A 56,886-nucleotide genomic window follows, 5' to 3' on the forward strand; every position below is an offset into this window, starting at 1 on the left:
ACGGGCTGTCAAATCTTCAGTAGAACCATTACCGCGTTCCATACGCAAGCGGTTGTTAGCATGGAGTGGCGTCAGGTTTTCAAACAGGATTTTACTGCGGGCGTTTTCAGGTTTGTCAAAGTTGACTTCATTAACTTTCAACAGGGCAAAATAGCGTTCACCTTCTTTTGGTGGGCGGATTTTCCCTGAAATGGTATCACCGGTACGGAGGTTAAAGCGGCGGATTTGACTAGGAGAAACGTAGATATCATCAGGACCTGCAAGGTAAGAACTGTCTGCGGAGCGGAGGAAACCAAATCCATCCTGCAATATCTCCAGCACACCATCTCCGAAAATATCCTCTCCGCTTTTCGCATGCTGTTTGAGAATAGAGAAAATGATGTCCTGCTTACGCATACGAGCCAGGTTTTCCAGCCCCATATTTTCGCCGAGAGTAATCAACTCAGATACCGGCGTATTCTTTAATTCGGTAAGATTCATAATGGTGGGTTCTTTAACTCGGGGTATATCTCGAACTATGAACGTGAATGGTATGGCAGCATTATTGATGCCTGTTTATTTGTACCAGAAACGAATAAGACCTTCTAACATATTAAATTATATTACAAGGTAGTAGTTTGAAGTACTCAGATTGATTTCAAATAAAGCTGACAAACTGTCAAAACTATCTTCTAACTACCTATGTGTGCCATATGTTATAACTATCTATAATGTAGATACAATTCTATAATGCAGACACCATTAAAGTTCAACAGTGGGCACTATTTCAGCATACACATCTTCCAGCATAAATTTTTTTGACATAAGCACTGTTAGCAGATTCTATACCTAACACCTAGCATGGAAAGGGGAAAGCTTGGCATAAAAATGCCTAGGATAAAAACACCCTGCTTAAAGATATTCAGCATCAGAACGCTATGAGTGTACCAAGCTATATACTGAATTAATCGTATATAGACTCAGAGACTTGACCAAATGCGATATGCCATCAGATACTTCAGGTGACCCAGAGATAACAGATTTATCAGACACTACAAATTGTTTAGTATGCAACACGCTCAATGTCAACTCTTTATAAAAATTTAACCAATAAACTTTTTTATATCGAATAAAGCGTTAGCTCAAGCGAAACTTCATACAAGCACATGGTCGCTAACTTATCATGCTTCGTAGCGGACGTCTAGCGGTCAATGAGATAAATCATCTCATACGTCAAACGTCCGTAATTACTGTGACCTGATTCTAAATTATAGGTGTGGTTCCAAAAACTCTTTCAGTTGAGTTTTTGACAAAGCGCCCACTTTTACGGCAACCTTTTCACCATTTTTAAACAGAATCAGAGTTGGAATACCACGAATACCGTATTCTGGTGCTGTTGCTGGGTTATCATCAATGTTCAGCTTGCCAACGGTCAGTTTTCCTTCGTATTCTGTGGCAATCTCATCCAGAATAGGGGCTATCATTTTGCAAGGACCGCACCATTCAGCCCAGAATTCAACGAGAACTGGACCTTGTGCTTTCAAAACATCGTTTCCAAAGCCAGCATCAGTCAGAGAAATAATATTCGCACTCATTTTTTGCTCCAAAAATAAAATCTTTTACAGTGTCAGTGTACATGAACCAACATAAGGGTGTCTTTATTTCAGCGGATACACTTTCTTAAAGCAATAGTTAACTGATATTCTACCATACTATGAGCAAAACACATTTGACAGAAAAGAAGTTTTCCGACTTCGCATTGCACCCAAAAGTCCTAGAAGCCCTTGAAAAAAAAGGGTTTTCAAACTGCACGCCGATACAGGCGCTAACATTGCCTTTAACTGTCGAAGGCCGAGATGTTGCGGGGCAAGCACAAACCGGAACGGGCAAGACGCTGGCATTTTTGGCGTCTACTTTTAATTACTTATTGACTCACCCTGCGAAGAGAGAGCGTAAAACTAATCAGCCAAGAGCACTGATTATGGCACCTACTCGTGAATTAGCGGTTCAAATATACTCTGACGCAGAAGAATTGGCGCAAGTCACCGGGTTGAAAATGGGTCTTGCCTACGGTGGCGATGGCTATGATAAACAGCTTAAGGTTCTGGAAGCGGGCGTCGATATCGTCATTGGCACAACAGGGCGTTTAATCGATTACGCAAAACAGGGCCATATCCATCTTGGCGCCATTCAAGTTATTGTCCTTGATGAAGCGGATCGCATGTATGACCTGGGCTTTATCAAAGATATTCGCTGGTTGTTCCGCCGACTCCCCGCAGCCACAGAAAGAATGAATTTGCTGTTTTCCGCAACTCTCTCTTATCGAGTGCGTGAACTGGCTTTTGAGCAGATGAATAATCCTGAATATGTGGAAGTGGAACCGCTGCAAAAAACAGGGCACCGCATTAAGGAAGAGCTATTTTATCCCTCCAACGAAGAAAAAATGCGTTTGTTACAGACTCTGCTGGAAGAAGAGTGGCCTGATCGCTGCATTATTTTTGCCAATACCAAACACCGTTGTGAAGATATCTGGGCCCATTTGGCTGCTGATGGTCATCGGGTTGGGCTGCTGACGGGTGATGTTGCACAGAAAAAACGTCTGCGTGTTCTTGAAGAATTCAGTATGGGCAATCGGGACATTCTGGTTGCCACGGATGTTGCCGCCCGTGGACTGCATATCCCATCGGTGACACATGTATTTAACTATGATCTCCCCGATGACTGTGAAGATTATGTTCACCGGATTGGCCGGACAGGCCGTGCTGGAGAAAGTGGCCATTCTATCAGCCTGGCGTGTGAAGAGTATGCGCTGAACTTACCGGCCATTGAAGAATATATTCAGCACCAGATACCTGTTAGCAAATATAACAGTGATGCATTACTGAAAGATTTGCCAGTACCTAAGCGCCGTAATCGCACCCGCTCAGGGGGACACCCTCGGCGTACCGGCGTACCACGCCGTGGCAATACAACACGTAACAGTAAGCGCCCAGGCTAAAATGACGCAATGCTGAAACAACACAGGCCGGAATAAATACTATGCTGAGTGCTTCTTCGCTTTATGCGGCTATTGATTTAGGCTCAAACAGTTTTCATATGCTGGTCATCCGTAAAGTATCCGGCAGCATTCAAGTCGTTACTCGCATCAAACGCAAAGTCAGGCTGGCTGCCGGATTAGATAAAAATAATCATTTATCACAACAGGCAATGGAACGGGGATGGCAGTGCTTGCGCCTCTTTTCCGAATATTTGCAGGATATTCCTGCCTCACAGATCCGCGTTGTTGCTACCGCAACCTTGAGGCAGGCAAAAAATTCAGATGAATTTACTAGAAAGGCCTCAGAAATATTAGGCAAATCTGTTCATGTGATCAGCGGCGAAGAAGAGGCTCAACTCATTTATCAAGGCGTCGCTCACACGACTGGCGGATCTGAAAAGCGGCTTGTCGTCGATATTGGTGGTGCCAGTACCGAATTGGTAACAGGTGTTGGAGCCAAAACCACCCAGCTTTTCAGCCTTGAAATGGGCTGTGTTACCTGGCTGGAACGTTATTTCAATGATCACCGCCTGACAGCAGAAAACGTTGCCAGCGCAGAAGCTGCTGCCCACGATATTCTCAGCCCTGTTGCCTCTCAGCTGCTCGGGCAAGGCTGGAACATTTGCGTAGGAGCTTCCGGCACAGTACAAGCCTTGCAGGAAATCATGCTTGCCCAAGGTATGGATGAATTGATCACCCTACCCAAACTCCAGCAGCTTAAACATCAGGCGATTGAATGCGGCAAGCTGGAAGAGTTGGAAATTGATGGGCTGACACTGGAACGGGCGTTGGTTTTTCCAAGTGGATTAGCAATCTTAATCGCTATTTTTCAGGCATTGAATATCGAAAATATGATACTGGCAGGCGGCGCGCTCCGTGAAGGTCTGATTTACGGGATGCTGGATGTGCCGATTGAGCAGGATATTCGGGCAAGAACCCTGTGCAATATTCAGCATCGCTTTCAACTGGATATTGAGCAGGTACAGCGTGTCAAACAGTTAGCCGAAAACTTTTGCCAACAAGTTGCCAAGTCATGGAAATTGGACGAACGTTGTCGCGAATTATTGGCTGGCGCCTGTTTGCTCCATGAAATAGGCCTGTTTATTGACTTTCGTCAGGGGCCCGCACATTCCGCTTATTTGATAAGCCACTTGGATCTGCCTGGTTATACGCCAGCCCAAAAACGACTGTTGGCTACGCTATTGAGAAATCAAAGCGGCCCGGTGGATTTAGCATCGTTCAGTCAGCAAAATGCTGTGCCATTGATACAGGCACAGCGGTTATGTCGTTTATTGCGTCTGGCCATTATTTTCGCTCACCGTCGGCGGGATGACACTTTGCCAACATTACGATTACAGGCGGAAAATGAAACGCTCATTATCACCTTGCCTTATCAATGGCAGATAAAACACCCACTCAGAGCGGCAGCATTACAGCAAGAAATGAAGTGGCAGAGTTATGTCCAATGGCTGTTGTTGCTTGAGGAGCAAAATAACTCTGGCCCAGGCTGAAGTTTTTACTTTATTCCCCTGCTATTATCCATAAATGCAGGGGAATATTATCGTACTATTTATTATTGTCGGTTTTCAGCCCAAGTCCCAGACGGGATTTAATATCGGCAAGGCGCGATTGCCCCTGTATCATCCTATCCTCTGCGCTCATCACTCGCTTACCTTGTGGCCAAGCCAAGTCATCCTGGGGCAGTTCAAGTAAGAATCGGCTCGGTTCTGGACGGATAAGTTCACCAAACTGGCGACGCTCTTTACTGAGGCTGAAAAAAAGTTCTCTCCGCGCACGTGTAATGCCCACATAAGCCAAACGACGCTCTTCCTCAATGTTATCTTCATCAATGCTGCTCTGGTGTGGTAACAAACCTTCTTCCATACCCACCAAAAAAACATAGGGAAACTCCAGCCCCTTGGAAGCATGTAGCGTCATTAACTGAACTTGATCCAGCTCTTCATCTTCCTCGCCTCTCTCCAGCATATCCCGCAACGTAAAACGCGCCACAACTTGAGAAAGGGACATTGGCTCATTCAAGTCATCGCCTTCAAGCATTCCACTCATCCAAGTGAAAAGTTGGTTGACGTTCTTCATTCTCATTTCAGCCGCTTTTGGGCTGGGGGAAGTATCATATAACCAGCTTTCGTAATCCATGCCGCGCAGTAAGTCTCTCACCGCCAGCAATGGCTCCCGCTCCGCCTGACGAGCTATTTCATCCATCCAGTGGGTAAAGCGCTGTAATGCCACCAAACCACGTCCTGTTAAATGCTGTTCCAGTCCAAGATCAAAACTGGCTTGATATAAGCTCTTGCTACGCCCATTCGCCCATTCGCCCAATTTCTGGATCGTCACTGCACCGATTTCTCGCCGGGGTGTATTGACGATACGTAAAAACGCACTGTCATCCTCAGGATTGGTCAACACACGCAAATAAGAGAGCAAATCTTTAATTTCAGGCCGGGAAAAGAATGATGTGTTCCCTGAAATTCGGTAGGGGATGCGGTTTTGCATCAACATTTTTTCGAAGATACGGGATTGGTGATTACCGCGATATAAAATAGCGTAATCTTTATAGTCCGTTTTATTAATAAAGCGATGAGCGATCAACTCTCCCACCACACGTTCAGCTTCATGATCCTCATTATTCGCTTCAATCACCCTGAGCGGATCACCATACCCCAACTCAGAAAAAAGTTTTTTCTCAAAAACATGAGGATTGTTGGCTATCAGAATATTCGCCGCTTTCAGTATCCGCCCGGATGAACGGTAATTTTGTTCCAGCTTAATCACATTCAACTGCGGGAAATCGTCTTTCAATAAGATCAAATTCTGTGGACGGGCACCACGCCATGAGTAAATAGATTGATCATCATCACCAACCACGGTAAAACGGGCGCGATTACCCACCAATAATTTCACCAGTTGATATTGACTGGTATTCGTATCCTGATATTCATCCACCAGCAAGTAGCGAATTTTATTCTGCCAACGCGCCCTCACTTCCTCATCATGCATTAACAGCAATGTTGGTTTAGTAATCAGATCATCAAAATCGAGAACATGACAACTATTCAGGTGCAAATCATAACGACGGTAACACTCTGCAAACTGGTGTTCCTGCGCTGAACGTGCCATCCTCATTACGTGTTCTGGCGACATTAGGTCATTCTTCCAGTTAGAGATACTCGATATCAGTTTCTGTAGCAGATCCTTATCTTCTTGCAACAAATCCGCTGTCAGATCTTTCAACAAAGCCATCTGATCTTGATCATCAAACAATGAAAAATTGCTTTTCATGCCCAGTGCTTTGTATTCACGCTTAACGATCTCCAAACCCAGCGTGTGGAAAGTCGAGATCATTAACCCCCGGGTTTCCTTACGTCCCAAAGTTTGTGCAACACGTTCTTTCATCTCCCGTGCCGCCTTATTAGTAAAAGTAACTGCCGCAATATGGCGGGCCTGATAACCACAGGTACGGATCAGGTGGGCAATTTTATTGGTGATCACTCGAGTCTTGCCAGAGCCGGCACCGGCCAAAACCAGGCAAGGACCCGTTACAAATTCAACCGCTTGTTGTTGGTTTGGATTTAATCGCATATTGTTTCGAACACTATATTAATTTTAATTCTACTGTAATTAAAATACATAAAATCTATTTAACTACACTAATGTTATAAGGGCCAATTACGCTTATATACCCAATATATACCCAATAGATTTCAAGTTAGGGCTTGAAAGATAAAGGGAATCAAAGAGGATGTAATATGCTACGTAAGACAGGTTTTTTCTTTGATGAACTCTGTTTCTGGCACAACTCTGGATTATCACACGTTTTGACATTTCCTGTTGGAGGATGGGTACAACCACCCAACGGGGCAGGACATGCAGAATCACCGGAAACAAAACGCAGAATGAAAAACTTAATGGATGTTTCCGGTTTAAGCCATTCGTTGCAACTGCGTCGTGCTGAACCTCTTGATGACGCAACGCTAAGGCTAGTTCACACCGAAGATTATTTACAGCGCTTTAAGTCCATAAGTGATAATGGCGGAGGAATGTTAGGTTCTGAAGCACCAATAGGGCAAGGCAGTTATGAAATTGCCAAATTATCCGCCGGACTCGCTTATGCGGCAGTAAAAGCCGTGTTACAAGGTGAACTGGATAACGCCTACAGTCTTTCCCGTCCCCCCGGTCACCATTGCCTGCCAGATCAAGCAATGGGATTCTGTTTCCTGGCCAATATTGCTCTTGCCATAGAGCATGCCAAAGCGCAGCTTGGGGTTGGACGAGTCGCAGTCATTGACTGGGATGTTCACCACGGTAATGGAACCCAACATATCTTCTGGGAACGTGATGATGTTCTGACCATTTCATTGCATCAAGATGGCTGCTATCCCGAAAGCTATAGTGGTGAGGAAGATATCGGCGCTGGCAAAGGGGAAGGTTTCAATATCAATATCCCATTGATGGCAGGCGCTGGGCACAACAATTATCTTTATGCTATGGATAGCATTGTGCTTCCTGCATTGCGACGTTATCAACCCGAGTTGATTATCATTGCCTGCGGCTATGATGCCAATGCGTTTGATCCGCTGGCACGAATGCAGTTGCATAGTGATAGCTTCCGTGAAATGACCCGCAAGGTACAGCAAGCCGCCGATGAGCTGTGCCATGGTAAATTAGTTATGGTTCACGAGGGAGGATATTCCGAAGCCTATGTGCCTTTCTGTGGGCTAGCTGTCATGGAGGAATTAAGTGGTGTGCGCACGAGAGTCAACGATCCGGCTTTGAATATGCTCCAATCGCAACAACCGAAAGAACGGTTTGAAGCATTTCAGCGACAAGCCATTGATGAATTGAAACTGACATTCAGCCTGTAAGAATTAAAGATCTCCTGCCCGATAAAATAACTTCGGGCAGGATAAATAGAATGTTAACCACCGACTGCAATGCGTTTCATATCCGTCATATAACCACGCAAAGTACGGCCGATAACTTCAATAGGATGGTTACGGATAGCTTCATTTACATCACGTAACTGCGCATTATTGATGCTACGATCTGCCACTCCTTTTCCTAAATCCCCGGCTTGCAGAGTTGCCATGAATTGCTCTTTCAGCAACGGAACAGCAACATAGGAGAACAGATAGTTACCATATTCCGCCGTATCAGAAATGACCACGTTCATTTCATACAGGCGTTTGCGAGCAATGGTATTCGCAATTAACGGCAGTTCATGCAAAGATTCATAATAAGCAGACTCTTCGATAATGCCAGTATCTACCATCGTTTCGAATGCCAGTTCTACTCCGGCTTTAACCATTGCCACCATCAGGACGCCATGATCAAAGTATTCCTGTTCACTGATATGCCCTGAGTAATCTGGGTAATTTTCAAATGATGTCTTACCGGTTTCTTCACGCCAGGTCAGCAAGTTTTTATCGTCATTTGCCCAGTCAGCCATCATTGTGGAAGAGAATTCACCAGAAATGATGTCATCCATATGTTTCTGGAACAACGGAGTCAAAATGGTTTTCAATTGTTCAGACAGAGCATAAGCGCGCAATTTCGCTGGATTGGAAAGACGATCCATCATCAATGTAATGCCGCCCTGTTTCAACGCTTCGGTAATCGTTTCCCAACCAAATTGAATTAATTTTCCGGCATAACCTGGCTCGATACCATCCGCAACCAGTTGGTCATAGCACAACAAAGAACCCGCCTGTAACATGCCACACAGAATGGTCTGTTCTCCCATCAAGTCAGATTTAACTTCTGCGACAAAGGAAGATTCCAGTACGCCCGCCCGATGCCCCCCGGTTGCGGCAGCCCATGCTTTCGCTATCGCCATTCCTTCGCCTTTTGCATCATTTTCTGGATGTACAGCAATCAGAGTGGGTACACCGAATCCACGCTTATACTCTTCACGCACTTCCGTACCCGGACATTTAGGTGCAACCATCACAACGGTGATATCTTTGCGTATTTGTTCCCCCACTTCAACGATGTTGAAACCGTGGGAATAGCCCAGTGCGGCTCCTTCTTTCATCAAGGGTTGCACGGCCTGAACCACTGCGGAATGCTGCTTGTCTGGCGTCAGGTTGATAACCAAATCAGCCTGTGGCACTAACGCTTCATAAGTGCCAACTTTGAAACCATTTTCGGTTGCTTTACGCCATGATGGTCGTTTTTCATCAATCGCTTCTTTACGCAAGGCATAGGCAATATCTAAACCAGAATCACGCATATTCAGACCCTGGTTTAGCCCTTGCGCACCACAACCGATGATCACCACTTTCTTGCCTTTCAAATACCCTGCTTCGTCAGCAAATTCTTCCCGCGCCATAAAGCGGCATTTGCCTAACTGCGCCAATTGTTGACGCAAATTCAACGTATCAAAATAATTAGCCATGGTGACTCCGATATAATAATGAGGTGTGATGTCGTTTACATAGAAACAATATATGACATGCAAGCCATTGCTGAAATTGATATATTAACAAGACTACATTGCAGTTTATGCAACAAACTTTTTCACGGCAAACAGCCTCTGAATAAAGGGCCAAAAAACGATGGATCTACGTGATTTAAAACTGTTTTTACACCTTGCGGAAAGTTGTCATTTTAGCCGTTCAGCCAAAGCCATGCATGTCAGCCCATCCACACTTTCACGCCAGATCCAGCGCCTTGAAGAATTATTGGGGCATCCGCTTTTTCTGCGGGATAACCGGACAGTAAAATTGACCTCAGCCGGTGAACAATTCAAACAATTTGCCCAACAAACTCTCCTGCAATATAAACAACTACAGCATTCATTCAACCACCAAAGCCCATCACTCACGGGAGAGTTACGTCTATTCTGTTCAGTCACGGCGGCGTATAGCCATCTTCCACAAGTACTGGATAAATTTCGGGCAGAACATCCCTTGGTGGAAATTAAACTGACAACAGGAGATGCTGCTGATGCCGTCGATAAAGTTCAATCCGATGCGGCAGATTTGGGGATTGCAGGCAAGCCAGAGAAACTGCCTGATAATGTCGGCTTTACTAAAATAGGCGAAGTACCACTGGTATTGATTGCCCCTTCTCTGCCTTGTACCGTGAGAAATCTCGCTACCCAGGAATACCCCGACTGGAATAATATCCCTTTTATCCTGCCTGAGCATGGGCCTTCCCGCAAGCGCATTGAACTGTGGTTCCGGCGGCATAAGATCCTGCACCCCGTCATTTACGCGACAGTTTCCGGCCATGAAGCGATTGTTTCTATGGTAGCACTAGGTTGTGGAATTGCGCTGATCCCTGCGGTGGTTGTTGAAAATAGCCCTGAACCGGTGCGAAACCGTATTTCACTGCTGGAAAATATTGCCCTGGTCGAGCCGTTTGAATTAGGTGTCTGTGCGTTGAGTAAACGTTTGAACGAACCGTTGATTAGGACTTTTTGGGAGTTATTGTAGTCTGGAAATCGTTATTATCTGGATATATAAAAAATAAAATCAGCAAAATAGCCGCCTTTTCATACTCGATAAACTTCAAGTTGCAATCCGCAAGACGACGCGAAGCCTTATATTTCCCCGCTGTGCGGGGAAATATAACACGCATCTTGCAGTGGGATTGGTATAGAAGATATTCTGCTGTTTATTTAATTGATTTATTATTAAGTCAGAAATAATTTAAATGAAGGATTACCGGTTTCATCATGATATTCATAGCCCAGCGCATCCAAATGGCTATCAAAACACACTTCTGGCCCTGCAAGCTCAAAGGCAGCCAATACTCGCCCATAATCCGTGCCGTGACTGCGGTAATGAAACAGGGTGATATTCCAATGCGTCCCTAATGTTTGCAAAAATTTCAGTAAAGCCCCCGGAGATTCAGGAAAGGCAAAACTAAACAATCGCTCCTGCAATGGCTTGGATGGCCTGCCACCGATCATATAACGAACATGCAGCTTTGCCATTTCATCATCCGTAAAATCAGCAACTTGATATCCCGATGCGTTTAACTCTTCAATAATTTCACGACGTTCGCTATTTCCCCGGCTCAATCTGATCCCCATAAAAATACAGGCTTGGTTGGGATCGGTTGCATCCGAATAACGATAGCTAAATTCAGTTACGACACGAGTACCCAGTATCTGGCAAAACTGTAAGAAACTCCCCTTTTGTTCAGGGATCGTCACCGCCAGCAAGGCTTCGCGTTGCTCTCCAAGTTCGCAGCGTTCTGAAACGTAACGCAACCCATGAAAATTCACATTAGCCCCAGAAAGAATATGTGCCAGCCGTTCTCCCTGAATCTGGTGTTGCTGGATATATTTTTTCAAGCCTGCCAGTGCCAGCGCACCGGAAGGTTCTGCAACCGCCCTGACATCTTCAAAGATATCTTTCATGGCCGCGCAGATAGCATCGCTGTCTACGGTAATGACATCATCGACATATTGCTGGCATAAACGAAACGTTTCGTCGCCAATGCGTTTAACCGCAACACCTTCCGCGAATAATCCCACTCTTGGCAAATCGACCGGATGCCCTGCTTCCAGTGCGGCTTTCAAACAGGCAGAATCCTCAGCTTCCACACCAATGATCTTCATTTCAGGTACAAGCTGTTTGATGAGAACAGCAACCCCTGCAATCAATCCGCCGCCACCAACCGGAACAAAGATACGATCAAGATGAACATCCTGCTGTAGCAACTCCATTGCCAGTGTCGCCTGACCTGCAATCACGACAGGATGGTCAAAGGGTGGAACGAAGGTGTAACCATGCGCTTTTGCCATCTCAATGGCTTTTGCCTTCGCTTCATCAAAGTTCGTACCATGCAATAGAACCTCGCCTCCAAAACTGCGAACTGCATCGACTTTGATATCCGCTGTCGCTATCGGCATGACAATGGTGGCTTTTATGCCAACCTTATTGGCCGATAATGCAACACCTTGCGCATGATTACCCGCTGAAGCCGTGATCACACCTTTGCTTTTTTGCTCTTCCGTCAAACCCGCAATCATCGCGTATGCACCGCGCAATTTGAAACTATGTACCAACTGGCGATCTTCCCGTTTAACCAAAATCGTATTGCCTAAACGTACAGAGATTTTTTTCATTTCCTGTAAGGGAGTGACTTGAGCAATATCATAAACTGGCGCACTCAATGCCGCCTTGAGATATTCCGCCCCCTTGGGTTCAGTATTCAGAGGATAAACCGCCACAATCAACCCCCCAGTTTGGTTTTATCACGCACAGCGCCTTTGTCAGCGCTGGTCGCCAATGAAGCATAAGCCCGTAATGCCAAAGAAACCTGACGTTCACGGGACTTAGGTGTCCACGCCTTATCTCCGCGAGATAATTCAGCCTGTGTACGATCAGCCAGTTCTGTTTCCACCACATCTAACTGAATTGTACGGTTCGGGATATCAATATTGATGAAATCGCCATCATGAATCAGGCCAATCAAGCCACCATTTGCCGCTTCTGGAGAGACGTGACCAATAGATAATCCCGATGTTCCGCCTGAGAAACGTCCATCCGTAATCAATGCACAACTTTTTCCCAATCCCATCGATTTCAGATAGGTTGTGGGATAGAGCATCTCTTGCATCCCTGGGCCACCTTTCGGCCCTTCATAGCGAATAACCACTACGTCGCCTGCGACGACTTTTCCACCGAGAATGGCTTCTACTGCATCCTCCTGGCTCTCGTAAACTTTGGCTGAGCCACGGAAAGTCAGGATTTCTTTGTCAACGCCTGCTGTTTTCACAATGCAGCCATCTCTTGCTATGTTGCCGAATAAAACAGCCAACCCACCATCCTGACTGTAAGCATGAGTCAGTTCACGAATACATCCCGCTGCGCGATCGGTATCTAACGATGGCCAACGACAATCTTGTGAGAAGGCTTGCGTGGTGCGAATTCCGGCTGGCCCCGCTGCATACATCCGCTGAATATTTTCATCTTTGGTCAGCATGATGTCGTACTGGGCCAATGTTTGGGGCAAATCCAAACCCAAAACATTTTTCACATCACGATGCAAAAGCCCTGCGCGATCAAGCTCACCAAGAATGCCAAACACACCGCCAGCGCGATGGACATCTTCCATATGATATTTCTGGGTGCTCGGCGCCACTTTACATAAATGCGGCACCTGACGAGACAAACGATCAATATCCGTCACCGTGAAGTCAACTTCAGCTTCTTGCGCTGCGGCCAACAAATGCAAAACGGTGTTAGTCGAACCGCCCATTGCAATATCCAATGTCATGGCATTTTCAAAGGCCGCTTTGGTCGCAATACTACGCGGGAGAGCGCTATTATCATCTTGCTCATAATAACGCTTAGTCAGTTCAACAATGCGTTTACCGGCATTGATAAACAGGGTTTTACGATCAGCATGGGTCGCTAGCAGTGAGCCATTACCTGGCTGCGAAAGTCCAAGCGCTTCGGTCAAACAATTCATCGAATTCGCCGTAAACATACCTGAGCAGGAACCACACGTTGGACAGGCAGAACGTTCGATTTGCTCGCTCTGTTCATCACTGACATTTGGATTGGCACCCTGAATCATGGCATCGACCAAATCCAGTTTGATCAGTTGATCGGATAATCGCGTCTTACCCGCTTCCATTGGACCACCAGAAACAAAAATAACCGGAATATTTAAGCGCAAAGAGGCCATCAACATGCCCGGTGTGATTTTGTCGCAGTTGGAAATACATACCATAGCATCAGCACAGTGGGCATTGACCATGTACTCCACTGAGTCAGCAATCAACTCCCGCGAAGGTAACGAATAGAGCATTCCACCATGCCCCATTGCGATTCCATCATCAACAGCGATGGTATTAAACTCTTTCGCAACTCCTCCTGATGCCTCAATCTGTTCTGCCACCAGCTTGCCGAGATCACGCAAATGTACATGCCCTGGCACGAACTGCGTGAATGAATTAACAACTGCAATGATAGGCTTTCCAAAATCTGCATCAGTCATACCTGTGGCTCGCCATAAGGCACGGGCTCCCGCCATATTGCGGCCATGAGTCGTCGTGGCAGAACGGTATTTAGGCATTGTTTTCACTCCCATGTCAGTCTTATCAATTAATAGCTTCAGCAATCAAAACAGGCGGGGAACGACCGCCTGCTGAGTTTTATATTTTTTATTAAGGATTAATCGGATCCAACCAACCCCATTTATCTTCTGTCGTACCATCAAATAAGCCAAAGAACGCGCTTTGGATTTTTTTAGTGATGGGACCGCATTTGCCGATACCCACCTGAATACCATCTACACTACGAACTGGTGTGATCTCCGCAGCTGTTCCTGTCATGAACACTTCATCCGCTAAATAAAGCGATTCACGAGAAAGTGCCTGTTCACGAACTTCCAGCCCAAGATCCTGTGCCAACTTGATGATGGCATCACGCGTGATCCCCGGCAGGGCAGATGAAGTAAATGGCGGTGTGAATAGAACGCCATCCTTCACTTCAAACAGGTTTTCGCCCGCACCTTCTGAAATATAACCATGAACATCCAGTGCAATCCCTTCCTGATAACCATGACGCCGCGCTTCACTTCCCACCAACAAAGAAGAGAGGTAGTTGCCGCCTGCTTTTGCACCTGTAGGAATTGTGTTTGCTGCCATGCGATTCCATGAAGAAACCATTGCATCAATGCCCTGATCCAAGGCTTCCTCACCAAGATAAGCTCCCCACGGAAAAGCAGCAATGATAACGTCTGTTTTATAACCAGCAGGTGGGTTCACTCCCATGCCAACATTACCGATAAATACCAATGGGCGAATGTAAGCACTGGTTAATTTATTTTTACGCAGTGTTTCACGGCAAGCCTCCATTAATTCGTCCACACTTTGACTGACTGGAAAACGGTAAATCTTGGCTGAGTCACGCAAGCGCTGCATATGTTCACGATGACGAAAAACAACGGGTCCTTTATGGGAATCATAGCAACGGATCCCTTCAAATACCGAAGTACCATAATGTAAGGCATGGGACATAACGTGAACTTTAGCCTCTGCCCACGGCACCATTTCCCCATTGAACCATATATAATCAGCTTGCTTTGTCATTCTCAGTTTTCCTTCAAGGGCGCATTATGCGCTTATTAATCGTGATTCTTTATGTTTGATCTCAACACCCGCAACATCCACCAATTTCAGCAATTGGGAAAAAAGTAAATTAACTGGACGTTGGCTAGACACGGTGAGTTCAATATTTACATTATCATTATCTGTTATATGATCCATATTCAATGCGCATATCTGAAATCCACGGTGACGGATAACCCTCAAAATCCGCTCCAAAATCTCAGGACAAAACCGCGCCTTAATAGCAAGTTGATGCTGTATCATAATGATTTCTCCAACATGGTTTCGTTGCCTGCACCTGGTGGAACCAATGGCCAGACATTCTCTAATTCATCAATAGACACATGTAATAAATACGCGCCCTCGCTGTTGAACAAAGCATCCAATGCTTCATCCACTTGTGCTTTGTCAGTCACTCTCTGTCCCGGGATACCAAATGCCTGCGCCAACGTAAGAAAATCAGGATTATCAGTTAAGATCGTTTCGCTATAACGTTTGTCAAAAAACAACTCTTGCCACTGGCGAACCATACCCAATCGTTGGTTATCCAATAAGATCAGTTTAACCGGCAATTGCTTGCGTTTAATCGTGCCCAATTCCTGAACATTCATCATGAAGGAGCCATCTCCAGATATGCAGATAACCATATCGTCAGGACGAGCCATCTGGGCACCAATCGCCGCCGGAATACCGAATCCCATTGTGCCTAATCCACTTGATGTGATGAAATTTTCTGGCTGACTAAAAGTCATGTGTTGAGCAGCCCACATCTGATGCTGTCCAACATCGGTTGTGATAACCGTACTGGACGAAGCACGTTCAGAAACCTGCTTCAACAGTAACGGAGCATAAATATTTTCACCCTGATAGTCATAACGCCATGCATATTCGTTTTTTAATTGTTTGATTTCTTGCTGCCAGGCTTGGATAGATAAAGGTTGTTGTAAATGAGGCAATAGGGTTTTTAAATCGCCCAATAATGACACATGGGGCTGACGTAATTTATTGAATTCAACGGGATCAATATCCACATGAATCACTTTAGCATGAGGGGCAAAAGTATTCAGCTTCCCCGTAACACGGTCATCAAAACGCGCTCCGACAGCCATTAACAAATCACAAGATTGAACGGCAAGGTTAGCGGCTTTAGTACCATGCATGCCTAACATTCCCAAATAACATTCATGTTCAAAATCTGCCGCTCCCAATCCTTTCAATGTAGAAACAACGGGAATACCCGTTTCAGAGACAAAATTGCGCAACTCAGGAACAGCACCAGACATGCCAACCCCTCCACCCACGTACAAAATAGGTTTCCGAGATGAAACTAACAATTGACGGGCCAACTCAATCTCTTGTTTTGGGAGAGAAAATTTAGGGGATGTCGGTATTAAATAGGGGGCAAAGTCACTTTGGCCTAACTGAATATCTTTGGGTAAATCAACCAGAACAGGGCCTGGGCGACCACTCATGGCAATCGAGAAAGCATCGGCCATGATTTGGGGTAATTTTTCCAGAGAATCAACAAGAAAGCTGTGCTTTGTACAAGAAAGAGACATTCCCAGTATATCGATTTCCTGAAAGGCATCCGTCCCTATAAATTCAGAACTTACCTGTCCGGTAATCGCTACAACAGGAACAGAATCCAATAATGCGTCAGCCAATCCCGTGATTAAGTTTGTTGCTCCTGGCCCTGATGTCGCTATGCAAACGCCCGGCTTGCCACTTGCCCTCGCATAGCCAATTGCTGCCATAGCGGCGCCTTGTTCATGGCGACATAAAATGTGCTCAACACCGCCATCATACAGCGCGTCATAAACAGGCATGATGGCGCCACCTGGATAACCAAAAACTTTTTCAATTCCCTGTTTTCGTAATGCCTCTACAACCGATTGTGCCCCGTTCATTGCCGTTTCCCCTGTTATGTTTACCTTGCCATTGGCTGTTGTGATGTTTTGTTACTTCTGCGTGTCTAACCCAGTATCAGGCCTAAAAAAAAACCCCGCGCCTTTCGGTGCGGGGGTTTTTTGGAATCTGGCTGTTCTTCTGTCTAAGCCGTTCTTCGTCCAAGTGCAGCCCCGCACGGTGGGATAATCACCACCACACTCACAATAATTAGGCTAATCACTAGGACAAATGCATTCATAACTTTATTCGTTTTTAATTCGTATGCTTGACGTATATTTAAGAGTTACCACTTTCTATGATTGTTGACAACGATTATTTTTGTTTTTTTCATAACAAAATTATTTTATTTATATTTTTCATTTAGATAACTAAGAAACAGATAAATCCACTGGAATTCACGCATTTTTAGCTCAGAAAAAATTGCCATCTATTTGTTTAATAAAATTATTAATAGATAAAATAATAAAAAATAAGTTAATCGTCTAAGTCTCGATAACAGGGCAAAAATGTGAACGAAATTCATTTTTTATAGTTAATTATTATCACGATCAACAGTATATAGGATTGATATTTATTAAATTAAATTTATGTATTTTGTGCGGTTATAATTATTAATAAGTACCATTCATTACCGTTCCCTTTTTTATCATAAGAGTACCAGTTTGTTAGAATACTAATATATAACACTATGTTATTATTAAAATTCAAACAACTGAATAGTTGTCAGCATCCTCATAATGATAAATATATTTACGAACCTTTTCACAAAACATTGAAAGGCGACTTTTCATTATTTTTTATCAATCCATGATAACAGCTTTCTTGCTAAGGAGAGCATCATGGCACTGGCTGTTATTCATACACGGGCAACAATTGGTATTGATTCCCCTATCGTCACAATAGAAGCACATATCAGTAATGGTTTACCCGGTCTCACCCTTGTTGGTTTACCTGAAACGACCGTAAAAGAAGCTAGAGATCGTGTCCGAAGTGCTCTGATCAATAGTGGTTTTACTTATCCTCCCAAAAGGATCACTGTCAATTTAGCGCCAGCTGATCTCCCCAAAGAAGGGGGAAGATATGATTTACCTATCGCTATTGCAATTTTAGCCGCATCAGAGCAGATCACGACAGATAAGCTACATAATTACGAGTTTTTAGGTGAGTTAGCACTCTCTGGTGAAATACGGCAAGTTATGGGAGCAATTCCCGCCGCATTAAGTGCCAAAAGAGCTGGAAGACAACTTATCCTTTCCTCAGAGAACCAGACTGAATTGGCAATTTTGTCTCAGAACGAAACGTTAATAGCAAATCATTTGCTGCAAGTCTGCCATTTCTTACGAGGAGAAAACGCGAACTTATCCTCTCCCCCTCCTGTTGAACCACAAACTGAATCATTTGTATTAGATATGCAAGATATTATTGGACAGGAACAAGCTAAACGGGCATTGGAAATCACAGCCGCTGGCGGTCATAATCTTCTGCTACTCGGTCCTCCAGGCACCGGAAAAACTATGCTTGCCAGTCGATTATGTAGTTTGTTACCGCCATTGACGCATCAGGAAGCGCTAAACGTTGCAGCAATCAATAGCTTGGCGGGATGTCAATTACATCATCAAAAATGGCATACACGCCCATTTAGAGCTCCTCATCACAGTTCTTCAATGGCAGCTCTTGTTGGAGGAGGTTCAATACCCAAACCTGGAGAGATTTCTCTTGCCCATAATGGCGTGTTATTTCTGGATGAATTACCTGAATTTAACCGCAGTGTCCTTGATGCCCTACGGGAACCGTTAGAATCTGGCGAAATAGTAATATCCCGTGCCAGAGCAAAAGTGCGTTTTCCTGCCCAAGTTCAATTGATTGCAGCCATGAACCCTAGCCCAACCGGCTATCATCAAGGAATACATAACCGAAGTAGTCCACACCAAGTATTACGTTACCTCTCTAAACTATCAGGCCCTTTTTTAGATCGTTTTGATCTCTCTATTGAAGTTCCTTTGCTCCCTCCAGGAATTTTAAGTCAATCATCAACAAAATATGGAGAAAGTAGTCAAGAAATCAAAAAACGCGTAGCAAGGGCAAGAAAAATACAAATAGAGCGCTGTGGGCACATTAATGCCCGTCTCAATAGCAAACAAACTGAAGATATTTGCAAAATTAGCATGGAAAATGCCGTTTTTCTGGAAAATACTTTATTGAAATTAGGTTTATCTATACGTGCCTGGCACAGAATACTTAGGGTTTCTCGCACAATTGCAGATTTAAGAGAACAAACAAGAATAGAAAAACCAGATATTATGGAAGCACTCAGCTACCGAAGTATGGATAGGTTACTTATACAATTACAGAAGCAGACTGGATAAGTTATCGGTTAGAAGAGAGGCAATCGCCCCTCTTGGATAGATGATTAATATTAATGATGGTATTAATCATCAGTATCGGTATAGTCCTCTGCAGAATCAAGCTGAGGTTTTCCACCGGAAAGGGTATGAAAACGTTTTGGACGGCTAATTTTTGCCAAATACTTAATCCATACCTTTTCTTCTGTCGTTGCAGGTGCACGTTCACCACGGCAAACTGCAACAAACAGTTCTTCTTCTTCTGTTTGAGGTTCACGTTTACCAAGGTCCAATTCATTGAACGCATAACCATAACGTTCTAGCAATTGAGCCTCTTTGATGGTGAAATCACCATGACGGGAAAATCCACGTGGATAATTTTTATTATCAAAAAAACGATTAGTCGTGATGAAGCTTTCAGCCATCTGACACACTCCTAACTCTAAGTCATACTAATTATGGCGCGGAGTATTAGGGAGGCTTGACATTCTGTAAAACAAAATATTTAAATCTTAACGACAAAAACTATTGGAGATGCATGTGGATACTGAATTACTGAAAACCTTTTTGGAAGTCAGTAAGACTCGTCACTTTGGTCGGGCAGCTGAATCGCTCTATTTAACACAATCCGCTGTTAGTTTTCGTATCCGTCAACTAGAAAATCAGTTGGGTACTAATCTATTCACTCGACATCGTAATAATATCCGCCTAACTGCAGCCGGAGAACGCCTGGTACCTTATGCAGAATCACTAATGAGTACCTGGCAATTGGCGAAGAAAGAAATCAATTATATTGCCCAACATACAAAACTCTCTATCGGCGCTACAGCATCCCTATGGGAAAGTTATCTAACATCCTGGATAAATACGTTTTATCAACACCATCGGGAAACAAGAATCGATTCTTTCGTTTCAACACGCCAGTCGCTAGTCAAACAATTACATTCTCGTGAATTAGATCTGTTAATTACCACTGAACCGCCCAAAATGGATGAGTTTCAAAGTCAGCTGATAGGTAATATCCAGCTTATTTTATTAACAACCCGGCATAACCTTGATAAACCAGTAGAAAATTATATCAAATTAGAGTGGGGAGCTGATTTTCACCAGCAAGAACAACAAATCTTAAAGAACGATCACCCACCTATCATTACAACCACATCAGCACATATTGCCAGAGAGTTATTGGATAGCGTTAATGCTACAACCTTCCTTCCTGTACATTGGCAAGAAGAATATCCGAAACTCGTTGCCTTACCTAATAATCAGTTAATAGAACGGCCATTATACGCTGTATGGCTACAAAACAGTGACCAACAAGCGCTTATCCAACACTTATTAAAAATTCCTGTTGAGAAAGCACCTGTAACCACCAAAAAATAATTTTTATATAAAAAATAATGAGTTATGCACAGCATGGCGCGCAAAGGTGTAGCGCCCGCAAAGAAATTAGAATTACACGAGATTAGAAGTTAAAACTATAGGCCAGTAAAAACACAGGTCAGAACTGCAATATGTTAAAGCTATAGTACGTTAGTAACTGTACAAAAAACGACAAACAAGAAAAACCCAGCTAACTTTAGCTGGGCTATTAATCTGAAAGCTATATCAATTATTACTTATTTGTTAACTGGCAGGGGCGGAGAGGCTCGAACTCCCAACACCCGGTTTTGGAGACCGGTGCTCTACCAATTGAACTACGCCCCTAAATACGGTGGCGGTGCGGACGGGACTCGAACCCGCGACCCCCGGCGTGACAGGCCGGTATTCTAACCAACTGAACTACCGCACCACCGAATTTCTTTCTCTGTGCTGCCTTTTGGGCCGGCAACACGTTTTTTAATCAATGTCTGGCCGTGTCCTACTCTCACATGGGGAGACCCCACACTACCATCGGCGCTACGGCGTTTCACTGCTGAGTTCGGCATGGGTTCAGGTGGTCCCACCGCGCTATTACCGCCAGACAAATTCTGTCTTCAATCCCGAACAAGCTGTTTTTTATTCTGAAACCCTCTCAAATCCCCAAAACACCTTCGGTGTTGTCAGGTTAAGCCGCACGGCTCATTAGTACCGGTTAGCTCAACGTCTCGCAACGCTTACACACCCGGCCTATCCACGTCCTCGTCTCGGACGGTCCTTCAGTACCCTCAAAGGAGTAAGGGAAGACTCATCTTAAGGCAAGTTTCCCGCTTAGATGCTTTCAGCGGTTATCTCTTCCGCACTTAGCTACCGGGCAATGCCATTGGCATGACAACCCGAACACCAGTGGTGCGTCCACTCCGGTCCTCTCGTACTAGGAGCAGCCCCTTGCAATCTTCCAGCGCCCACGGCAGATAGGGACCGAACTGTCTCACGACGTTCTAAACCCAGCTCGCGTACCACTTTAAATGGCGAACAGCCATACCCTTGGGACCTACTTCAGCCCCAGGATGTGATGAGCCGACATCGAGGTGCCAAACACCGCCGTCGATATGAACTCTTGGGCGGTATCAGCCTGTTATCCCCGGAGTACCTTTTATCCGTTGAGCGATGGCCCTTCCATTCAGAACCACCGGATCACTATGACCTGCTTTCGCACCTGCTCGAGCTGTCACTCTCGCAGTCAAGCTGGCTTATGCCATTGCACTAACCTCCTGATGTCCGACCAGGATTAGCCAACCTTCGTGCTCCTCCGTTACGCTTTGGGAGGAGACCGCCCCAGTCAAACTACCCACCAGACACTGTCCGCAACCCGGATAACGGGCCGGCGTTAGAACATCAAACATTCAAGGGTGGTATTTCAAGGATGGCTCCGTGCAGACTGGCGTCTGCACTTCACAGCCTCCCACCTATCCTACACATCAAGGCTCAAGGTTCAGTGTCAAGCTATAGTAAAGGTTCACGGGGTCTTTCCGTCTTGCCGCGGGTACACTGCATCTTCACAGCGAGTTCAATTTCACTGAGTCTCGGGTGGAGACAGCCTGGCCATCATTACGCCATTCGTGCAGGTCGGAACTTACCCGACAAGGAATTTCGCTACCTTAGGACCGTTATAGTTACGGCCGCCGTTTACTGGGGCTTCGATCAGGAGCTTCTCGCCAGGCGATAACCCCATCAATTAACCTTCCAGCACCGGGCAGGCGTCACACCGTATACGTCCACTTTCGTGTTTGCACAGTGCTGTGTTTTTATTAAACAGTTGCAGCCAGCTGGTATCTGCGACTGGCCTCAGCTCCGGACGCTCGGTCCTTCACCTAACGCCAGCGTGCCTTCTCCCGAAGTTACGGCACCATTTTGCCTAGTTCCTTCACCCGAGTTCTCTCAAGCGCCTGAGTATTCTCTACCTGACCACCTGTGTCGGTTTGGGGTACGATGAGCACTAATCTGAAGCTTAGGGGCTTTTCCTGGAAGCGGGGCATCAGCAACTTCAGCACCGTAGTGCCTCGTCATCGTGCCTCAGTGCTGTGGATAACCGGATTTGCCTGATTATCCCACCTACACACTTAAACCGGGACGACCGTCGCCCGGATTGCCTAGCCTTCTCCGTCCCCCCGTCGCAATTATTGCCCGTACAGGAATATTAACCTGTTTCCCATCGACTACGCTTTTCAGCCTCGCCTTAGGGGTCGACTCACCCTGCCCCGATTAACGTTGGACAGGAACCCTTGGTCTTCCGGCGAGCGGGTTTTTCACCCGCTTTATCGTTACTTATGTCAGCATTCGCACTTCTGATACCTCCAGCAAACCTCACAGTTCACCTTCAACGGCTTACAGAACGCTCCCCTACCCAGCAACACATTCGTGTCGCTGCCGCAGCTTCGGTGCATGGTTTAGCCCCGTTACATCTTCCGCGCAGGCCGACTCGACCAGTGAGCTATTACGCTTTCTTTAAATGATGGCTGCTTCTAAGCCAACATCCTGGCTGTCTGAGCCTTCCCACTTCGTTTCCCACTTAACCATGACTTGGGGACCTTAGCTGGCGGTCTGGGTTGTTTCCCTCTTCACGACGGACGTTAGCACCCGCCGTGTGTCTCCCGTGATAACATTCTTCGGTATTCGCAGTTTGCATCGGGTTGGTAAGTCGGGATGACCCCCTAGCCGAAACAGTGCTCTACCCCCGAAGATGACTTCACGAGGCGCTACCTAAATAGCTTTCGGGGAGAACCAGCTATCTCCCGGTTTGATTGGCCTTTCACCCCCAGCCACAAGTCATCCGCTAATTTTTCAACATTAGTCGGTTCGGTCCTCCAGTTAGTGTTACCCAACCTTCAACCTGCCCATGGCTAGATCACCGGGTTTCGGGTCTATACCCTGCAACTTAACGCCCAGTTAAGACTCGGTTTCCCTGCGGCTCCCCTATACGGTTAACCTTGCTACAGAATATAAGTCGCTGACCCATTATACAAAAGGTACGCAGTCACCCTGATAAATCAGGGCTCCCACTGCTTGTACGTACACGGTTTCAGGTTCTCTTTCACTCCCCTCGCCGGGGTTCTTTTCGCCTTTCCCTCACGGTACTGGTTCACTATCGGTCAGTCAGGAGTATTTAGCCTTGGAGGATGGTCCCCCCATGTTCAGACAGGATATCACGTGTCCCGCCCTACTCTTCGAGCTCACACAACACACCACTTCGGATACGGGGCTTTCACCCTTTACTGCCGGCCTTTCCAGACCGTTCTCCTGAGGCGTGTCATGCTGATGGCTCTGGGCTCCTCCCCGTTCGCTCGCCGCTACTGGGGGAATCTCGGTTGATTTCTTTTCCTCGGGGTACTGAGATGTTTCAGTTCCCCCGGTTCGCCTCATTAACCTATGGATTCAGTTAATGATGATGCAACGAATTGCACCGGGTTTCCCCATTCGGACATCGCCGGCTGACAGCGCTTCATATCAGCTCACCGGCGCTTTTCGCAGATTAGCACGTCCTTCATCGCCTCTGACTGCCTAGGCATCCACCGTGTACGCTTAGTCGCTTAACCTCACAACCCGAAGGTGTCTTCGGATTGACGGGTCTGAGAGACTCACCCGTGCTGATGAATTCATCGTCACGGGCTGTTTCAAATTTTCAGCTTGTTCCAGATTGTTAAAGAGCTAATATTGCTAAACCGACGCGCACGTCCGCTTAACAATATTTCAGTGGCACCGTCTTTCACCCGATACCTGAGCAAGATGGCGTCCCCTAGGGGATTCGAACCCCTGTTACCGCCGTGAAAGGGCGGTGTCCTAGGCCTCTAGACGAAGGGGACTCAAAGTCTTCTTCGCAGACGCTTGCTCTGCTTTATTTCATCAGACAATCTGTGTGAGCACTGCTACAAAAACTACTATCTTTCGGTAAGGAGGTGATCCAACCGCAGGTTCCCCTACGGTTACCTTGTTACGACTTCACCCCAGTCATGAATCACAAAGTGGTCAGCGCCCTCCCGAAGGTTAAGCTACCGACTTCTTTTGCAACCCACTCCCATGGTGTGACGGGCGGTGTGTACAAGGCCCGGGAACGTATTCACCGTAGCATTCTGATCTACGATTACTAGCGATTCCGACTTCATGGAGTCGAGTTGCAGACTCCAATCCGGACTACGACAGACTTTATGAGGTCCGCTTGCTCTCGCGAGGTCGCTTCTCTTTGTATCTGCCATTGTAGCACGTGTGTAGCCCTACTCGTAAGGGCCATGATGACTTGACGTCATCCCCACCTTCCTCCGGTTTATCACCGGCAGTCTCCCTTGAGTTCCCACCATCACGTGCTGGCAACAAAGGATAAGGGTTGCGCTCGTTGCGGGACTTAACCCAACATTTCACAACACGAGCTGACGACAGCCATGCAGCACCTGTCTCACGGGTCCCGAAGGCACTTCCGCATCTCTGCAGAATTCCGTGGATGTCAAGAGTAGGTAAGGTTCTTCGCGTTGCATCGAATTAAACCACATGCTCCACCGCTTGTGCGGGCCCCCGTCAATTCATTTGAGTTTTAATCTTGCGACCGTACTCCCCAGGCGGTCGATTTAACGCGTTAGCTCCGGAAGCCACAGCTCAAGGCCACAACCTCCAAATCGACATCGTTTACAGCGTGGACTACCAGGGTATCTAATCCTGTTTGCTCCCCACGCTTTCGCACCTGAGCGTCAGTCTTCGTCCAGGGGGGCCGCCTTCGCCACCGGTATTCCTCCACATCTCTACGCATTTCACCGCTACACGTGGAATTCTACCCCCCTCTACGAGACTCTAGTCAACCAGTCTTAGATGCCATTCCCGGGTTAAGCCCGGGGATTTCACATCTAACTTAATTGACCGCCTGCGTGCGCTTTACGCCCAGTAATTCCGATTAACGCTTGCACCCTCCGTATTACCGCGGCTGCTGGCACGGAGTTAGCCGGTGCTTCTTCTGTGGGTAACGTCAATCACAGGGTGTATTCAACCCTGTGCCTTCCTCCCCACTGAAAGTACTTTACAACCCGAAGGCCTTCTTCATACACGCGGCATGGCTGCATCAGGCTTGCGCCCATTGTGCAATATTCCCCACTGCTGCCTCCCGTAGGAGTCTGGGCCGTGTCTCAGTCCCAGTGTGGCTGGTCATCCTCTCAGACCAGCTAGGGATCGTCGCCTAGGTGAGCCATTACCCCACCTACTAGCTAATCCCATCTGGGTTCATCCGATGGTGTGAGGCCCGAAGGTCCCCCACTTTGCTCTCTCGAGGTTATGCGGTATTAGCCACCGTTTCCAGTGGTTATCCCCCTCCATCGGGCAGATCCCCAGACATTACTCACCCGTCCGCCGCTCGCCGGCAAAGAAGCAAGCTTCTTCCCGCTGCCGCCCGACTTGCATGTGTTAGGCCTGCCGCCAGCGTTCAATCTGAGCCATGATCAAACTCTTCAATTAAAGTGTTTGATGCTCAAAGAATTCTGACTGTCCGTTCATAATGAATTAACTGTTCAGTCACTCTTCAAGACTTTTTTAATCTTTTTCGCCTTTCGGCGTCAGATAGTGTCTTGTGAGTGCCCACACAGATTGTCTGATTAATTTGTTAAAGAGCGTTGGCAACCGGAAGGACCTTCCGGGTTGCGAGGCTGCGTATCTTACGCTTTTCGCCTCGAGAGTCAAGCGATTATTTTCGCTTTTCTCTCACTGTCCTTCGCGGTCTGTTTCAGCTCGGCGTCGGTCAGTGGTGGCGCATTATAGGGGGTTTTTCAGCGCTGACAATAGTTTTTTGCAATTTTATTTTTAAGTGAGCACTTTTTGACCTTTTGAATATAAAAACCACTCAAACAGGCTGAAATTAATGCGAATCATTCCATTGCGTGGCATTTTTTCCTCAATAACATTCCTATATAATTGCTTATATATTTGCGATCCACTATTACTGTTGAGGTTTTTATGCCTACTGTTTTACGCCAATATCTAAATTTCTATCCTCAAGTCGGCCAAAAAGTTCTTTTAGATCCTTCTTCTGTTGTAATTGGAAATGTCAGATTAGCAGATAATGTCAGCATTTGGCCCCTTGTAGTTATCAGGGGTGATGTAAATTATGTCTCAATTGGTTCACGTACAAATATTCAAGATGGTTCTGTTTTACATGTGACTCATAAATCTCCTGATAATCCAAATGGCTTCCCACTAATAATTGGCGAAGATGTCACGGTAGGTCATAAATCAATGCTACATGGGTGTAAAATTGGGAATCGAGTCTTAGTTGGCATGGGTTCCATTTTACTTGATGGAGTGACTATTGAAGACGATGTTGTGATTGGAGCAGGTAGCCTAGTTCCTCCAGGTAAAAAATTAAAAAGCGGTTACCTGTACGTCGGTAGCCCTGCCAAGCAAGTACGAAAACTCAAACCTGAAGAATTGGAAGGGCTGCTTTATTCCGCTAATAATTACGTTAGCTGGAAAAATGACTACCTATCAACACAATCTGAAAGCAAAGAGTAGCGCCCAAATTGATCATCATGCCCACTCAAAATGGCTGTTTCAAACTCTTCTTCCAAATCCCAGCGATGTTGGCGAAACAAATCGAGTGGGTGATGATCCTTGCCATAGCGCCCTATTATTTCATCAGAACTAATCATACACTCCACCAGCAAACCATCCACCATTGCTGGGAATATTACCTTATATTCTACCGCATCCCACTCTTCACGATCAGGAAATTGAATGGATTGGTTCATGCATGTAATTCCCGTCTTAAGGCCGTTAAAACAGGTTCTATTTCAGGAAACACTCCATGCCATAATTCAAAAGAATACGCAGCCTGCCCTACTAACATTCCTAAGCCATCAGACAAACGTGAAACACCATGTTGGTGAGCGAACGTAAGGAAAGGAGTTAATCCATGCTGGTAATACATGTCGTAACACACACTATTATTTTGAAAAATCAACGGAGAGATGGCAGGAATTTGTCCATCAAGGCCAGAAGCTGTTGCATTAATGATAATATCAAAATCTGGCGTAATAAGGCCAAGAGCACTCATTTCAATGGCCTGAATATCACCTAATAGAGAAAATGTATTTGCGATTATTTGAGCACGTTCAAATGTTCGGTTAGTAATAGTGACTGAACAGCCCAGTGATAACAAAGGAGACAATACACCTTTCGCAGCTCCACCAGCGCCTATGATCAAAATCCTCTGTCCTTGAGAGAGGAATTTGAGTCGCTGCAAGTCTACTAATAATCCCATTCCATCAGTATTGTCACCGAGCAGTCGGTTTCCCGATATCCGTTTTAATGTATTAACTGCACCACAGATACCCGCCCGTTCAGTCAATTCATCTGAGCATTTATAGGCACGTTCTTTGAAAGGAACAGTGATATTCGCTCCTACCCCCCCTGTTCGAAAAAATAAGCTAAGGTTTGTTCAAAGTTTTCTACCGGAGCAAGTACTCTCCCATACTGATGCTCGATACCTGTTTGTTCAGCAAACAATCGATGAATATAAGGAGACTTACTATGCGCAATTGGATTACCAAAAACAGCGAATTTATCCATGATTACCTATCCTTGCCGATATAATTTGCCAGTTAACGCATCCCTGATTTCTGATGGATTCTTACGCCCACCAACTTCTCCTTCTAATATTGGGACACGATCGCCAAATTGCTGTCGTACTTCTTCTACACTACGACATGGGTCTAATCCACTTAGATTCGCACTAGTCGAAACAAGTGGTTTTTCATATATAGCACATAGCTGCTGAACCAAAGGGTGAGCCGTAACTCGAACGGCCAATGTTGAAAATTTGCCAGTCAACCATTTTGGTGTGGTCGCTTTCGCGGGGATTACCCACGTAACAGGGCCAGGCCAAGATGAGAGTATGGTTTCTTTCTGTGTATCATTTATCTGTTCATCATCAATATAAGGACATAATCTCTCATACTTATCAGCAATAAGAATTAGCCCTTTCTCCCAAGACCTATTTTTCAACGCTAATAGCTCTTGCACTGCATTTTCACTATCAGGGTCACACCCTAATCCAAAAACGGCTTCAGTAGGATAAGCAATAACTTTTTCTTCTTTTAAGGCCATGATAACTTCATCAAATACTGGTGAGATTACGTAACTCATTTCATTTCTCAATTTCATTAACTTGCTGCTTACTACACAATTTACTGGCACAAAATAATTTTACGCCTTGGGAAGTGCGCTTTTCTATTAACAGTGGGTAGTGACAAAACGTGCATTCACCTGATATAGGCTTATTGTTAAGTGCAAACTGACATTCTGGATAGCGATTACAAGAATAAAATGTCTTACCAAAACGAGATTTACGCTGGAGTAATTTTCCTTGCTGGCATTGAGGACAATTAATTGACGTATCATCTGGTTTATCAATTAATTCTGTATATTCACATTCAGGGTAATGACCACAGCCAATAAACATACCGTAACGCCCTTGACGTAAGACTAAAGTGAAACCACATTTTGGACAGATTTGCCCATCCAATTCTTTAACAATATGTCCGTCTATTTGTGCTTTCAAAGGACGAAGATAATGGCAAGATGGATAACCGGAACACGCATAAAATGGACCATGATCACCATTGCGGATCACTAACTCAGCATTACACTTTGGGCAACGCTCTATTTTTTTTATAGTAAAAGGTACTTTCTTAGACATATCTCACTCGCTGAATATCGGCAGCCGCCATAACATTGGAAAAAGCACAAATTAAATCGCTTAATTAGTTCGGACATACCCACCAGCAACAACAGCAACTTTTCCTATGAGTTCCAACTCCAATAATTTGGTCATAACTTCGGTAACTGGCAGGGAAGAGCGCTGGGCAATCACATCGACAGGTGTAACTTCACTACTTACGTTAACCAGCACATCCACAAATGGCAACTCTGTTTGTTCAAATTGTTTATCTTCTTCCTCCTGACCTTTCTCTTCGATGTTAACCCATTGAAATGAAAAGCCAATATGCTCCATAATATCCATTACATTTGTTGCCAAATAAGCCCCTTGTTTAATCAACCAATGATTACCTTCGTTCGCAGGAGTGCCTAATGGACCAGGTAATGCAAAGATGTCTCGCCCTTGTTCAAGAGCGCAACGGGCTGTAATCAGTGAGCCACTATTCTTATGAGCTTCCACAATAAGAAGAGCCAAACTTAACCCACTAATAATTCGATTTCGCCTTGGGAAATGCTTGGCTTTAGGTGGCGCATCAGGAAAAAATTCGGAAACTAATGCCCCATTTTCTTTAATATGTCCGGCCAAGGACTTATGTCTACTGGGGTAGATATTTTTAAAACCACTACCAAGTACCGCGACTGTTTTCCCTCCCGAATCCAATGCTGCCTGATGGCAGATACCGTCAATACCAATCGCCAGTCCACTCGTTATTACCAGATTATTTTTAGCCAAGTCACTAGCAAATATCTTTCCCCATTTTTCACCATAAAAAGTCGCAGTCCTACTACCAACCATTGAAATTTGCTTTTGCGATAAGGCCGATACATCACCTACAACAAAAAGAACAAGAGGTGGAGAGTGTATTTGCTTTAATAAAGGCGGATATGCGGGATGAGAGAAAGTCAACAAATGATGATCTGGTTGTTCTAACCAATTGAGAGCCGAAATCAGCACGGAAGTGTTAGCTTTCATAAATTGCAAGCATTGTGCAGATGACAGACCACATGCTTTAAGAGAAGATATGCTGCAATTTTTCGTTTGCAACAGGCGATCCATAATAAGCATGGCTTTCGCAGCTGAAAGATGAGAGACCATTTTCATTCTTAACCACATTTCCATCGCTTCCATATCGTCATCCTGATCTGAGGTTGAGAGCAATCCTCTCATGATTAATTTATGTTCAATACTGTCAATCTAAATGGGAAATGTCTAGAATAGGCATCAATTATCACTCACTTTTTGAATGCAGTTCTAAATATATATGTCAATTTTACAAGTATTACATTATCCAGATGAGCGACTTCGCACAGTTGCCAGGCCAGTAGAAAAAGTCAATGCAGAAATTCAGCGTATCGTTGATGATATGTTTGAAACGATGTATGCAGAGGAAGGTATTGGTTTAGCGGCAACACAAGTTGATATACATCAGAGAATTATTGTCATTGACGTTTCTGAGGAGCGCGATCAACGTCTTGTTCTGATGAACCCGGAATTGATTAATGCAACTGGTGAAACAGGAATAGAAGAAGGTTGTTTATCTGTTCCTGAACAGCGTGGATTTGTGCCTCGTTCTGAGCAAGTAAAAATTAAGGCCTTAGACTATAACGGCCAACCATTTGAATTAGAAGCTGATGGATTACTGGCAATCTGTATTCAACATGAAATGGATCATTTAGTCGGTAAACTCTTTGTTGATTATTTATCACCATTGAAACGCCAACGCATCCGTCAGAAAGTTGAAAAAATTGACCGACTGAGAGCCAAAAACAAATAACTTTTATTATCGCAGGAAATAACAGTGTCTGACTCTTTACGTATTATTTTTGCCGGAACGCCTGATTTCGCGGCTCGCCATTTGGCTGCTTTATTAAACTCTCAACACCAGGTTGTCGGAGTACTCGCTCCACCAGACAAGCCGGCAGGAAGAGGTAAGAAACTGACACCACGTCCTGTAAAGGTATTGGCTGAAGAACATGATATTCCTGTTTTCCAGCCAAAAACCTTACGTACAGAAGAAAGTCAACAATGGGTCATGGAACAACAAGCCGATATTATGATCGTTGTTGCCTATGGCTTAATTCTTCCTCAAGCCGTTTTAGATATACCACGTCTAGGATGCTTGAATGTCCACGGCTCTTTACTACCTCGTTGGCGTGGTGCAGCCCCCATTCAGCGCTCCATTTGGGCTGGCGACCAAGAAACGGGCATAACGATCATGCAAATGGATGCCGGACTTGATACGGGTAATATGCTGTTGAAAGCTATTTGCCCAATTACAAATGAAGATACTAGTGCTAGTTTATACGAAAAGCTTGCCAATATTGGGCCTAAAGCCTTACTCAACACCTTAGATTTAATCACATCGGGGACATGTCAACCTAAAATTCAGGATGACACACTTGCGACCTACGCCGAAAAACTGAGTAAAGAGGAAGCAAAAGTAGATTGGAATTTACCTGCAAGCCAAATTGAACGTTGTATTCGTGCTTTCAACCCCTGGCCTATGAGCTTCTTCTTAGTTGATGATCAACCAATTAAAATCTGGCAGTCAGAAGTCATTGCAGAGCAAACCACCCAAGCTCCTGGAACAATTATCAGCGCAGATAAAAAAGGTATTCAAATTGCAACTGCGGATGGGATATTAAATATTGTTCAATTGCAACCACCAGGCAAGAAAGCAATGTCGGTTGCCGATCTGTTAAACTCCAAACGTGAGTGGTTTACACCTGGTAGCAAAATCAACTGATACTAACCTGACTTTGCCTGAATGTTTTAGCATTCAGGCTTCTTCCTATTTTTTTACCATGCTGACGAAAGTCAGCTTTTTGACCATTACCATGAAAAATACATATAACCTGAGAAGCATCGCTGCAAAAGCAATCACCCAAGTGCTTGACCAAGGGCAATCCCTCAGCACTGTTATACCTGAACTCCAACAAAAAGTTTCTGATAAAGATAAGGCGTTGTTGCAAGAAATCTGTTTTGGTGTGATGAGAGTATTACCTCAGCTTGAGTGGTTTATCAGTCAACTAATGGCAAAGCCATTGAAAGGAAAACAACGTATTTTTCACTACCTAATCATGGTTGGTATATATCAGCTGATATATACACGTATACCTGCACACGCTGCACTTGCCGAAACCGTCAATGGCGCCACTCATTTAAAACGGCCACAGCTTAAAGGGGTAATTAATGGTGTCCTTCGCCAATTTCAGCGCCAACAACAAGAATTAATCGAACGGGCAAATAATCAACACCTACATCCCAAATGGCTGCTAGAACACATTCAAAAAGCATATCCACAAAATTGGCAAACTATAGTGAATGCCAACAACCAAAAACCACCTATGTGGCTACGGGTTAACCAAACCCATCATACAGCAAAAGAATATCTTGCACTATTAGAAGAAGCTAATATAGAAGCAGAATTAGATATCAACCATCCTAGTGCTATTCGTCTTCTGACCCCCTGTCCTGTCAGTGCACTACCCGGATTTAGCCAAGGCTGGGTAACTATTCAGGATCGCTCCGCACAGGGATGCGCGGAACTCTTAGGCCCATGCAATGGTGAATCTATACTGGATCTTTGTGCTGCACCTGGCGGAAAAACTACTCATATACTCGAAATAGCACCAAAATCTAAGGTTATTGCTATCGATATTGATGAGCAACGAATTAAGCGAGTAAAAGAGAATTTACAACGACTTAACTTGCATGCTGTCGTCAAAAAAGGTGATGGACGCCTTCCACACGAGTGGGCTGCTGATGAACAATTTGATCGTATTCTTCTTGACGCACCATGCTCTGCTACAGGGGTTATTCGCCGTCACCCTGACATAAAATGGCTACGCAGGAGTGAAGATATAAATCAACTAGTTACATTGCAATCTGAAATCCTTGAAGCTATCTGGCCATATTTGAAGCGAAATGGCACGCTGGTTTACGCCACCTGTTCAATTTTACCTCAGGAAAATAGTGAGCAAATAAAAGAGTTTTTGGCCCGTCATCCCGATGCAGTATTATCAGAAGCAGGTAATTCAGATACTCCTGGAACACAGATTATTCCAGAAGCTACGGGTGGTGATGGTTTCTTTTATGCCCGACTAACTAAACAATAATAACGCTCTCTCGTTCCAACTGAGCGAGAGGATTTTATGGTTTTGCTAAAATATCAAGAATAAAAGATGGCTTCCAATTGAGAAGAGAATGCTATGAAGATAATCATTCTGGGTGCTGGCCAGGTTGGTGGGACATTAGCTGAGAATTTAGTTGATGAAAACAATGATATTACTGTCGTTGATACCGATACAGATCGTCTACGCCAGTTACAGGATAAATTCGATCTCCGAGTTGTCAATGGTCATGGCTCCCATCCCAGAGTATTGAAGGAAGCTGGCGCTGAAGATGCTGATATGTTAATAGCTGTCACAAATTCAGATGAAACCAATATGGTTGCATGCCAAATTGCTTATTCTCTATTTAACACACCCAATAAAGTCGCCAGAATACGCTCATCAGAATATATCCGAGAATCAGAAAAATTATTTCAACCTGATGATATTCCTATTGATTACCTAATATCCCCTGAGCAACTGGTTATTGATTACATCTATAAATTAATCCAATATCCAGGAGCATTACAAGTTGTTAATTTTGCTGAAGGGCGTGTCAGCATTGTTGCGGTTAAGGCCTATTATGGTGGTTCACTGGTAGGCAATGCCTTATCCTCACTTCGAGAGCATATGCCACATATTGATAGCAAAGTTGCTGCAATATTTCGTCAAGATCGCCCGATTAGACCTCAAGGTTCAACAATTATTGAAGCTGGAGATGAAGTCTTCTTCGTTGCAGCATCACAACATATCAGGGCCGTAATGAGCGAATTACAACGTCTTGAAAAACCGTATAAACGCATCATGATTGTTGGGGGCGGTAATGTTGGTGCAGGTTTAGCCGCACGACTTGAAAAAGATTACAGCGTCAAGCTAATTGAACATAACCAAAAAAGGGCCATTGAATTAGCTGAACTATTGCACGATACCATCGTGTTTTATGGTGATGCTTCAGACCAAGAATTACTAGCTGAAGAACATATTGAACAAGTTGACGTTTTTATAGCGCTAACAAATGATGATGAAGCCAATATTATGTCAGCCATGCTTGCAAAACGAATGGGGGCCAAAAAAGCAATGGTTCTTATTCAACGCAGTGCATATGTTGATCTAGTACAAGGTGGGGTCATTGATATTGCAATTTCACCTCAACAAGCAACAGTATCAGCGCTACTTGGTCATGTCCGTAAAGCAGATATTGTCAGTGTATTCTCATTAAGAAGAGGGGTTGCTGAAGCTATCGAGGCCATAGCTCATGGCGATGAACATACTTCAAAAGTTGTTGGGCGTAAGATAGGTGATATCAAATTACCACCAGGAACAACAATAGGTGCCATTGTCCGTAATGAAGAAGTCATCATTGCTAATGATTACAGTATTATTCAACAAGGTGATCATGTAATCATGTTTATTACTGATAAAAAATTCGTGCCTGAAGTAGAAAAGCTTTTCCAGCCAAGTCCTTTCTTCCTGTAAAAACATTAATTCGGACTTGTTCGATTATAGAATCTACTTAAAAAGCTAGAAGGCCAATGATAACAACTTGATAAAATTATTATCATTGGCCTCCCAACCATGCTTTTCTTTACGATTATAACTTCCTTTACCTTTTTTATTTTTCTCTACTCTCTGCCTAAACAAAGGATCATGTAGTAAAGCTTCTATAGCATTATCTTTGATAACACCTTTTTTATGGCGATATGTTGTCATCATAACCTCTAAATTAATGAATAAAATAATTTTATGATTAAAAACAGTGCGATTGTACTCTTAGCACTCAGAACAATAAAGAAAAATTATCTGCTTGTCGCACCTTCTTCCAGAATTTCTAATATAGAACAATATGTACTGACGTGAGTACTACCACAACAAGCATCACTCAACATTTTCAAAGAATCACGCATTTTTTGCATTTCTAATAATTTTTCTTCAACTTCTCGCAATCTAGAATCAACAATATGTTTTGATTCCTTGCATGTATGATGCTCAGGATCAACCCGAATAGATAATAGTTCTACAATTGCTTCGAGTGTAAAACCTAATTGTTTTGCATAGCGGATAAAACGCAATCGCTGTAGATCCTGTTCGGTATATAGTCTATAACCACCTTCTGTTCTTTCTCCATGAAGCATCAGCCCCTGTTTTTCATAAAAACGGATAGTGTCAGGTGTTACACCTGCTAATTTTGCCAACTGACCGATACGATACATAAGATTCTCCTATCAAGTAGAAAATAATCACAATACTACCAGAATAGGCTAAGAGATCATCTGAACAGGAAAAATTTGCAGATTAGCTGATGAATATAAAACGGAGAATTAGAGGATCAAAATTAAAAGGCAATAAAAAACCGGGATAATACCCGGCTTTTTACGCTCCTACAGATTACTCTGCAGACGCTACTTCTGTCTGAGACTCTGCTGCACGGTCAACAAGCTCGATGTATGCCATCGGTGCATTGTCACCTGTACGGAAGCCACACTTCAGAATACGAGTGTAACCCCCTGCACGGCTCGCAAAACGCGGACCCAGTTCATTAAACAATTTTGCCACGATCTCGTTATCACGAGTACGGGCGAATGCCAGACGACGATTAGCTACGCTGTCGGTCTTGGCAAGAGTAATCAGCGGCTCAACGACGCGACGCAGTTCTTTCGCTTTAGGCAGAGTCGTCTTGATGATTTCATGACGAACTAAAGAACCTGCCATGTTACGAAACATAGCTTGGCGATGGCTGCTGTTGCGGTTCAATTGACGACCACTCTTACGATGGCGCATGACCTTATCCTTCTCAGTAAAACCTTAACCTGTGATCTAGTTACTCATCAGCAATACTTGCTGGTGGCCAGTTTTCCAGACGCATGCCCAGAGAAAGTCCACGTGAAGCCAGTACATCTTTAATCTCAGTAAGAGATTTTTTACCCAAGTTAGGTGTTTTAAGTAACTCAACTTCAGTACGCTGTACCAAATCACCGATGTAGTGGATAGCTTCTGCTTTAAGGCAGTTAGCAGAGCGGACAGTCAATTCCAGATCGTCAACAGGGCGCAGCAGGATCGGATCAAACTCTGGCTTCTCTTCTTTTACTTCTGGTTGACGTACATCACGTAAATCAACGAAAGCTTCTAGTTGTTCAGCCAGAATGGTAGCTGCACGGCGAATCGCCTCTTCAGGATCGATTGTACCGTTAGTTTCCATCTCGATAACCAGCTTATCCAAGTCAGTACGCTGTTCTACACGAGCTGCTTCAACATTGTAGGCGATACGCTCTACTGGGCTATAGCAAGCATCTACTAACAAACGACCGATAGGGCGCTCATCTTCTTCCGAATGAATTCGGGCAGAAGCCGGCACATATCCACGACCGCGCTGAACTTTTATACGCATACTAATGGAAGCGCTTTCGTCAGTCAGATGGCAGATTACGTGCTGCGGCTTGACGATTTCGACATCACCATCATGGATGATATCGGCTGCAGTCACAGGGCCAATGCCAGATTTATTCAAAGTAAGGATAACTTCATCTTTACCCTGAACTTTCACCGCCAGCCCTTTCAGATTGAGGAGAATCTCCAGGATATCTTCCTGTACACCTTCTTTGGTGCTGTACTCATGCAGTACACCATCAATCTCAACCTCAGTCACCGCACAACCCGGCATAGACGAAAGCAGAATACGGCGCAGTGCGTTGCCAAGAGTATGGCCAAAGCCACGCTCTAATGGCTCAAGGGTCACCTTGGCGTGCGTCGAACTGACTTGCTCGATATCTACCAGGCGCGGTTTTAGAAACTCTGTCACAGAACCCTGCATTGTGTCCTCTCTTTGGTACTAAGCTTTACTTAGAGTAAAGCTCGACGATCAGGTGTTCGTTAATGTCAGCGGATAGATCAGTACGTTCAGGAATACGCTTGAACACACCTTCCATCTTCGCAGCATCAACTTCCAACCAAGTTGGTTTCTCACGCTGCTCAGCCAGCTCTAAAGCTGCTTTAATGCGAGCCTGCTTCTTCGCTTTTTCACGAACGCTGACTACGTCATTCGGGGATACCTGATAAGAAGCGATGTTAACAACGCGACCATTTACCGTGATAGCCTTGTGGCTTACCATCTGACGTGATTCAGCACGAGTCGCGCCAAAACCCATACGATAAACGACGTTATCCAAGCGACTTTCCAGCAAATTCAGCAGGTTTTCACCTGTGTTGCCTTTCAGACGAGTCGCTTCTTTATAATAGTTACGGAATTGACGCTCCAGAACACCGTAAATACGACGAACTTTTTGTTTTTCACGTAACTGTACACCATAGTCAGACAGACGCGGTTTACGTGCGCCGTGCTGGCCTGGTGCCTGTTCTAACTTACACTTGGTGTCAATCGCGCGAACGCCAGACTTCAGGAAAAGGTCTGTACCCTCGCGACGGCTCAGCTTGAGCTTAGGACCCAAATATCTTGCCATTTTCTTTCTCCAACAATCCTAAAAAACGAAGACGTACTAAACGCGACGTTTTTTCGGTGGACGACAACCGTTATGAGGGATCGGAGTCACATCCGTAATATTAGTGATGCGGAAACCAGCCGCATTTAATGCGCGGATAGTTGACTCACGGCCAGGACCAGGTCCTTTAACCATAACTTCCAGGTTCTTAATTCCGTACTCTTTTACTGCTTCAGCGCAGCGCTCTGCCGCAACCTGAGCTGCAAACGGAGTAGATTTACGAGAACCACGGAAACCGGAACCCCCGGCAGTTGCCCAACCCAATGCGTTACCCTGACGATCAGTAATAGTAACGATGGTATTGTTGAAAGAAGCATGGATATGAGCCACACCGTCAGAGACTTGTTTTCTTACACGCTTACGTGCACGAATAGGTGCTTTTGCCATTATTCAATACCCCGATTATTTCTTGATCGGTTTACGCGGACCCTTACGGGTACGTGCATTGGTCTTAGTACGCTGACCGCGAACTGGCAGACCACGACGATGACGTAAACCACGATAGCAACCAAGATCCATCAGACGTTTGATACTCAGGGTTACTTCACGACGCAGATCACCTTCTACAACGTATTTGGCAACTTCGTCACGCAGCTTGTCAATTTGCTCTTCAGACAGCTCACTGATCTTAACATTTTCAGCAATGCCCACTGCTGCACAAATTGCTTGTGAGCGGGTTTTACCGATACCGTAGATCGAAGTTAATGCGATTACAGTATGTTTCTGATCAGGAATGTTAATGCCTGCTATACGGGCCACTATGCACTCCTACAATATTTATTCACTGCAACATCATTCTGAAAAGCCCGTTTTCAGGATACTCAAACAATGTTGCTGTCAGATAAAAAAGATTGGCTGGCTAATTTAGCCAGCTCAACCCAACTTTGCAAGAAAAATATGCGACTAATTAGCCTTGGCGCTGTTTGTGCTTAGGCTCTGCATTGCAAATCACACGAACGATACCGTTACGTTTAACAATTTTGCAATTGCGGCATAATTTCTTGACGGAAGCACGAACTTTCATTTTTACTCTCCGTAACTTCTCAAGCAAACCAATTAGCGGTTATATCCTTTCAGGTTTGCCCTCTTCAATGCAGACTCATATTGACTCGACATCATAAGAGTTTGCACTTGAGCCATAAAGTCCATGATGACGACGACTACAATCAGTAGAGAAGTACCACCAAAATAGAATGGAACTTTCATTGCATCACGCATGAACTCCGGGATTAAGCAGATAAAAGTAATATATAACGCACCAATTAAGGTTAGACGAGTCATTACTTTATCAATGTACTTAGCCGTTTGCTCTCCCGGACGAATTCCTGGTACGAATGCACCAGACTTCTTCAGGTTATCTGCTGTTTCTCTTGGATTAAAAACCAAAGCCGTGTAGAAGAAACAGAAGAAGATGATTGCAGAAGCGTATAATAACACATAAAGCGGTTGACCTGGTTGCAAATACATAGAAATAGTTGTCAACCAATTCCAGCCTGTTCCCCCTCCGAACCAAGAAGCTATGGTACCGGGGAACAAAATAATACTGGAAGCAAAAATTGCAGGGATAACCCCAGCCATATTCACTTTCAACGGCAAATGTGTACTTTGTGCCGCGAAAACTTTACGACCTTGCTGACGTTTTGCATAGTTAACAACGATACGGCGTTGACCACGCTCAATGAAAACAACGAAGAAAGTTACGGCAAATACTAATACTGCAACCAACAGCAACAGGAGGAAGTGCAGGTCGCCTTGCCGAGCTTGCTCGATGGTGTGACCAATTGCAGGCGGTAGACCCGCAACGATACCAGCAAAGATTATGATTGAAATACCGTTACCGATACCTCGCTCAGTAATCTGCTCACCCAACCACATCAAGAACATGGTTCCCGTGACCAGACTTACAACAGCCGTGAAATAGAATGCAACGCCAGGATTAATAACTAATCCTTGCATCCCAGGCATATTCGGCAATCCAGTAGCAATACCGATTGACTGGAATATTGCCAGCACCAATGTGCCATAACGGGTGTACTGACTGATCTTACGACGACCAGCTTCCCCTTCCTTCTTAATCTCTGCTAAACGGGGGTTAACCACAGTTAACAACTGGATAATAATAGACGCAGAAATATACGGCATTATACCCAGTGCAAAGATAGAAGCACGGCTTAAAGCACCACCAGAGAACATGTTAAACATTTCAATGATGGTGCCTCTTTGCTGCTCGAGCAATTTGGCAAGCACAGCGGCATCAATACCAGGGATTGGAATAAAAGAGCCAATACGGAAAACAATTAGAGCTCCAATGACAAACAAAAGTCTGCGTTTTAACTCGCCTAATCCGCCTTTGGCACTTTGAAAATCTAATCCTGGTTGTTTAGCCATCTGTTACTTATTCCTCAATTTTACCGCCAGCAGCTTCAATTGCAGCACGGGCGCCTTTAGTAACACGCAAGCCACGCACAGTTACTGCGCGATTGACTTCGCCAGAAAGCATTACTTTTGCGAATTCAATTTGAGGGCCAATAATGTTAGCAGCTTTCAGTGCATTCAGATCGATAACATCGCCTTCAACGTGGGCAAAATCAGACAGACGAATTTCTGCGGTGACCATTGCCTTACGTGAAGTAAAACCAAATTTTGGCAGACGACGGTATAAAGGCATCTGGCCACCTTCAAAACCACGACGCACGCCACCGCCAGAACGAGACTTCTGACCTTTGTGACCACGACCGCCGGTTTTACCCAGACCAGAACCAATACCACGACCTACACGTTTAGGTGCGTGCTTGGCACCTTCAGCCGGAGACAGAGTATTTAAGCGCACCTGTTACTCCTCAACTTTAACCATATAGGAAACCAAGTTGACCATACCGCGAATAGCTGGTGTATCTTCACGCTCAACAGTATGCCCAATGCGACGCAGACCTAAACCAGTCAGAGTTGCCTTATGCTTAGGCAAACGACCAATTGAACTGCGAACCTGAGTGATTTTAATAGTCTTAGCCATGGTCATTACCCCAGAATTTCTTCGACGGATTTGCCACGCTTAGCTGCGACCATTTCTGGAGACTTCATGCTGTCTAAAGCGTCCAGGGTTGCACGAACCACATTAATCGGGTTAGTGGAACCGTAGGTTTTAGCCAGTACGTTACGAACCCCAGCCACTTCCAAAACAGCACGCATCGCACCACCGGCGATGATACCTGTACCTTCGTGAGCAGGCTGCATGAACACGCGAGAACCGGTGTGTGAGCCTTTCACTGGATGGTACAGAGTGCCGCTGTTAAGTGCGACGTTTTTCATATTGCGACGTGCTTTTTCCATCGCTTTCTGGATTGCTGCCGGAACTTCGCGTGCTTTGCCGTAGCCAAAACCAACGCGACCGTTACCATCACCAACTACAGTCAGTGCTGTAAAGCTGAAAATGCGGCCACCTTTAACAGTTTTAGATACGCGGTTTACCGCGATCAGCTTTTCCTGCAGTTCGCCAGCTTGTTTTTCGATGTGAGCCATCTTACACCTCTACCTTAGAACTGAAGGCCAGCTTCACGGGCAGCATCTGCCAGTGCCTGGACTCTACCATGATATTGGAAACCAGAACGGTCAAAGGATACATCTTTGATGCCTTTTTCCAGAGCACGTTCAGCAACAATCTTACCAACTAATGCTGCGGCTTCTTTGTTTCCAGTAAATTTCAGTTGTTCACTGATAGCTTTTTCTGTTGTAGAAGCGGCCACCAGAGTTTCAGAACCATTTGGTGCGATAACCTGCGCATAAATATGGCGAGGGGTACGATGTACCACCAAGCGAGTCGCACCCAGTTCTTTGAGCTTGCGGCGTGCGCGGGTCGCACGACGGATACGAGCTGCTTTCTTATCCATAGTGTTACCTTACTTCTTCTTAGCCTCTTTGGTACGCACGACTTCATCGGCGTAACGAACACCTTTGCCTTTATATGGCTCAGGACGACGATAGGCACGCAAATCTGCCGCAACCTGACCAATCACTTGCTTATCAGCACCTTTCAGTACGATTTCAGTTTGTGATGGGCATTCCGCAGTTATGCCTGCTGGCAGCTGATGCTCAACCGGATGCGAGAAGCCTAAAGACAAACTAACTGCGTTGCCTTTAACTGCTGCACGATAACCAACACCAACCAGCTGAAGTTTCTTAGTGAAACCTTCGTTAACACCAATAACCATAGCGTTCAGCAGAGAACGAGTTGTACCTGCCTGCGCCCAAGCGTCAGCAAACCCTTCGCGCGGAGCGAAAGTCAGTTGGCTATCCGCATGATTAACTTCAACTGCGTTGTGGATTTTACGACTTAGCTCGCCGTTTTTACCCTTAATCGAAATAACCTGACCGTCGAGTTTAACCTCTACGCCGGCAGGAATGACGACGGGTGCTTTTGCAACACGAGACATTCTTTCCTCCCGAATTAAGCTACGTAGCAGAGAATCTCGCCACCCAGACCAGCCTGGCGAGCTGCACGATCAGTCATTACACCTTTAGAGGTAGAAACAACAGCGATTCCCAAACCAGCCATAACTTGTGGCAGCTCATCTTTTTTCTTATAGATGCGCAGACTTGGGCGGCTTACACGCTGAATGCTTTCTACAACAGCCTTACCTTGGAAATACTTCAGAGTAACTTCCAGTTCTGGCTTAGTGTCGCCTTCGATTTTAAAATCTTCAATGTAACCTTCTTCCTTCAGCACCTTGGCAATTGCCACTTTCAGCTTGGAGGAAGGCATGGTGACCGCAACTTTATTCGCGGCCTGACCGTTACGGATACGGGTCAGCATATCCGCGATCGGATCTTGCATGCTCATCTGTCTTTACTCCCGTGATTCAATTGGTGACAATTACCAGCTAGCCTTTTTAAGGCCCGGGATTTCGCCGCGCATAGCGGCTTCACGGACTTTAATACGGCTCAACCCAAACTTCCGCAAAAATGCATGCGGACGCCCAGTTTGACGGCAGCGGTTACGCTGACGGCAAGGGCTGGAATCACGTGGCAGTGTTTGCAGTTTAAGAACAGCATTCCAACGGTCTTCATCAGATGCATTTACATCAGAGATGATCGCTTTCAGTTCAACGCGTTTTGCGAAGAATTTCTCAGCTAATTTCGCACGTTTTACATCACGTGCTTTCATTGATTGCTTAGCCATGAGTACCCTGCCTTACTTGCGGAACGGGAAGTTAAACGCAGCCAACAGTGCGCGGCCTTCATCATCAGATTTCGCAGTAGTGGTGATAGTAATATCCAAACCACGTACGCGATCCACTTTATCGTAATCGATTTCAGGGAAGATGATTTGCTCACGAACACCCATGCTGTAGTTACCACGACCATCGAATGATTTAGCGGACAACCCACGGAAGTCACGGATACGTGGTACAGCAATAGAAATCAGGCGCTCAAAGAACTCCCACATGCGTTTTCCACGCAGGGTTACTTTACAGCCGATTGGATAGCCCTGACGGATTTTGAAGCCTGCAACTGATTTGCGTGCTTTGGTGATCAATGGCTTTTGACCAGAGATTGCTGCTAAGTCAGCCGCTGCGTTATCCAGCAGTTTTTTATCAGCAATTGCTTCACCAACACCCATGTTCAGGGTGATCTTCTCGACCCGAGGGACTTGCATGACAGAATGGTAACCAAACTGAGTCATCAGTTTCTTGACTACCTCGTCTTTGTAGTAATCATGCAGTTTCGCCATCGTATACTCCAAATTACTTGATAGTTTCGTTGTTAGATTTGAAGAAACGCACTTTTTTGCCATCTTCGAATCTAAAACCTACACGGTCAGCCTTGCCGGTTGCTGCGTTGAAAATTGCAACGTTAGAAACATTAATAGCTGCTTCTTTTTCAACGATGCCACCTGGTTGGTTCAGAGCCGGGACTGGCTTCTGATGTTTTTTTACCAGGTTGATGCCTTCAACAATAACTTTACCAGAAGAAAGAACCTGTTTTACTTTACCGCGCTTGCCTTTGTCTTTACCAGTCAGCACGATAATTTCGTCATCACGACGGATTTTCGCTGCCATAGCATGCTCCTTAGAGTACTTCAGGTGCCAGAGAAATAATTTTCATGAACTTTTCATTACGAAGTTCACGAGTCACCGGCCCAAAAATACGCGTACCGATAACTTGCTCACTATTGTTGTTCAACAATACGCAAGCGTTGCTATCGAAGCGAATGACAGAACCGTCCGGGCGACGAACACCCTTCTTGGTGCGCACCACTACCGCTTTCAGGACATCACCTTTTTTTCACTTTACCACGAGGAATTGCTTCCTTGATAGTGATCTTGATGATGTCACCGACATGTGCGTAGCGACGGTGCGAGCCACCTAGAACCTTGATACACATTACGCGACGTGCACCGGAGTTGTCGGCCACGTTCAGCATAGTCTGTTCTTGGATCATTTTAGTGCTCCGCTAAATGTCAACTACTACTGAGCCACTTTATTTTAAAGAGGCCGTTTCAATATCCCACACTACGAGGGCGCGGCATTATAACACCACATCTTCGCGATGGACAGAAAAATAAACGGCCCCGTTATATTTTGGGCCGTTTATTTTGTACGATACAGCGATCTATTATAGAACCGCTTTCTCTACGACGCGAACTAAAGTCCAAGATTTAGTCTTAGACAGTGGACGGGTTTCGCGGATTTCCACTACATCGCCAATTCCACATTCATTGTTCTCGTCATGTACGTGCAGTTTAGTCGTACGTTTGATGAATTTACCATACAATGGGTGTTTCACCTTACGCTCAATAGCAACAACAATGGATTTTTCCATTTTGTCGCTAATAACACGACCTTGCAGAGTACGGATTTTATCGGTCATTACGCACCCGCCTTCTCAGTCAGTAAAGTCTTAACGCGTGCAATATTACGACGCACTTGTTTCAACAGGTGAGACTGTTGCAGCTGGCCACTTGCCGCCTGCATACGCAGATTGAATTGTTCACGTAACAGGTTCAGCAGCTCAGTGTTCAGCTCTTCAACGCTTTTTTCGCGCAGCTCTTGTGCTTTCATTACATCACCGTCTTAGTTACAAAGGTGGTTTTGATAGGCAGTTTCGCTGCTGCCAGCTTGAATGCTTCACGAGCCAGCTCTTCAGGCACACCGTCCATTTCATACAGGACTTTACCGGGCTGGATCAAGGCAACCCAGTATTCTACGTTACCTTTACCTTTACCCATACGCACTTCGAGTGGCTTTTCGGTGATAGGTTTGTCTGGGAACACACGGATCCAGATTTTACCTTGACGTTTAATTGCACGGGTCATAGCACGACGTGCCGCTTCGATCTGACGAGCAGTCAGACGACCACGGCCCACAGCTTTCAGACCGAAAGTGCCGAAGCTAACATCCGCACCTGCAGCCAGACCACGGTTGCGGCCTTTGTGCACTTTACGGAATTTCGTACGCTTTGGTTGTAACATCAGCGACTCTCCTTACTTGCGGCCTTTACGCTGCTGCTTTTTAGGTTGAGCAGCCGGTTTTTCCGCCTGTTCAACTGCAGCCATACCACCCAGGATCTCACCTTTGAAGATCCATACCTTAACGCCGATTACACCATAAGTGGTGTGCGCTTCAGAAGTATTGTAGTCGATGTCTGCACGCAGAGTATGCAGAGGTACACGACCTTCACGATACCACTCAGTACGTGCAATTTCAGCACCGCCCAGACGGCCGCTGACTTCCACTTTGATACCTTTAGCGCCCAAACGCATAGCGTTCTGTACAGCACGTTTCATAGCACGGCGGAACATTACACGACGTTCCAGCTGTGAACTGATGCTGTCAGCAACCAATTTTGCGTCCAGTTCAGGTTTACGTACTTCGGCAATATTGATCTGCGCAGGAACGCCAGCGATATCCGCTACAGCCTTACGCAGTTTTTCAACGTCTTCACCTTTTTTACCGATTACAATACCTGGACGAGCAGTGTGAATGGTTACACGGATGCTTTTCGCAGGACGTTCGATAACGATACGTGAAATAGATGCTTTAACCAGTTCTTTGTTCAAGTACTGGCGAACTTTAAAGTCGCTGTCCAGGTTGTCAGCGAATTCTTTGGTATTCGCATACCAGGTAGAGTTCCAAGGTTTGACAATACCCAGACGAATACCATTAGGATGTACTTTCTGACCCATTGCTAGTCTCCAGAGTCTCAGCGATCGGACACAACCACAGTGATGTGGCTGGTGCGCTTCAGGATACGATCTGCGCGGCCTTTGGCACGAGGCATAATACGCTTCATAGTTGGGCCTTCGTCTACGAAAATTTTCGTGACTTTCAGATCATCGATGTCAGCGCCATCGTTGTGTTCTGCGTTAGCAATAGCAGACTCAAGTACTTTCTTCACTAAACCAGCAGCTTTTTTGTTGGTATAGTTCAGAGTTTCCAGAGCTTGCGACACTTTCTTACCGCGGATCAGGTCAGCCACAAGGCGAACCTTCTGAGCAGAAGAACGAGCGTGGCGATGTTTAGCGATAGTTTCCATCTCTTCCTCCTACCTTAGCGCTTTTTAGCCTTTTTATCGGCCGCATGGCCGCGATAAGTACGGGTCGGCGCGAATTCACCCAGTTTATGACCAACCATTTCGTCGGACACAAAAACTGGTACATGCTGACGACCATTATGGACAGCGATGGTCAAACCGATCATGTTAGGAAAGATCGTTGAACGACGGGACCAAGTCTTAATAGGCTTTTTGTCTCCGCTTTCCACCGCTTTCTCTACCTTCTTCAGCAAGTGCAGGTCAATAAATGGACCTTTCTTGAGAGAACGTGGCATGGTTTATCCTCTAATTATTTTTTAGAACGGCGACGTACGATATATTTATCAGTACGTTTGTTGCTACGGGTCTTCTTACCTTTGGTCTGGATGCCCCATGGAGTTACAGGGTGTTTACCAAAGTTACGACCTTCACCACCACCATGTGGATGGTCTACTGGGTTCATCGCCGTACCACGAACAGTAGGACGAATACCACGCCAGCGGCTTGCACCAGCTTTACCCAGAACGCGCAGCATATGTTCTGCGTTACCAACTTCACCTAAAGTAGCGCGGCAATCAGACAGTATTTTACGCATTTCACCAGAACGCAGACGCAGGGTCACATAAGAACCATCACGTGCAACGATCTGAGCATAAGCACCTGCTGAACGAGCCAACTGGCCACCTTTACCTGGTTTCATTTCTATGTTGTGAACAGTAGAACCAACCGGGATGTTGCGCATTGGCAGGGCGTTACCGGTCTTGATCGCTGAATCAGCACCAGACTGGATTTGATCACCCGCTTTCAGGCCTTTAGGCGCAAGGATGTAACGACGCTCACCGTCTTTGTACAGAACCAGTGCGATGTTTGCTGAACGGTTTGGATCATATTCCAGACGCTCAACAACAGCAGGGATACCATCTTTGTTACGTTTAAAATCAACCAGACGATAATGCTGTTTATGGCCACCACCAATGTGACGAGTGGTAATACGACCATTGTTGTTACGACCACCAGTTTTGTTGTTTTTTTCCAACAACGGAGCATAAGGTTTACCCTTATGCAGCTCAGGGTTAACCACTTTAACAACGTGGCGACGGCCCGGAGACGTAGGTTTACATTTAACAATTGCCATTGTTCTTTACTCCTCCGACTTACTCAGCGCCGCCAACGAAGTCCAGGTTCTGGCCTTCTTTCAAGGTGACGTAAGCCTTTTTCCAGTCGCTACGACGACCAATACGCTGTCCGTGGCGTTTAACTTTACCTTTAACCAGCAAAGTGTTTACACCTTCCACTTCAACTTCAAACAGTTTCTGTACGGCAGCTTTGATCTCTGCTTTAGTCGCGTCTTTCGCAACTTTGAGAACGATGGTGTTGCTTTTCTCCATCGCTGTAGAAGCTTTTTCAGATACGTGCGGCGCGCGCAGTACTTTCAGCAGACGTTCTTCACGGATCATGCCAGCATCTCCTCAACTTGCTTCACAGCTTCAGCAGTCATAACCACTTTGTCGAAGGCAATCAGGCTTACAGGATCGATACCAGCTGTATCACGAACGTCAACCTTGTACAGGTTACGAGCAGCTAAGAACAGATTCTCATCAACTTCGCTAGTGACGATCAGCACGTCTTCCAGAGCCATTTCTTTTAGTTTCTGTACCAGCAACTTAGTTTTAGGTGCTTCAACAGAGAACTTCTCGACAACGATCAGACGATCTTGACGTACCAGTTCAGACAAGATGCTTTTCAGAGCACCACGGTACATCTTTTTATTAACTTTTTGACTGTGGTCCTGTGGTTTCGCTGCGAAAGTTACACCACCAGAGCGCCAAATTGGACTCTTAATAGAACCAGAACGTGCACGGCCAGTGCCTTTCTGACGCCATGGTTTTTTACCTGAACCAGAAACTTCAGCACGAGTTTTCTGAGCACGAGTACCTTGACGAGCACCAGCTGCATACGCAACAACTACTTGATGCACAAGCGCTTCATTGAAATCACGCCCGAAGGTAGTTTCGGAAACAGTCAGCGCGCTTTGCGCGTCTTTCATTACCAATTCCATTCCTATCTCCTTGACGTTACGCCTTGACAGCCGGTTTTACGATCAGGTTACTGTTCGTTGCACCTGGAACAGCACCTTTGACCAGCAGCAGGTTACGCTCAGCGTCAACACGTACTACATCTAAGCTCTGAACGGTTACGCGCTCATTACCCAGTTGGCCTGCCATTTTCTTGCCTTTAAACACTTTGCCCGGAGTCTGGTTCTGACCGATAGAACCCGGAACACGGTGAGACAAGGAGTTACCATGAGTAGCATCTTGAGTACGGAAGTTCCAGCGTTTAACAGTACCCGCGAAACCTTTACCTTTAGATGTACCAGTAACGTCAACTTTTTTAACGTCAGCGAAAATTTCAACGCTAATGCTTTGACCTACAGTGAATTCAGCATCGTTTTCTAACAGGCGGAATTCACGCAGAATGCGGCCAGCTTCAACGCCAGCTTTAGCGAAATGACCTGCTTCAGCTTTCTTAACACGACTAGCTTTTTTGCTACCAGTCGTTACCTGAATTGCACGATAACCGTCAGTCTCTTTGTTTTTAACTTGAGTTACACGGTTATTTTCGATTTCGATAACAGTTACAGGGATTGAAACGCCATCTTCAGTGAAGATGCGAGTCATGCCCACTTTTTTACCGACTAAACCAATCATTGTTTCAACCTCTCAATCGTTCAATGACCTGATTAACCCAGGCTGATCTGCACATCTACACCGGCAGCCAGATCCAGACGCATCAGAGCATCAACGGTTTTCTCGGTTGGCTCAACGATGTCAACCAGACGTTTGTGAGTGCGAATTTCGTACTGATCACGCGCATCTTTATTTACGTGTGGAGAAATCAGAACGGTAAAGCGCTCTTTACGAGTCGGCAGCGGGATCGGACCACGAACCTGCGCACCAGTGCGCTTCGCAGTCTCTACGATTTCCGCAGTTGATTGATCGATCAAACGATGATCAAATGCTTTCAGGCGGATACGGATTCTTTGGTTCTGCATGAGACCAGAGCTCCAACTATTTTATAAACGTAAATGATTACTCCTCACACCCATTTCGGTTGATGGGGGAGCGTAATCGTTCTGTGCATAACCTCCATATCGGAGGTATTTTAAATGGCGGTTATTTATCACCGCTCATTACTGATAATAAATCAGTCCTACTCTGTGTAGGTAAGCCCGCGCATTATACGTGAATTTACTCACAAAGCAATATTAAGAGTGAAATCTATGCAAAAAGTACATACTAGAAAGAGGAAAATAAGAAAGAAAATGGGAGAAAACGCCCTATATACATCAAATTATAGGGCGACAAAATTATAGCTATTCTTCTTCACTAAGCTGAGATTGAATGTAATTTTGTATTCCAATTCTAGTTATCAGTTCAAGTTGAGTTTCCAACCAATCAATATGATTTTCTTCATCAGCAAGCACCTCTATCATCAAGTCTCTACTAACATAATCATGAACTGAATCGGCATATGCGATTGCTTCTCTGAGATCCTTTGCACCACGTAATTCTAATTCCAGATCAGATTTCAGCATTTCTTCTACATCTTCGCCTATATTGAGCTTGCCTAAATCTTGTAGATTTGGCACCCCCTCCAGAAAAAGAATACGTTCAATAAATTTATCTGCGTGCTTCATCTCATCAATGGACTCGTGATACTCGACATCATTCAAACGTATCAATCCCCAGTTCTTAAACATTCGGGCGTGCAAGAAATATTGATTGATGGCGACAAGTTCATTGCCGAGAAGTTTATTAAAATGTGCAATTATTTTTTTATCACCTTTCATAGCAAGGTCCTCCGCTTCCAGTAACTAAAGTGTAGTACTAATTTGGCAGAGTAATTGCAAGAAAATTGTGCTTATTTTAGGCAACATTATTTATTGGAGGTAGTAGGGCAATTTCCTCATTCATGATTTCACGTGCTTGACGTATACATTTTCCGCAGTCGTTTCCTACAGGAACAAAATTCCTCAACTCTCTGATAGAGCGAATATGTTGCTGATGAACAGCATTACGTATGGTTTTATCGCTTATTGCATTGCAGAGACAAACATACATGGAAGCACTCTTCTAACTATTTACACACTCTTGATGACTATTTAGGTCGGATAAAAACCCCATACCCAAAATTTATCCACGCTTATAAAATAAAAGAAACCCCGCAATAGTAAATAGAAATAAATATCATTTCAATTATTGTTTTTATTTTGTTGAATAACAAAAAAACCACCAATTTCGGTGGCTCAAAATACAAAAAGAGGAGCCTTAGCTCCTCTTTCTCATAATCTTTTGATAACTAAAGATTAAGCAATAACTTTAGCAACAACACCAGCACCTACAGTACGGCCACCTTCACGGATGGCGAAACGCAGACCTTCGTCCATTGCGATTGGGGCAATCAGGTTAACTACCATGTTGATGTTGTCACCTGGCATGACCATCTCTACGCCTTCTGGCAGTTCGATAGTTCCGGTTACGTCAGTGGTACGGAAGTAGAACTGTGGACGGTAACCTTTGAAGAATGGGGTATGACGACCACCTTCATCTTTGCTCAGGATATACACTTCAGATTCGAACTGAGTGTGTGGGTGGATAGAGCCTGGCTTCGCCAGAACCTGACCACGTTCAACGTCATCACGCTTAGTACCACGCAGCAGAACACCCACGTTCTCACCCGCACGGCCTTCGTCCAGCAATTTGCGGAACATTTCAACGCCAGTACACGTGGTTTTAGTGGTTTCTTTGATACCTACGATTTCAACTTCGTCACCGACTTTAACGATACCACGCTCTACACGACCGGTTACTACAGTACCACGGCCGGAGATGGAGAATACGTCTTCGATTGGCAGCAGGAATGGCTTATCAATGTCACGCTCTGGTTCTGGGATGTAAGTATCCAGTGCTTCTGCCAGTTCGATAACTTTCGCTTCCCACTCAGCGTCGCCTTCCAGCGCTTTCAGCGCCGAACCACGGATAATTGGCGTGTCGTCGCCTGGGAAATCGTACTGAGACAGCAGCTCACGCACTTCCATTTCAACCAGTTCCAGCAGCTCTTCATCATCAACCATGTCACATTTGTTCAGGAACACGATGATGTAAGGAACGCCTACCTGACGACCCAGCAGGATGTGCTCACGAGTCTGTGGCATTGGGCCATCAGTTGCAGCAACAACCAAGATCGCGCCGTCCATCTGAGCCGCACCGGTGATCATGTTTTTCACATAGTCGGCGTGGCCTGGGCAGTCAACGTGTGCGTAGTGACGAGTTGGGGTATCGTATTCTACGTGAGAAGTAGAGATGGTGATACCACGTGCTTTTTCTTCTGGCGCATTGTCGATCTGGTCGAATGCACGTGCGCTACCACCGTAAGTTTTTGCCAGAACGGTAGTGATTGCAGCAGTCAGGGTAGTTTTACCGTGGTCAACGTGGCCGATAGTACCAACGTTAACGTGCGGTTTTGAACGTTCAAACTTTTCTTTAGACATTAGGTTGTCCCTCTAAGACACGGAATCGGTGGTTTCACCACATCAACCAAGCAATTGCTTGCGAGATATTTACAGGAAGAAAATCAGGAAGTAACAACAGGAGAAGTGGTGCTGATAGGCAGATTCGAACTGCCGACCTCACCCTTACCAAGGGTGTGCTCTACCAACTGAGCTATATCAGCACATCTTGGAGCGGGCAGCGGGAATCGAACCCGCATCATCAGCTTGGAAGGCTGAGGTAATAGCCATTATACGATGCCCGCGTGAACTCGGCGACCTGACTTTAATCAGCTGTATACTATATCTTAAGTGTATTTCTAGAGTATAACTCGAGCAGAACACCCAAGATCTAAACTGGTTAATGGTGGTGGGGGAAGGATTCGAACCTTCGAAGTCTGTGACGGCAGATTTACAGTCTGCTCCCTTTGGCCGCTCGGGAACCCCACCTTTCCAAATTTTTAATGGTGCCGGCACCAAGAGTCGAACTCGGGACCTACTGATTACAAGTCAGTTGCTCTACCAACTGAGCTATGCCGGCATCAAGTGCTGCGCATTCTAGAAAGAGTTGGCCCACGATGCAACAAAAAAATTGTTTTTTTTGTTCTTTCGCTCATAAAACAATCGTTTTTAATGCTTCTGGTGTTTTTTTCAATAGTTTCAGATTAAATATCCAACAAGCAACTCTTGTACAGGAAGAACCAATAAATGCATCTGCCAATTATTTTTTTAAATTATTTGTATCACACTTGTCTTTATCTTGATAAAAAAAAGAAACTGACGGTCACAATAGACTCAGAAATAATACATTTTTGCATTTACCATCAAAAAAATGACTAAAATTATAAAAAATTCTACGCCTACGATGGCGCAACCGATATGATGAGATTTATTTTTTTGTCGGATACGGGTGTTCTCAACAACCTGTCCAACCTGCATAAACAGGCAGATGTTGGCTTATGAATAAGAAAGAATCTTTTTTTGACAACTCCATATTTACAATTTGATCGTAAACATTGGGCCACATTGCGTGACTCGGTGCCTTTAACATTAACAGAAGAAGAAGTCGCTGCTTTAAAAGGGATCAATGAAGAAATCTCAATAGATGAAGTGATTGAAATCTATCTTCCATTGTCACGCCTACTCAATTTTTACATTAGCTCCAATTTGCGGCGGCAAGCTGTTCTTGAGCAATTCTTAGGGACAGATGAACAAAAAATACCTTATGTTATTGGGATAGCAGGCAGCGTTGCTGTTGGAAAAAGTACAACCGCACGCTTATTACAGGCACTACTCAGCCGTTGGCCAGAACATCGTCGTGTCAAATTAGTGACAACAGACGGTTTTTTACACTCCAACAATATATTAAATGAACGTGGCTTAATGAAAAAAAAGGGATTCCCTGAATCCTATGATATGCGTAGCTTGGTCAAATTTGTCGCCGATATAAAATCAGGTGCAGAAAAAGTCATCGCGCCGGTATATTCTCACCTGAGCTATGACATCGTTCCTCATGAACAACTTATTATCGAAAAGCCAGATATTCTTATTCTCGAAGGTTTAAACGTATTACAAAGTGGCATGGATTATCCACATGAGCCACATCATGTATTTGTCTCTGATTTTGTAGATTTTTCTATTTATGTAGATGCACAGGAAGAATTACTCAAACAATGGTACGTCAATCGTTTTCTTAAGTTTCGGCAAGGCGCTTTTTCTGATCCTGATTCTTATTTCCACAATTATTCTAAACTAACGACAGAAGAAGCGATAAAAGTAGCATCGAGTATTTGGCGGGAAATTAATGGATTAAACCTGCAGCAAAACATCTTACCAACGAGAGAACGGGCTAGTTTGATTATGACGAAAGGCATCAATCACACGATCGAAAGCGTCAGATTAAGAAAATAAAGCAAAAAGCCGGAAATATTTCCGGCTTTACATTCAACAACCTCGCAAGGAAATTTCGCCGCCGATATAAGGCGTAACAACGCTATTAATATCAAGTAACAAAGCCCCTTGTTGATCTATTCCACGAGCTATCCCATGAACTTCCCGATCACCAATAATTAATTTCACTGAACGATTAATAAAATTATCTAATTCAAACCACCGGGAAATGAAAGAAGTTAGTCCTTCATTTTCAAATTGCATTAACGATTTTTTAAGTTCTATTATGATTTCAGAGACCAACTTATTCCGTTCAATAATCGTTCCTGATTGCTGTAAATTAGTCCAATTTTGATTAATTGATCTTTGTTGATCGCTACTCATCGAAATATTCATGCCTATTCCGATAACAACATGGGCTGCATCTCCTGTTTTTCCCGTCAGCTCAACCAATATTCCAGCAAGTTTTTTATCATCTAAGTATAAGTCATTTGGCCATTTTACTTTTATTCTTTCTGCACCCTGCCGATTAAGAACTTCTGCAAGAATAATACCAACGACTAAACTTAAACCTATCGCTGCTGCTGGCCCTTGTTCTAAACGCCAATACATAGATAGATATAAGTTTCGACCAAAAGCAGAAACCCACTTTCTACCACGACGCCCTCTACCGGCATATTGATATTCTGCAACACAAGCATCTCCTGAATCGAGTTCAGCTAAATTTTCCAGAATATATTGATTAGTGGAATCAATGACAGGTATTACTTCAATGTGATCATTAGGAAGATAGTTTTCAATAACTTCTTTATCCAGAAGATTCATTGGGGCAGGAAAGCGGTAACCTTTGCCTGGAAGTGTAAGAACCTCTACTCCCCATTCACGAATAGTTTGAATATGTTTATTGATTCCTGCTCGGCTCATTCCCAATTCCTGACCAAGTTGTTGGCCTGAATGAATTTCACCATCAGATAACACTTTAATTAATTTTAATGGGATACTAAGATCTTTCATGAAATACATTCCACTGCGTCTATTTCACCTATACTGCCAATGAAGCGTACCTCAGGCTCTAAGAAGATATTAAATTTTTCTGCAACCTTACTACGTACATAAGCAGCCAAGGTAATGACATCTTGTCCCGTTGCATTACCTTTATTAATTAATACTAATGACTGTTTCAGGTGTACGGCAGCGCCACCAATAGCATAACCCTTCAATTGACATTGTTCGATAAGCCAACCCGCTGCAATCTTTACGCTATGCTCATCATGAGGGTATTGAGGGCAGTTGGGATATTCAGACTTAATCCTATATGCTAACTCAATCGATACAATAGGGTTTTTAAAGAAACTGCCTGCATTACCCATCAACGCAGGATCTGGTAACTTACTCTGGCGCATTTGACACACAGCATCGAATATTTGTTCTGGTGTGACTTTTTCTCGTAAAAACTGCGCTAAGGCACCGTAAGTTAAAATAGGTTCCCATTTCTTATTCAAACGTAAACCGACTGCTGTGATAGCATAACCATCTTTGTATTGATGCTTAAAGATGCTGTCTCTATACGCAAACTGACACTCATTCGCCATTAGACGGATTGAATTACCTGTTTTCAGCTCAACAAAATCCACATACTCACAGACATTTTTAAATTCAACACCATATGCTCCAATGTTCTGGATTGGAGCAGAGCCAACATTTCCAGGGATCAAGGCTAAATTTTCCAAACCATAGATCCGTTGTTTAAATAAGTAAGTAATCAGTTCATGCCAATTTTCACCTGCACCAACATGAATGTGCCATGCAGTATCTGACTCTTGTATATTGATACCAAGAATACGATTTAAGATCACAGTACCTTTAAAATTTTCGGTGAAAAGGATGTTACTTCCTCCTCCCAATAATAAAATAGGATGATCCTTTTCCATTGCTTCTTGCCATAAAGCCAAAAGCGATTCAATAGAAGTGGCTATACCAATATGATCAGCACTGGCTAAAAGGCCAAACGTGTTAAACGCTTTTAGTTGAGTAGATTGACAGACAGACATTCATTTCAAACTCAATAGGGTAATTTAAGTCGTAGTCTACCAGACTCTATATTTGAAAGATAAGTAGTAGTTACCTGACACCTATCTGTTGATGAAAATAAAAAAGAACTAGAAATGCAAAAGGCCACTCATATTGAGTGGCCTTTTGACTGGATATTAAAGCTTGGCAGTTCCCTACTCTCGCATGGGGAGACCCCACACTACCATCGGCGCTACGGCGTTTCACTGCTGAGTTCGGCATGGGGTCAGGTGGGACCGCCGCGCTATCGCCGCCAAGCAAATTCTGTTGTATTTGCCGAACATATTATTCATGGTGCTGATACCCAGATTCGAACTGGGGACCTCACCCTTACCAAGGGTGTGCTCTACCAACTGAGCCATATCAGCAAATACTAAATAAATAAAAAGTGTTGCCAAATGGGCAACACTTATAAATTGATGTCTGGCAGTGTCCTACTCTCACATGGGGAGACCCCACACTACCATCGGCGCTACGGCGTTTCACTGCTGAGTTCGGCATGGGTTCAGGTGGTCCCACCGCGCTATTACCGCCAGACAAATTCTGTCTTCAATCCCGAACAAGCTGTTTTTTATTCTGAAACCCTCTCAAATCCCCAAAACACCTTCGGTGTTGTCAGGTTAAGCCGCACGGCTCATTAGTACCGGTTAGCTCAACGTCTCGCAACGCTTACACACCCGGCCTATCCACGTCCTCGTCTCGGACGGTCCTTCAGTACCCTCAAAGGAGTAAGGGAAGACTCATCTTAAGGCAAGTTTCCCGCTTAGATGCTTTC

General features: G+C 44.8%; 60 protein-coding genes, 8 tRNA genes, 6 rRNA genes and 3 pseudogenes (2 of these 77 only partly in view). 12 read left to right on the forward strand and 65 right to left on the reverse strand.

What is annotated here, in order from left to right; translation table 11 throughout:
* Together rho and trxA are read right to left on the reverse strand one after the other, a co-directional pair.
* Positions 1–480 carry the start of a transcription termination factor Rho gene (rho, locus tag PXH59_RS13880; RefSeq protein ID WP_010845326.1) on the reverse strand. The gene continues 780 nt to the left of window position 1, outside the view, so 480 of the gene's 1,260 nt are visible here — the first part of the coding sequence; it begins with the start codon at positions 478–480; the stop codon falls past the left edge of the window.
* A gap of 767 nt (positions 481–1,247) precedes the next feature.
* A complete protein-coding gene (trxA, locus tag PXH59_RS13885; RefSeq protein WP_285808828.1) occupies positions 1,248–1,574 on the reverse strand; it encodes a thioredoxin TrxA in 327 nt (108 codons plus the stop codon).
* Between the two features lie 119 nt (positions 1,575–1,693).
* Here trxA and rhlB point away from each other — a divergent pair, with 119 nt between their 5' ends.
* Both rhlB and gppA read left to right on the forward strand, forming a co-directional pair.
* Entirely contained in the window at positions 1,694–2,977 is a 1,284-nt protein-coding gene (gene rhlB / locus PXH59_RS13890) for an ATP-dependent RNA helicase RhlB (RefSeq protein ID WP_285808830.1), read from the forward strand.
* A 41-nt stretch (positions 2,978–3,018) separates the two neighbouring features.
* A complete protein-coding gene (gene gppA / locus PXH59_RS13895; protein ID WP_285808832.1) occupies positions 3,019–4,527 on the forward strand; it encodes a guanosine-5'-triphosphate,3'-diphosphate diphosphatase in 1,509 nt (502 codons plus the stop codon).
* 55 nt (positions 4,528–4,582) lie between these two features.
* Here the strand turns inward: gppA and rep are convergent, their stop codons facing one another.
* Positions 4,583–6,616 (reverse strand): DNA helicase Rep, encoded by a 2,034-nt coding sequence (rep, locus tag PXH59_RS13900; RefSeq protein WP_047766331.1) that lies wholly within the window; start codon positions 6,614–6,616, stop codon positions 4,583–4,585.
* Positions 6,617–6,783: 167 nt separating this feature from the next.
* Here rep and PXH59_RS13905 point away from each other — a divergent pair, with 167 nt between their 5' ends.
* Entirely contained in the window at positions 6,784–7,899 is a 1,116-nt protein-coding gene (locus PXH59_RS13905) for a class II histone deacetylase (RefSeq protein ID WP_285808833.1), read from the forward strand.
* Between the two features lie 53 nt (positions 7,900–7,952).
* Here the strand turns inward: PXH59_RS13905 and ilvC are convergent, their stop codons facing one another.
* Positions 7,953–9,431, reverse strand: coding sequence for a ketol-acid reductoisomerase (gene ilvC / locus PXH59_RS13910; protein WP_285808834.1), 1,479 nt, complete (start codon positions 9,429–9,431; stop codon positions 7,953–7,955).
* Between the two features lie 160 nt (positions 9,432–9,591).
* Between ilvC and ilvY the strand changes: the two genes are divergently transcribed.
* Positions 9,592–10,473: an HTH-type transcriptional activator IlvY gene (ilvY, locus tag PXH59_RS13915; protein WP_285808835.1), complete on the forward strand. Its 882-nt coding sequence runs from the start codon at positions 9,592–9,594 to the stop codon at positions 10,471–10,473.
* Between the two features lie 200 nt (positions 10,474–10,673).
* On the opposite strand, the gene ilvA is transcribed toward ilvY, so the two are convergent.
* The 6 genes from ilvA to ilvL all read right to left on the reverse strand — a co-directional run bounded on the left by ilvA (position 10,674) and on the right by ilvL (position 17,256).
* Complete coding sequence (gene ilvA / locus PXH59_RS13920) at positions 10,674–12,221, reverse strand: threonine ammonia-lyase, biosynthetic (protein WP_434223322.1); 1,548 nt, start codon at positions 12,219–12,221, stop codon at positions 10,674–10,676.
* A 2-nt stretch (positions 12,222–12,223) separates the two neighbouring features.
* A complete protein-coding gene (ilvD, locus tag PXH59_RS13925; protein ID WP_047766335.1) occupies positions 12,224–14,074 on the reverse strand; it encodes a dihydroxy-acid dehydratase in 1,851 nt (616 codons plus the stop codon).
* A gap of 91 nt (positions 14,075–14,165) precedes the next feature.
* The gene (locus tag PXH59_RS13930) at positions 14,166–15,092 is read right to left on the reverse strand and encodes a branched-chain amino acid transaminase (protein WP_285808838.1); all 927 of its coding nucleotides are present in this window, start codon (positions 15,090–15,092) and stop codon (positions 14,166–14,168) included.
* A gap of 24 nt (positions 15,093–15,116) precedes the next feature.
* Positions 15,117–15,374: an acetolactate synthase 2 small subunit gene (gene ilvM / locus PXH59_RS13935; RefSeq protein ID WP_047766337.1), complete on the reverse strand. Its 258-nt coding sequence runs from the start codon at positions 15,372–15,374 to the stop codon at positions 15,117–15,119.
* Complete coding sequence (gene ilvG / locus PXH59_RS13940; protein WP_285808839.1) at positions 15,371–17,017, reverse strand: acetolactate synthase 2 catalytic subunit; 1,647 nt, start codon at positions 17,015–17,017, stop codon at positions 15,371–15,373. The genes ilvM and ilvG overlap by 4 nt, the downstream gene beginning before the upstream one ends.
* A 143-nt stretch (positions 17,018–17,160) precedes the next feature.
* The gene (gene ilvL, locus PXH59_RS13945) at positions 17,161–17,256 is read right to left on the reverse strand and encodes an ilv operon leader peptide (protein WP_152669737.1); all 96 of its coding nucleotides are present in this window, start codon (positions 17,254–17,256) and stop codon (positions 17,161–17,163) included.
* 601 nt (positions 17,257–17,857) lie between these two features.
* Between ilvL and PXH59_RS13950 the strand changes: the two genes are divergently transcribed.
* Entirely contained in the window at positions 17,858–19,384 is a 1,527-nt protein-coding gene (locus PXH59_RS13950) for a YifB family Mg chelatase-like AAA ATPase (RefSeq protein ID WP_285808843.1), read from the forward strand.
* Between the two features lie 62 nt (positions 19,385–19,446).
* Here PXH59_RS13950 and PXH59_RS13955 read toward each other — a convergent pair whose 3' ends face one another.
* Complete coding sequence (locus PXH59_RS13955; protein ID WP_047771917.1) at positions 19,447–19,785, reverse strand: MaoP family protein; 339 nt, start codon at positions 19,783–19,785, stop codon at positions 19,447–19,449.
* Between the two features lie 115 nt (positions 19,786–19,900).
* On the opposite strand from PXH59_RS13955, the gene hdfR reads away from it, so the two are divergent.
* Positions 19,901–20,743, forward strand: coding sequence for an HTH-type transcriptional regulator HdfR (gene hdfR / locus PXH59_RS13960; RefSeq protein WP_047771918.1), 843 nt, complete (start codon positions 19,901–19,903; stop codon positions 20,741–20,743).
* Between the two features lie 248 nt (positions 20,744–20,991).
* Here the strand turns inward: hdfR and PXH59_RS13965 are convergent.
* The 6 genes from PXH59_RS13965 to PXH59_RS13990 form a co-directional block, all read right to left on the reverse strand.
* A tRNA-Trp gene (locus PXH59_RS13965) sits at positions 20,992–21,067 on the reverse strand.
* An 8-nt stretch (positions 21,068–21,075) separates the two neighbouring features.
* Positions 21,076–21,152, reverse strand: a tRNA-Asp gene (locus PXH59_RS13970).
* Between the two features lie 56 nt (positions 21,153–21,208).
* Positions 21,209–21,324: ribosomal RNA gene (gene rrf, locus PXH59_RS13975) — 5S ribosomal RNA — on the reverse strand.
* A gap of 79 nt (positions 21,325–21,403) precedes the next feature.
* Positions 21,404–24,315 (reverse strand): 23S ribosomal RNA (locus PXH59_RS13980).
* A gap of 191 nt (positions 24,316–24,506) precedes the next feature.
* A tRNA-Glu gene (locus PXH59_RS13985) sits at positions 24,507–24,582 on the reverse strand.
* A gap of 86 nt (positions 24,583–24,668) precedes the next feature.
* Positions 24,669–26,212, reverse strand: a 16S ribosomal RNA gene (locus PXH59_RS13990).
* The 16S, 23S and 5S rRNA genes sit together here with 3 tRNA genes alongside, the layout of an rRNA operon.
* 495 nt (positions 26,213–26,707) lie before the next feature.
* On the opposite strand from PXH59_RS13990, the gene PXH59_RS13995 reads away from it, so the two are divergent.
* Entirely contained in the window at positions 26,708–27,262 is a 555-nt protein-coding gene (locus tag PXH59_RS13995; protein WP_047771680.1) for a gamma carbonic anhydrase family protein, read from the forward strand.
* On the opposite strand, the gene PXH59_RS14000 is transcribed toward PXH59_RS13995, so the two are convergent.
* The 5 genes and pseudogenes from PXH59_RS14000 to dprA form a co-directional block, all read right to left on the reverse strand.
* Positions 27,229–27,498, reverse strand: coding sequence for a DUF1488 family protein (locus PXH59_RS14000; protein WP_285808847.1), 270 nt, complete (start codon positions 27,496–27,498; stop codon positions 27,229–27,231). The two genes, PXH59_RS13995 and PXH59_RS14000, sit on opposite strands and share 34 nt — an antisense overlap.
* Positions 27,495–28,318, reverse strand: a pseudogene (gene aroE, locus PXH59_RS14005) (shikimate dehydrogenase). The gene PXH59_RS14000 and the pseudogene aroE overlap by 4 nt, the downstream one beginning before the upstream one ends.
* A gap of 6 nt (positions 28,319–28,324) precedes the next feature.
* Positions 28,325–28,894, reverse strand: a complete 570-nt coding sequence (tsaC, locus tag PXH59_RS14010; RefSeq protein ID WP_285808848.1) for an L-threonylcarbamoyladenylate synthase type 1 TsaC — start codon at positions 28,892–28,894, stop codon at positions 28,325–28,327.
* 1 nt (position 28,895) lies between these two features.
* Positions 28,896–29,447 carry a DNA topoisomerase family protein gene (locus tag PXH59_RS14015; protein ID WP_047771684.1) on the reverse strand — a complete coding sequence of 184 codons (552 nt, stop codon included), beginning with the start codon at positions 29,445–29,447 and terminating at the stop codon, positions 28,896–28,898.
* 60 nt (positions 29,448–29,507) lie between these two features.
* Positions 29,508–30,596, reverse strand: coding sequence for a DNA-protecting protein DprA (gene dprA / locus PXH59_RS14020; RefSeq protein ID WP_285808849.1), 1,089 nt, complete (start codon positions 30,594–30,596; stop codon positions 29,508–29,510).
* Between the two features lie 133 nt (positions 30,597–30,729).
* Between dprA and def the strand changes: the two genes are divergently transcribed.
* The 4 genes from def (at position 30,730) to trkA (ending at position 35,056) form a co-directional block, all read left to right on the forward strand.
* A complete protein-coding gene (def, locus tag PXH59_RS14025) occupies positions 30,730–31,242 on the forward strand; it encodes a peptide deformylase (RefSeq protein WP_285808850.1) in 513 nt (170 codons plus the stop codon).
* Positions 31,243–31,266: 24 nt separating this feature from the next.
* Positions 31,267–32,214, forward strand: a complete 948-nt coding sequence (gene fmt, locus PXH59_RS14030) for a methionyl-tRNA formyltransferase (RefSeq protein ID WP_285808851.1) — start codon at positions 31,267–31,269, stop codon at positions 32,212–32,214.
* A gap of 91 nt (positions 32,215–32,305) precedes the next feature.
* Positions 32,306–33,586, forward strand: a complete 1,281-nt coding sequence (rsmB, locus tag PXH59_RS14035; protein WP_285808852.1) for a 16S rRNA (cytosine(967)-C(5))-methyltransferase RsmB — start codon at positions 32,306–32,308, stop codon at positions 33,584–33,586.
* A 93-nt stretch (positions 33,587–33,679) separates the two neighbouring features.
* The gene (gene trkA / locus PXH59_RS14040; protein WP_047771689.1) at positions 33,680–35,056 is read left to right on the forward strand and encodes a Trk system potassium transporter TrkA; all 1,377 of its coding nucleotides are present in this window, start codon (positions 33,680–33,682) and stop codon (positions 35,054–35,056) included.
* Positions 35,057–35,101: 45 nt separating this feature from the next.
* Here trkA and PXH59_RS14045 read toward each other — a convergent pair whose 3' ends face one another.
* The 37 genes and pseudogenes from PXH59_RS14045 to PXH59_RS14225 all read right to left on the reverse strand — a co-directional run bounded on the left by PXH59_RS14045 (position 35,102) and on the right by PXH59_RS14225 (position 52,692).
* Complete coding sequence (locus PXH59_RS14045) at positions 35,102–35,290, reverse strand: alternative ribosome-rescue factor A (protein WP_099133067.1); 189 nt, start codon at positions 35,288–35,290, stop codon at positions 35,102–35,104.
* Positions 35,291–35,376: 86 nt separating this feature from the next.
* The gene (gene zntR, locus PXH59_RS14050; protein ID WP_285808853.1) at positions 35,377–35,790 is read right to left on the reverse strand and encodes a Zn(2+)-responsive transcriptional regulator; all 414 of its coding nucleotides are present in this window, start codon (positions 35,788–35,790) and stop codon (positions 35,377–35,379) included.
* A gap of 175 nt (positions 35,791–35,965) precedes the next feature.
* Positions 35,966–36,358, reverse strand: a complete 393-nt coding sequence (gene rplQ, locus PXH59_RS14055) for a 50S ribosomal protein L17 (protein WP_047771693.1) — start codon at positions 36,356–36,358, stop codon at positions 35,966–35,968.
* A gap of 40 nt (positions 36,359–36,398) precedes the next feature.
* The gene (locus PXH59_RS14060) at positions 36,399–37,388 is read right to left on the reverse strand and encodes a DNA-directed RNA polymerase subunit alpha (protein ID WP_038269634.1); all 990 of its coding nucleotides are present in this window, start codon (positions 37,386–37,388) and stop codon (positions 36,399–36,401) included.
* A gap of 25 nt (positions 37,389–37,413) precedes the next feature.
* Complete coding sequence (rpsD, locus tag PXH59_RS14065; protein WP_013183231.1) at positions 37,414–38,034, reverse strand: 30S ribosomal protein S4; 621 nt, start codon at positions 38,032–38,034, stop codon at positions 37,414–37,416.
* A gap of 36 nt (positions 38,035–38,070) precedes the next feature.
* Positions 38,071–38,460 carry a 30S ribosomal protein S11 gene (rpsK, locus tag PXH59_RS14070; protein WP_002919257.1) on the reverse strand — a complete coding sequence of 130 codons (390 nt, stop codon included), beginning with the start codon at positions 38,458–38,460 and terminating at the stop codon, positions 38,071–38,073.
* Positions 38,461–38,475: 15 nt separating this feature from the next.
* A complete protein-coding gene (gene rpsM / locus PXH59_RS14075; protein WP_047771694.1) occupies positions 38,476–38,832 on the reverse strand; it encodes a 30S ribosomal protein S13 in 357 nt (118 codons plus the stop codon).
* Between the two features lie 148 nt (positions 38,833–38,980).
* Positions 38,981–39,097, reverse strand: a complete 117-nt coding sequence (gene rpmJ / locus PXH59_RS14080) for a 50S ribosomal protein L36 (RefSeq protein WP_045968063.1) — start codon at positions 39,095–39,097, stop codon at positions 38,981–38,983.
* Positions 39,098–39,129: 32 nt separating this feature from the next.
* Positions 39,130–40,461, reverse strand: coding sequence for a preprotein translocase subunit SecY (secY, locus tag PXH59_RS14085; protein WP_047771696.1), 1,332 nt, complete (start codon positions 40,459–40,461; stop codon positions 39,130–39,132).
* Between the two features lie 7 nt (positions 40,462–40,468).
* Positions 40,469–40,903, reverse strand: coding sequence for a 50S ribosomal protein L15 (rplO, locus tag PXH59_RS14090; RefSeq protein ID WP_047771697.1), 435 nt, complete (start codon positions 40,901–40,903; stop codon positions 40,469–40,471).
* 3 nt (positions 40,904–40,906) lie between these two features.
* Positions 40,907–41,086 (reverse strand): 50S ribosomal protein L30, encoded by a 180-nt coding sequence (rpmD, locus tag PXH59_RS14095; RefSeq protein WP_045968059.1) that lies wholly within the window; start codon positions 41,084–41,086, stop codon positions 40,907–40,909.
* 5 nt (positions 41,087–41,091) lie between these two features.
* Positions 41,092–41,592 (reverse strand): 30S ribosomal protein S5, encoded by a 501-nt coding sequence (gene rpsE / locus PXH59_RS14100; RefSeq protein ID WP_047771698.1) that lies wholly within the window; start codon positions 41,590–41,592, stop codon positions 41,092–41,094.
* Between the two features lie 14 nt (positions 41,593–41,606).
* Entirely contained in the window at positions 41,607–41,960 is a 354-nt protein-coding gene (gene rplR, locus PXH59_RS14105; RefSeq protein ID WP_047771700.1) for a 50S ribosomal protein L18, read from the reverse strand.
* Positions 41,961–41,969: 9 nt separating this feature from the next.
* Positions 41,970–42,503, reverse strand: coding sequence for a 50S ribosomal protein L6 (gene rplF / locus PXH59_RS14110; protein WP_047771701.1), 534 nt, complete (start codon positions 42,501–42,503; stop codon positions 41,970–41,972).
* A 14-nt stretch (positions 42,504–42,517) separates the two neighbouring features.
* Complete coding sequence (gene rpsH, locus PXH59_RS14115) at positions 42,518–42,910, reverse strand: 30S ribosomal protein S8 (protein WP_038269618.1); 393 nt, start codon at positions 42,908–42,910, stop codon at positions 42,518–42,520.
* 33 nt (positions 42,911–42,943) lie between these two features.
* On the reverse strand, positions 42,944–43,249 hold the full coding sequence (gene rpsN, locus PXH59_RS14120; protein WP_010847489.1) for a 30S ribosomal protein S14: 306 nt from the start codon (positions 43,247–43,249) through the stop codon (positions 42,944–42,946).
* A 12-nt stretch (positions 43,250–43,261) separates the two neighbouring features.
* Positions 43,262–43,801, reverse strand: a complete 540-nt coding sequence (rplE, locus tag PXH59_RS14125) for a 50S ribosomal protein L5 (RefSeq protein WP_074021486.1) — start codon at positions 43,799–43,801, stop codon at positions 43,262–43,264.
* A 13-nt stretch (positions 43,802–43,814) separates the two neighbouring features.
* Positions 43,815–44,129: a 50S ribosomal protein L24 gene (rplX, locus tag PXH59_RS14130; protein ID WP_045968050.1), complete on the reverse strand. Its 315-nt coding sequence runs from the start codon at positions 44,127–44,129 to the stop codon at positions 43,815–43,817.
* 10 nt (positions 44,130–44,139) lie between these two features.
* A pseudogene (gene rplN / locus PXH59_RS14135) lies at positions 44,140–44,512 on the reverse strand (50S ribosomal protein L14).
* A 174-nt stretch (positions 44,513–44,686) separates the two neighbouring features.
* Positions 44,687–44,941, reverse strand: coding sequence for a 30S ribosomal protein S17 (rpsQ, locus tag PXH59_RS14140; protein ID WP_038240484.1), 255 nt, complete (start codon positions 44,939–44,941; stop codon positions 44,687–44,689).
* A complete protein-coding gene (gene rpmC, locus PXH59_RS14145; protein WP_010847484.1) occupies positions 44,941–45,132 on the reverse strand; it encodes a 50S ribosomal protein L29 in 192 nt (63 codons plus the stop codon). Before rpmC ends, rpsQ begins: the two co-directional genes overlap by 1 nt.
* On the reverse strand, positions 45,132–45,542 hold the full coding sequence (gene rplP / locus PXH59_RS14150; protein ID WP_012990491.1) for a 50S ribosomal protein L16: 411 nt from the start codon (positions 45,540–45,542) through the stop codon (positions 45,132–45,134). Before rplP ends, rpmC begins: the two co-directional genes overlap by 1 nt.
* A gap of 12 nt (positions 45,543–45,554) precedes the next feature.
* On the reverse strand, positions 45,555–46,256 hold the full coding sequence (rpsC, locus tag PXH59_RS14155; protein ID WP_010847482.1) for a 30S ribosomal protein S3: 702 nt from the start codon (positions 46,254–46,256) through the stop codon (positions 45,555–45,557).
* Between the two features lie 17 nt (positions 46,257–46,273).
* The gene (rplV, locus tag PXH59_RS14160; protein WP_047771704.1) at positions 46,274–46,606 is read right to left on the reverse strand and encodes a 50S ribosomal protein L22; all 333 of its coding nucleotides are present in this window, start codon (positions 46,604–46,606) and stop codon (positions 46,274–46,276) included.
* Between the two features lie 14 nt (positions 46,607–46,620).
* The gene (gene rpsS, locus PXH59_RS14165) at positions 46,621–46,899 is read right to left on the reverse strand and encodes a 30S ribosomal protein S19 (protein ID WP_011148791.1); all 279 of its coding nucleotides are present in this window, start codon (positions 46,897–46,899) and stop codon (positions 46,621–46,623) included.
* Positions 46,900–46,913: 14 nt separating this feature from the next.
* A complete protein-coding gene (gene rplB, locus PXH59_RS14170; protein WP_047771705.1) occupies positions 46,914–47,738 on the reverse strand; it encodes a 50S ribosomal protein L2 in 825 nt (274 codons plus the stop codon).
* Positions 47,739–47,757: 19 nt separating this feature from the next.
* Positions 47,758–48,060, reverse strand: coding sequence for a 50S ribosomal protein L23 (rplW, locus tag PXH59_RS14175; protein WP_038269605.1), 303 nt, complete (start codon positions 48,058–48,060; stop codon positions 47,758–47,760).
* Entirely contained in the window at positions 48,057–48,662 is a 606-nt protein-coding gene (gene rplD, locus PXH59_RS14180) for a 50S ribosomal protein L4 (protein ID WP_099133064.1), read from the reverse strand. The genes rplW and rplD overlap by 4 nt, the downstream gene beginning before the upstream one ends.
* A 16-nt stretch (positions 48,663–48,678) precedes the next feature.
* Entirely contained in the window at positions 48,679–49,311 is a 633-nt protein-coding gene (gene rplC, locus PXH59_RS14185; protein WP_285808868.1) for a 50S ribosomal protein L3, read from the reverse strand.
* A gap of 32 nt (positions 49,312–49,343) precedes the next feature.
* Complete coding sequence (gene rpsJ / locus PXH59_RS14190) at positions 49,344–49,655, reverse strand: 30S ribosomal protein S10 (RefSeq protein ID WP_001181005.1); 312 nt, start codon at positions 49,653–49,655, stop codon at positions 49,344–49,346.
* 321 nt (positions 49,656–49,976) lie between these two features.
* Positions 49,977–50,453, reverse strand: coding sequence for a bacterioferritin (gene bfr, locus PXH59_RS14195; RefSeq protein ID WP_047771708.1), 477 nt, complete (start codon positions 50,451–50,453; stop codon positions 49,977–49,979).
* Positions 50,454–50,529: 76 nt separating this feature from the next.
* A complete protein-coding gene (gene bfd / locus PXH59_RS14200; protein WP_099133061.1) occupies positions 50,530–50,724 on the reverse strand; it encodes a bacterioferritin-associated ferredoxin in 195 nt (64 codons plus the stop codon).
* Positions 50,725–50,969: 245 nt separating this feature from the next.
* Positions 50,970–52,154, reverse strand: coding sequence for an elongation factor Tu (gene tuf / locus PXH59_RS14205; RefSeq protein ID WP_047770768.1), 1,185 nt, complete (start codon positions 52,152–52,154; stop codon positions 50,970–50,972).
* A 106-nt stretch (positions 52,155–52,260) separates the two neighbouring features.
* Positions 52,261–52,336: transfer RNA gene (locus PXH59_RS14210), tRNA-Thr, on the reverse strand.
* A 6-nt stretch (positions 52,337–52,342) separates the two neighbouring features.
* Positions 52,343–52,417, reverse strand: a tRNA-Gly gene (locus PXH59_RS14215).
* A 99-nt stretch (positions 52,418–52,516) separates the two neighbouring features.
* Positions 52,517–52,601 (reverse strand) — tRNA-Tyr (locus tag PXH59_RS14220).
* 15 nt (positions 52,602–52,616) lie between these two features.
* Positions 52,617–52,692, reverse strand: a tRNA-Thr gene (locus PXH59_RS14225).
* A 418-nt stretch (positions 52,693–53,110) separates the two neighbouring features.
* Here PXH59_RS14225 and coaA point away from each other — a divergent pair.
* A pseudogene (gene coaA / locus PXH59_RS14230) lies at positions 53,111–54,062 on the forward strand (type I pantothenate kinase).
* 33 nt (positions 54,063–54,095) lie between these two features.
* Here the strand turns inward: coaA and birA are convergent.
* From birA to PXH59_RS14260, 6 genes are all read right to left on the reverse strand, one after another.
* Positions 54,096–55,055, reverse strand: coding sequence for a bifunctional biotin--[acetyl-CoA-carboxylase] ligase/biotin operon repressor BirA (birA, locus tag PXH59_RS14235; RefSeq protein WP_285808869.1), 960 nt, complete (start codon positions 55,053–55,055; stop codon positions 54,096–54,098).
* The gene (gene murB / locus PXH59_RS14240; protein ID WP_285808870.1) at positions 55,052–56,092 is read right to left on the reverse strand and encodes a UDP-N-acetylmuramate dehydrogenase; all 1,041 of its coding nucleotides are present in this window, start codon (positions 56,090–56,092) and stop codon (positions 55,052–55,054) included. The genes birA and murB overlap by 4 nt, the downstream gene beginning before the upstream one ends.
* Positions 56,093–56,253: 161 nt before the next feature.
* Positions 56,254–56,369, reverse strand: a 5S ribosomal RNA gene (rrf, locus tag PXH59_RS14245).
* A gap of 34 nt (positions 56,370–56,403) precedes the next feature.
* A tRNA-Thr gene (locus PXH59_RS14250) sits at positions 56,404–56,479 on the reverse strand.
* Between the two features lie 53 nt (positions 56,480–56,532).
* A 5S ribosomal RNA gene (gene rrf / locus PXH59_RS14255) occupies positions 56,533–56,648 on the reverse strand.
* Between the two features lie 79 nt (positions 56,649–56,727).
* Positions 56,728–56,886 (reverse strand): 23S ribosomal RNA (locus PXH59_RS14260); it runs 2,753 nt beyond the window's last position.

It is taken from the genome of Xenorhabdus bakwenae, assembly GCF_030272115.1.
Classification (GTDB): domain Bacteria; phylum Pseudomonadota; class Gammaproteobacteria; order Enterobacterales; family Enterobacteriaceae; genus Xenorhabdus; species Xenorhabdus bakwenae.

Bases quoted from the DNA above. Each gene is read 5' to 3' on its own strand.
- trxA (WP_285808828.1), bottom strand. From the start codon at position 1,574: ATGAGTGCGAATATTATTTCTCTGACTGATGCTGGCTTTGGAAACGAT.
- ilvC (WP_285808834.1), bottom strand. From the start codon at position 9,431: ATGGCTAATTATTTTGATACGTTGAATTTGCGTCAACAATTGGCGCAG.
- birA (WP_285808869.1), bottom strand. From the start codon at position 55,055: ATGAAAGATCTTAGTATCCCATTAAAATTAATTAAAGTGTTATCTGAT.
- rep (WP_047766331.1), bottom strand. From the start codon at position 6,616: ATGCGATTAAATCCAAACCAACAACAAGCGGTTGAATTTGTAACGGGT.
- gppA (WP_285808832.1), top strand. From the start codon at position 3,019: ATGCTGAGTGCTTCTTCGCTTTATGCGGCTATTGATTTAGGCTCAAAC.
- rplC (WP_285808868.1), bottom strand. From the start codon at position 49,311: ATGATTGGTTTAGTCGGTAAAAAAGTGGGCATGACTCGCATCTTCACT.
- PXH59_RS14060 (WP_038269634.1), bottom strand. From the start codon at position 37,388: ATGCAGGGTTCTGTGACAGAGTTTCTAAAACCGCGCCTGGTAGATATC.
- PXH59_RS13955 (WP_047771917.1), bottom strand. From the start codon at position 19,785: ATGGCTGAAAGCTTCATCACGACTAATCGTTTTTTTGATAATAAAAAT.
- rplR (WP_047771700.1), bottom strand. From the start codon at position 41,960: ATGGATAAGAAAGCAGCTCGTATCCGTCGTGCGACCCGCGCACGCCGC.
- ilvM (WP_047766337.1), bottom strand. From the start codon at position 15,374: ATGATACAGCATCAACTTGCTATTAAGGCGCGGTTTTGTCCTGAGATT.
- ilvY (WP_285808835.1), top strand. From the start codon at position 9,592: ATGGATCTACGTGATTTAAAACTGTTTTTACACCTTGCGGAAAGTTGT.
- rplX (WP_045968050.1), bottom strand. From the start codon at position 44,129: ATGGCAGCGAAAATCCGTCGTGATGACGAAATTATCGTGCTGACTGGT.
- rhlB (WP_285808830.1), top strand. From the start codon at position 1,694: ATGAGCAAAACACATTTGACAGAAAAGAAGTTTTCCGACTTCGCATTG.
- rplF (WP_047771701.1), bottom strand. From the start codon at position 42,503: ATGTCTCGTGTTGCAAAAGCACCCGTCGTCATTCCTGCCGGCGTAGAG.
- bfr (WP_047771708.1), bottom strand. From the start codon at position 50,453: ATGAAAGGTGATAAAAAAATAATTGCACATTTTAATAAACTTCTCGGC.
- PXH59_RS13950 (WP_285808843.1), top strand. From the start codon at position 17,858: ATGGCACTGGCTGTTATTCATACACGGGCAACAATTGGTATTGATTCC.
- rpsE (WP_047771698.1), bottom strand. From the start codon at position 41,592: ATGGCTCACATCGAAAAACAAGCTGGCGAACTGCAGGAAAAGCTGATC.
- PXH59_RS13930 (WP_285808838.1), bottom strand. From the start codon at position 15,092: ATGACAAAGCAAGCTGATTATATATGGTTCAATGGGGAAATGGTGCCG.
- murB (WP_285808870.1), bottom strand. From the start codon at position 56,092: ATGTCTGTCTGTCAATCTACTCAACTAAAAGCGTTTAACACGTTTGGC.
- rpsK (WP_002919257.1), bottom strand. From the start codon at position 38,460: ATGGCAAAAGCACCTATTCGTGCACGTAAGCGTGTAAGAAAACAAGTC.
- rplE (WP_074021486.1), bottom strand. From the start codon at position 43,801: ATGGCGAAACTGCATGATTACTACAAAGACGAGGTAGTCAAGAAACTG.
- rplQ (WP_047771693.1), bottom strand. From the start codon at position 36,358: ATGCGCCATCGTAAGAGTGGTCGTCAATTGAACCGCAACAGCAGCCAT.
- rpmC (WP_010847484.1), bottom strand. From the start codon at position 45,132: ATGAAAGCACAAGAGCTGCGCGAAAAAAGCGTTGAAGAGCTGAACACT.
- PXH59_RS14000 (WP_285808847.1), bottom strand. From the start codon at position 27,498: ATGAACCAATCCATTCAATTTCCTGATCGTGAAGAGTGGGATGCGGTA.
- rsmB (WP_285808852.1), top strand. From the start codon at position 32,306: ATGAAAAATACATATAACCTGAGAAGCATCGCTGCAAAAGCAATCACC.
- zntR (WP_285808853.1), bottom strand. From the start codon at position 35,790: ATGTATCGTATCGGTCAGTTGGCAAAATTAGCAGGTGTAACACCTGAC.
- tuf (WP_047770768.1), bottom strand. From the start codon at position 52,154: ATGTCTAAAGAAAAGTTTGAACGTTCAAAACCGCACGTTAACGTTGGT.
- rplB (WP_047771705.1), bottom strand. From the start codon at position 47,738: ATGGCAATTGTTAAATGTAAACCTACGTCTCCGGGCCGTCGCCACGTT.
- rpsD (WP_013183231.1), bottom strand. From the start codon at position 38,034: ATGGCAAGATATTTGGGTCCTAAGCTCAAGCTGAGCCGTCGCGAGGGT.
- trkA (WP_047771689.1), top strand. From the start codon at position 33,680: ATGAAGATAATCATTCTGGGTGCTGGCCAGGTTGGTGGGACATTAGCT.
- rpsN (WP_010847489.1), bottom strand. From the start codon at position 43,249: ATGGCTAAGCAATCAATGAAAGCACGTGATGTAAAACGTGCGAAATTA.
- rpsS (WP_011148791.1), bottom strand. From the start codon at position 46,899: ATGCCACGTTCTCTCAAGAAAGGTCCATTTATTGACCTGCACTTGCTG.
- rpmJ (WP_045968063.1), bottom strand. From the start codon at position 39,097: ATGAAAGTTCGTGCTTCCGTCAAGAAATTATGCCGCAATTGCAAAATT.
- ilvD (WP_047766335.1), bottom strand. From the start codon at position 14,074: ATGCCTAAATACCGTTCTGCCACGACGACTCATGGCCGCAATATGGCG.
- rpsH (WP_038269618.1), bottom strand. From the start codon at position 42,910: ATGAGCATGCAAGATCCGATCGCGGATATGCTGACCCGTATCCGTAAC.
- PXH59_RS13995 (WP_047771680.1), top strand. From the start codon at position 26,708: ATGCCTACTGTTTTACGCCAATATCTAAATTTCTATCCTCAAGTCGGC.
- ilvL (WP_152669737.1), bottom strand. From the start codon at position 17,256: ATGAATGCATTTGTCCTAGTGATTAGCCTAATTATTGTGAGTGTGGTG.
- rpmD (WP_045968059.1), bottom strand. From the start codon at position 41,086: ATGGCTAAGACTATTAAAATCACTCAGGTTCGCAGTTCAATTGGTCGT.
- rplD (WP_099133064.1), bottom strand. From the start codon at position 48,662: ATGGAATTGGTAATGAAAGACGCGCAAAGCGCGCTGACTGTTTCCGAA.
- PXH59_RS14015 (WP_047771684.1), bottom strand. From the start codon at position 29,447: ATGTCTAAGAAAGTACCTTTTACTATAAAAAAAATAGAGCGTTGCCCA.
- secY (WP_047771696.1), bottom strand. From the start codon at position 40,461: ATGGCTAAACAACCAGGATTAGATTTTCAAAGTGCCAAAGGCGGATTA.
- rpsJ (WP_001181005.1), bottom strand. From the start codon at position 49,655: ATGCAGAACCAAAGAATCCGTATCCGCCTGAAAGCATTTGATCATCGT.
- def (WP_285808850.1), top strand. From the start codon at position 30,730: ATGTCAATTTTACAAGTATTACATTATCCAGATGAGCGACTTCGCACA.
- dprA (WP_285808849.1), bottom strand. From the start codon at position 30,596: ATGGAAGCGATGGAAATGTGGTTAAGAATGAAAATGGTCTCTCATCTT.
- rpsC (WP_010847482.1), bottom strand. From the start codon at position 46,256: ATGGGTCAGAAAGTACATCCTAATGGTATTCGTCTGGGTATTGTCAAA.
- rplP (WP_012990491.1), bottom strand. From the start codon at position 45,542: ATGTTACAACCAAAGCGTACGAAATTCCGTAAAGTGCACAAAGGCCGC.
- ilvG (WP_285808839.1), bottom strand. From the start codon at position 17,017: ATGAACGGGGCACAATCGGTTGTAGAGGCATTACGAAAACAGGGAATT.
- PXH59_RS14045 (WP_099133067.1), bottom strand. From the start codon at position 35,290: ATGACAACATATCGCCATAAAAAAGGTGTTATCAAAGATAATGCTATA.
- PXH59_RS13905 (WP_285808833.1), top strand. From the start codon at position 6,784: ATGCTACGTAAGACAGGTTTTTTCTTTGATGAACTCTGTTTCTGGCAC.
- tsaC (WP_285808848.1), bottom strand. From the start codon at position 28,894: ATGAGTTACGTAATCTCACCAGTATTTGATGAAGTTATCATGGCCTTA.
- rplV (WP_047771704.1), bottom strand. From the start codon at position 46,606: ATGGAAACTATCGCTAAACATCGCCACGCTCGTTCTTCTGCTCAGAAG.
- bfd (WP_099133061.1), bottom strand. From the start codon at position 50,724: ATGTATGTTTGTCTCTGCAATGCAATAAGCGATAAAACCATACGTAAT.
- rplW (WP_038269605.1), bottom strand. From the start codon at position 48,060: ATGATCCGTGAAGAACGTCTGCTGAAAGTACTGCGCGCGCCGCACGTA.
- rpsQ (WP_038240484.1), bottom strand. From the start codon at position 44,941: ATGACCGATAAAATCCGTACTCTGCAAGGTCGTGTTATTAGCGACAAA.